The 57671-nt window shown below is 69.2% G+C and carries 57 protein-coding genes (2 of these 57 cut by a window edge); 42 read left to right on the top strand and 15 right to left on the bottom strand.

Annotated features, from left to right (window positions below):
- From RCP38_RS12240 to RCP38_RS12200, 9 genes are all read left to right on the top strand, one after another.
- A protein-coding gene (locus tag RCP38_RS12240) for a DUF2469 domain-containing protein (RefSeq protein WP_308473225.1) crosses the window boundary here: on the top strand, positions 1-52 show its final stretch. The gene continues 254 nt to the left of window position 1, outside the view; 52 of the gene's 306 nt are visible here — the last part of the coding sequence; its start codon lies beyond the left edge, outside the window; its stop codon occupies positions 50-52.
- A gap of 42 nt (positions 53-94) precedes the next feature.
- A complete protein-coding gene (locus tag RCP38_RS12235) occupies positions 95-760 on the top strand; it encodes a GNAT family N-acetyltransferase (RefSeq protein ID WP_308473224.1) in 666 nt (221 codons plus the stop codon).
- Between the two features lie 124 nt (positions 761-884).
- Positions 885-1253, top strand: a complete 369-nt coding sequence (locus tag RCP38_RS12230; RefSeq protein WP_308473223.1) for a YraN family protein — start codon at positions 885-887, stop codon at positions 1251-1253.
- Positions 1253-2764, top strand: coding sequence for a YifB family Mg chelatase-like AAA ATPase (locus tag RCP38_RS12225; protein WP_308473222.1), 1512 nt, complete (start codon positions 1253-1255; stop codon positions 2762-2764). The genes RCP38_RS12230 and RCP38_RS12225 overlap by 1 nt, the downstream gene beginning before the upstream one ends.
- Positions 2761-3894 (top strand): DNA-processing protein DprA, encoded by a 1134-nt coding sequence (gene dprA, locus RCP38_RS12220; protein ID WP_308473221.1) that lies wholly within the window; start codon positions 2761-2763, stop codon positions 3892-3894. The genes RCP38_RS12225 and dprA overlap by 4 nt, the downstream gene beginning before the upstream one ends.
- Before the next feature lie 41 nt (positions 3895-3935).
- Positions 3936-4802, top strand: a complete 867-nt coding sequence (locus RCP38_RS12215; protein ID WP_308473220.1) for a siderophore-interacting protein — start codon at positions 3936-3938, stop codon at positions 4800-4802.
- 4 nt (positions 4803-4806) lie between these two features.
- Entirely contained in the window at positions 4807-5967 is a 1161-nt protein-coding gene (locus tag RCP38_RS12210; protein WP_308473219.1) for an alpha-hydroxy-acid oxidizing protein, read from the top strand.
- A gap of 31 nt (positions 5968-5998) precedes the next feature.
- A complete protein-coding gene (locus RCP38_RS12205) occupies positions 5999-6898 on the top strand; it encodes a tyrosine recombinase XerC (protein ID WP_308473218.1) in 900 nt (299 codons plus the stop codon).
- A complete protein-coding gene (locus RCP38_RS12200) occupies positions 6898-7767 on the top strand; it encodes an alpha/beta fold hydrolase (protein ID WP_308473217.1) in 870 nt (289 codons plus the stop codon). The genes RCP38_RS12205 and RCP38_RS12200 overlap by 1 nt, the downstream gene beginning before the upstream one ends.
- Here the strand turns inward: RCP38_RS12200 and RCP38_RS12195 are convergent.
- Positions 7764-8255, bottom strand: a complete 492-nt coding sequence (locus tag RCP38_RS12195) for a M23 family metallopeptidase (RefSeq protein WP_308473216.1) — start codon at positions 8253-8255, stop codon at positions 7764-7766. The genes RCP38_RS12200 and RCP38_RS12195 overlap by 4 nt on opposite strands.
- Before the next feature lie 231 nt (positions 8256-8486).
- Between RCP38_RS12195 and rpsB the strand changes: the two genes are divergently transcribed.
- The 3 genes from rpsB (at position 8487) to RCP38_RS12180 (ending at position 11663) form a co-directional block, all read left to right on the top strand.
- Positions 8487-9311, top strand: coding sequence for a 30S ribosomal protein S2 (rpsB, locus tag RCP38_RS12190; protein ID WP_308473215.1), 825 nt, complete (start codon positions 8487-8489; stop codon positions 9309-9311).
- Between the two features lie 15 nt (positions 9312-9326).
- A complete protein-coding gene (tsf, locus tag RCP38_RS12185) occupies positions 9327-10142 on the top strand; it encodes a translation elongation factor Ts (protein WP_308473214.1) in 816 nt (271 codons plus the stop codon).
- Between the two features lie 99 nt (positions 10143-10241).
- Entirely contained in the window at positions 10242-11663 is a 1422-nt protein-coding gene (locus RCP38_RS12180; protein ID WP_308473213.1) for an amidase, read from the top strand.
- A gap of 4 nt (positions 11664-11667) precedes the next feature.
- Here RCP38_RS12180 and RCP38_RS12175 read toward each other — a convergent pair whose 3' ends face one another.
- The 8 genes from RCP38_RS12175 to RCP38_RS12140 are packed head-to-tail and all read right to left on the bottom strand — an operon-like array spanning position 11668 to position 19440.
- A complete protein-coding gene (locus RCP38_RS12175) occupies positions 11668-12087 on the bottom strand; it encodes a MarR family winged helix-turn-helix transcriptional regulator (RefSeq protein ID WP_308473212.1) in 420 nt (139 codons plus the stop codon).
- A 39-nt stretch (positions 12088-12126) separates the two neighbouring features.
- Positions 12127-13605 (bottom strand): hydrogenase large subunit, encoded by a 1479-nt coding sequence (locus RCP38_RS12170; RefSeq protein WP_308473211.1) that lies wholly within the window; start codon positions 13603-13605, stop codon positions 12127-12129.
- Entirely contained in the window at positions 13605-15071 is a 1467-nt protein-coding gene (locus tag RCP38_RS12165; RefSeq protein ID WP_308473210.1) for a proton-conducting transporter transmembrane domain-containing protein, read from the bottom strand. The genes RCP38_RS12170 and RCP38_RS12165 overlap by 1 nt, the downstream gene beginning before the upstream one ends.
- A complete protein-coding gene (locus RCP38_RS12160; protein WP_308473209.1) occupies positions 15071-15727 on the bottom strand; it encodes a hypothetical protein in 657 nt (218 codons plus the stop codon). The genes RCP38_RS12165 and RCP38_RS12160 overlap by 1 nt, the downstream gene beginning before the upstream one ends.
- Positions 15724-16677: a respiratory chain complex I subunit 1 family protein gene (locus RCP38_RS12155; RefSeq protein WP_308477240.1), complete on the bottom strand. Its 954-nt coding sequence runs from the start codon at positions 16675-16677 to the stop codon at positions 15724-15726. Before RCP38_RS12155 ends, RCP38_RS12160 begins: the two co-directional genes overlap by 4 nt.
- A gap of 5 nt (positions 16678-16682) precedes the next feature.
- On the bottom strand, positions 16683-18638 hold the full coding sequence (locus RCP38_RS12150) for a proton-conducting transporter transmembrane domain-containing protein (RefSeq protein ID WP_373692347.1): 1956 nt from the start codon (positions 18636-18638) through the stop codon (positions 16683-16685).
- Complete coding sequence (locus RCP38_RS12145) at positions 18635-19114, bottom strand: NADH-quinone oxidoreductase subunit B family protein (protein WP_308473208.1); 480 nt, start codon at positions 19112-19114, stop codon at positions 18635-18637. Before RCP38_RS12145 ends, RCP38_RS12150 begins: the two co-directional genes overlap by 4 nt.
- Positions 19111-19440 (bottom strand): ArsR/SmtB family transcription factor, encoded by a 330-nt coding sequence (locus RCP38_RS12140; RefSeq protein ID WP_308473207.1) that lies wholly within the window; start codon positions 19438-19440, stop codon positions 19111-19113. The genes RCP38_RS12145 and RCP38_RS12140 overlap by 4 nt, the downstream gene beginning before the upstream one ends.
- Before the next feature lie 175 nt (positions 19441-19615).
- Between RCP38_RS12140 and pyrH the strand changes: the two genes are divergently transcribed.
- From pyrH to rlmN, 4 genes are all read left to right on the top strand, one after another.
- Complete coding sequence (gene pyrH / locus RCP38_RS12135) at positions 19616-20365, top strand: UMP kinase (protein WP_308473206.1); 750 nt, start codon at positions 19616-19618, stop codon at positions 20363-20365.
- 70 nt (positions 20366-20435) lie between these two features.
- Positions 20436-20993, top strand: a complete 558-nt coding sequence (gene frr, locus RCP38_RS12130; RefSeq protein WP_308473205.1) for a ribosome recycling factor — start codon at positions 20436-20438, stop codon at positions 20991-20993.
- Positions 20994-21016: 23 nt separating this feature from the next.
- Positions 21017-21883 carry a phosphatidate cytidylyltransferase gene (locus tag RCP38_RS12125; RefSeq protein WP_308473204.1) on the top strand — a complete coding sequence of 289 codons (867 nt, stop codon included), beginning with the start codon at positions 21017-21019 and terminating at the stop codon, positions 21881-21883.
- A 24-nt stretch (positions 21884-21907) separates the two neighbouring features.
- Positions 21908-23002: a dual-specificity RNA methyltransferase RlmN gene (gene rlmN / locus RCP38_RS12120; protein ID WP_308473203.1), complete on the top strand. Its 1095-nt coding sequence runs from the start codon at positions 21908-21910 to the stop codon at positions 23000-23002.
- A gap of 82 nt (positions 23003-23084) precedes the next feature.
- Here rlmN and RCP38_RS12115 read toward each other — a convergent pair whose 3' ends face one another.
- Positions 23085-23339 (bottom strand): DUF2631 domain-containing protein, encoded by a 255-nt coding sequence (locus tag RCP38_RS12115; protein ID WP_308473202.1) that lies wholly within the window; start codon positions 23337-23339, stop codon positions 23085-23087.
- A gap of 160 nt (positions 23340-23499) precedes the next feature.
- Between RCP38_RS12115 and RCP38_RS12110 the strand changes: the two genes are divergently transcribed.
- From RCP38_RS12110 to RCP38_RS12040, 15 genes are all read left to right on the top strand, one after another.
- The gene (locus RCP38_RS12110; protein WP_308477236.1) at positions 23500-24351 is read left to right on the top strand and encodes a helix-turn-helix domain-containing protein; all 852 of its coding nucleotides are present in this window, start codon (positions 23500-23502) and stop codon (positions 24349-24351) included.
- On the top strand, positions 24305-24706 hold the full coding sequence (locus RCP38_RS12105) for a VOC family protein (RefSeq protein ID WP_308473201.1): 402 nt from the start codon (positions 24305-24307) through the stop codon (positions 24704-24706). The genes RCP38_RS12110 and RCP38_RS12105 overlap by 47 nt, the downstream gene beginning before the upstream one ends.
- Positions 24707-24725: 19 nt before the next feature.
- Entirely contained in the window at positions 24726-25907 is a 1182-nt protein-coding gene (gene dxr / locus RCP38_RS12100) for a 1-deoxy-D-xylulose-5-phosphate reductoisomerase (protein WP_308473200.1), read from the top strand.
- Complete coding sequence (locus RCP38_RS12095) at positions 25904-27121, top strand: M50 family metallopeptidase (RefSeq protein ID WP_308473199.1); 1218 nt, start codon at positions 25904-25906, stop codon at positions 27119-27121. Before dxr ends, RCP38_RS12095 begins: the two co-directional genes overlap by 4 nt.
- Before the next feature lie 13 nt (positions 27122-27134).
- Complete coding sequence (ispG, locus tag RCP38_RS12090; protein WP_308473198.1) at positions 27135-28286, top strand: flavodoxin-dependent (E)-4-hydroxy-3-methylbut-2-enyl-diphosphate synthase; 1152 nt, start codon at positions 27135-27137, stop codon at positions 28284-28286.
- Positions 28287-28292: 6 nt separating this feature from the next.
- Positions 28293-29144: a GNAT family N-acetyltransferase gene (locus RCP38_RS12085; protein ID WP_308473197.1), complete on the top strand. Its 852-nt coding sequence runs from the start codon at positions 28293-28295 to the stop codon at positions 29142-29144.
- A gap of 105 nt (positions 29145-29249) precedes the next feature.
- Positions 29250-31070 (top strand): penicillin-binding transpeptidase domain-containing protein, encoded by a 1821-nt coding sequence (locus RCP38_RS12080; RefSeq protein WP_308473196.1) that lies wholly within the window; start codon positions 29250-29252, stop codon positions 31068-31070.
- Positions 31071-31105: 35 nt separating this feature from the next.
- Complete coding sequence (locus RCP38_RS12075) at positions 31106-31681, top strand: DUF1707 SHOCT-like domain-containing protein (RefSeq protein ID WP_308473195.1); 576 nt, start codon at positions 31106-31108, stop codon at positions 31679-31681.
- Between the two features lie 22 nt (positions 31682-31703).
- Positions 31704-32561: a type I methionyl aminopeptidase gene (gene map / locus RCP38_RS12070; RefSeq protein ID WP_308473194.1), complete on the top strand. Its 858-nt coding sequence runs from the start codon at positions 31704-31706 to the stop codon at positions 32559-32561.
- 81 nt (positions 32562-32642) lie between these two features.
- Complete coding sequence (locus RCP38_RS12065) at positions 32643-33206, top strand: alpha/beta fold hydrolase (protein ID WP_308473193.1); 564 nt, start codon at positions 32643-32645, stop codon at positions 33204-33206.
- A 43-nt stretch (positions 33207-33249) separates the two neighbouring features.
- A complete protein-coding gene (locus RCP38_RS12060) occupies positions 33250-34992 on the top strand; it encodes an AMP-binding protein (protein ID WP_308473192.1) in 1743 nt (580 codons plus the stop codon).
- Between the two features lie 63 nt (positions 34993-35055).
- Positions 35056-36420, top strand: a complete 1365-nt coding sequence (locus RCP38_RS12055; protein ID WP_308473191.1) for a glutamine synthetase family protein — start codon at positions 35056-35058, stop codon at positions 36418-36420.
- Complete coding sequence (locus RCP38_RS12050) at positions 36407-37165, top strand: gamma-glutamyl-gamma-aminobutyrate hydrolase family protein (RefSeq protein WP_308473190.1); 759 nt, start codon at positions 36407-36409, stop codon at positions 37163-37165. The genes RCP38_RS12055 and RCP38_RS12050 overlap by 14 nt, the downstream gene beginning before the upstream one ends.
- A complete protein-coding gene (locus RCP38_RS12045) occupies positions 37162-38526 on the top strand; it encodes an aldehyde dehydrogenase family protein (protein ID WP_308473189.1) in 1365 nt (454 codons plus the stop codon). Before RCP38_RS12050 ends, RCP38_RS12045 begins: the two co-directional genes overlap by 4 nt.
- The gene (locus RCP38_RS12040) at positions 38523-39299 is read left to right on the top strand and encodes a 3-oxoacyl-ACP reductase (RefSeq protein WP_308473188.1); all 777 of its coding nucleotides are present in this window, start codon (positions 38523-38525) and stop codon (positions 39297-39299) included. The genes RCP38_RS12045 and RCP38_RS12040 overlap by 4 nt, the downstream gene beginning before the upstream one ends.
- A 4-nt stretch (positions 39300-39303) precedes the next feature.
- Here the strand turns inward: RCP38_RS12040 and RCP38_RS12035 are convergent, their stop codons facing one another.
- Complete coding sequence (locus RCP38_RS12035) at positions 39304-41100, bottom strand: acyl-CoA dehydrogenase (RefSeq protein WP_308473187.1); 1797 nt, start codon at positions 41098-41100, stop codon at positions 39304-39306.
- Positions 41101-41110: 10 nt separating this feature from the next.
- On the bottom strand, positions 41111-42499 hold the full coding sequence (gene mtr, locus RCP38_RS12030; RefSeq protein WP_308473186.1) for a mycothione reductase: 1389 nt from the start codon (positions 42497-42499) through the stop codon (positions 41111-41113).
- Positions 42500-42530: 31 nt separating this feature from the next.
- Here mtr and mqo point away from each other — a divergent pair, with 31 nt between their 5' ends.
- From mqo to RCP38_RS12010, 4 genes are all read left to right on the top strand, one after another.
- Positions 42531-44000, top strand: coding sequence for a malate dehydrogenase (quinone) (mqo, locus tag RCP38_RS12025; protein ID WP_308477234.1), 1470 nt, complete (start codon positions 42531-42533; stop codon positions 43998-44000).
- A gap of 55 nt (positions 44001-44055) precedes the next feature.
- Positions 44056-45273, top strand: a complete 1218-nt coding sequence (gene cobA / locus RCP38_RS12020; RefSeq protein ID WP_308473185.1) for a uroporphyrinogen-III C-methyltransferase — start codon at positions 44056-44058, stop codon at positions 45271-45273.
- 126 nt (positions 45274-45399) lie between these two features.
- The gene (locus tag RCP38_RS12015) at positions 45400-46881 is read left to right on the top strand and encodes an MFS transporter (RefSeq protein ID WP_308477233.1); all 1482 of its coding nucleotides are present in this window, start codon (positions 45400-45402) and stop codon (positions 46879-46881) included.
- 54 nt (positions 46882-46935) lie between these two features.
- Positions 46936-48693, top strand: a complete 1758-nt coding sequence (locus RCP38_RS12010) for a proline--tRNA ligase (RefSeq protein ID WP_308473184.1) — start codon at positions 46936-46938, stop codon at positions 48691-48693.
- A 12-nt stretch (positions 48694-48705) separates the two neighbouring features.
- On the opposite strand, the gene RCP38_RS12005 is transcribed toward RCP38_RS12010, so the two are convergent.
- Positions 48706-49164, bottom strand: a complete 459-nt coding sequence (locus RCP38_RS12005; protein ID WP_308473183.1) for a ferritin-like domain-containing protein — start codon at positions 49162-49164, stop codon at positions 48706-48708.
- Positions 49161-49619, bottom strand: coding sequence for a hypothetical protein (locus RCP38_RS12000; RefSeq protein ID WP_308477232.1), 459 nt, complete (start codon positions 49617-49619; stop codon positions 49161-49163). Before RCP38_RS12000 ends, RCP38_RS12005 begins: the two co-directional genes overlap by 4 nt.
- Positions 49620-49887: 268 nt before the next feature.
- Between RCP38_RS12000 and rimP the strand changes: the two genes are divergently transcribed.
- From rimP to RCP38_RS11965, 7 genes are all read left to right on the top strand, one after another.
- Complete coding sequence (gene rimP / locus RCP38_RS11995; protein WP_308473182.1) at positions 49888-50433, top strand: ribosome maturation factor RimP; 546 nt, start codon at positions 49888-49890, stop codon at positions 50431-50433.
- Positions 50430-51473, top strand: a complete 1044-nt coding sequence (nusA, locus tag RCP38_RS11990; protein ID WP_308473181.1) for a transcription termination factor NusA — start codon at positions 50430-50432, stop codon at positions 51471-51473. Before rimP ends, nusA begins: the two co-directional genes overlap by 4 nt.
- 66 nt (positions 51474-51539) lie before the next feature.
- Entirely contained in the window at positions 51540-51923 is a 384-nt protein-coding gene (locus RCP38_RS11985; RefSeq protein ID WP_308473180.1) for a YlxR family protein, read from the top strand.
- A gap of 66 nt (positions 51924-51989) precedes the next feature.
- A complete protein-coding gene (gene infB, locus RCP38_RS11980; RefSeq protein ID WP_308473179.1) occupies positions 51990-54770 on the top strand; it encodes a translation initiation factor IF-2 in 2781 nt (926 codons plus the stop codon).
- 2 nt (positions 54771-54772) lie between these two features.
- Positions 54773-55252 (top strand): 30S ribosome-binding factor RbfA, encoded by a 480-nt coding sequence (gene rbfA / locus RCP38_RS11975; protein ID WP_308473178.1) that lies wholly within the window; start codon positions 54773-54775, stop codon positions 55250-55252.
- Positions 55218-56228, top strand: a complete 1011-nt coding sequence (locus tag RCP38_RS11970) for a DHH family phosphoesterase (RefSeq protein ID WP_308473177.1) — start codon at positions 55218-55220, stop codon at positions 56226-56228. The genes rbfA and RCP38_RS11970 overlap by 35 nt, the downstream gene beginning before the upstream one ends.
- A 108-nt stretch (positions 56229-56336) precedes the next feature.
- On the top strand, positions 56337-57653 hold the full coding sequence (locus tag RCP38_RS11965) for an MATE family efflux transporter (protein WP_308473176.1): 1317 nt from the start codon (positions 56337-56339) through the stop codon (positions 57651-57653).
- A gap of 1 nt (position 57654) precedes the next feature.
- Here RCP38_RS11965 and RCP38_RS11960 read toward each other — a convergent pair whose 3' ends face one another.
- A protein-coding gene (locus RCP38_RS11960) for a hypothetical protein (RefSeq protein WP_308473175.1) crosses the window boundary here: on the bottom strand, positions 57655-57671 show its 3' portion. Its footprint extends 367 nt past the window's final position; 17 of the gene's 384 nt are visible here — the last part of the coding sequence; its start codon lies beyond the right edge, outside the window; the stop codon is at positions 57655-57657.

The raw sequence follows: 57671 nt of genomic DNA, 5'->3' as shown, positions 1-57671 counted from the left end.
AGACGTCAACATCGAAGAAGTCGATAAGCCCGAACTGCGGCTCCCCGAATAAACACCGCAGCGACACCGCCGACTTCGGTCTAGGCTGACTCGCATGACACCTGTTGACCGTGCCGTCACCCGTCGTGAGATCACCGATGCCCTGCTCAAGGCCATGGAACGTCGTCACGAGGTGCTCGATGTGATCGTCGATTCCGAGGACCGGGAATCCGCGGTAGGTGCGATCGCCGAGTTGTTGGGCGTCTCCCCGCTGGGCTGTGAAGCGGTGATCGGAATGTCGTTCGACCAGCTCACCAAGGACTCCCGGCGCACCATCGCCGACGAACTCGAAGACCTCAACAACGAGCTGACCTTCACCCTCGGGGAGCGGCCCGCCAGCTCCGGTGAGTCGCTGGCGCTGCGGGTGTTCTCCGGGGAGCAGGATCGCGACATCCTGGCCGACCGGACGGCAGACGTCGGCGCCAGCGTCGACGGCACCGGGCGGCCGGCGGATGATCTCGGCGTCGAGATCAGCGCGGCGCTGGCGCGCGTCGACGACGAGGACGCGGCGCTGTTCGTCGCCGTCGACGGTGCGGACAAGGTCGGGATGGTGTTCGGGGATCTCAACCACGGCGAGGTGAACGTCCGGATCTGGATTCACCCCCAGCACCGCAAGAAGGGCTACGGCACCGCCGCGCTGCGCCGCGCCCGCAGTGAGATGGCGGCCTACTTTCCCGGTGTCCCGCTGATCGTTCGGGCACCGGGCGCGCACGCCGGCTGATCCCGCAACGGCCACCCGCTGGACTGTGGACGAATTCGACCACTGGGGATAACTGATCGCCCGCCAGCTGTTTTGGGTGTGAATCGGCTCGACGCCGTCGCAGCGTTGGCCGACCCTGACGGTCATGACAACCATGACTCGTGCCGAGCTGGGGGCGCTCGGGGAACAACTGGCCGTCGATCACCTGGCCGCGCACGGGTGGGAGCTCCTGGCGCGCAACTGGCGCTGCCGCTACGGCGAACTGGACGTGATCGCCACCGACCCGGAGACGCGCGCCGTGGTGTTCGTCGAGGTCAAGACCCGAACCGGTGACGGCTTCGGCGGCCTGGCGTATGCGGTGCCCCCGGAGAAGGTCCGCAGGCTGCGCCGGTTGGCCGGCCTGTGGCTGGCCGGCCAGCAGCAGCGTTGGGACGAGGTTCGGCTCGACGTGATCGGTGTCCGCATCGGCCGATGCCGCACCCCGGAGATCATCCATCTGCGGGGAGTGGGCTGATGACGCTGGGGCGGGCGTTCTCGGTCGCGGTACGTGGCCTCGACGGCCTGATCGTGGAGATCGAGGCCGACATCACCTCGGGCCTGCCCGGGGTGCACCTGGTGGGACTGCCCGACGCCGCCCTGCAGGAATCGCGGGACCGGGTGCGTGCGGCGATCACCAACAGCGGCCAGAACTGGCCGCAGTCCCGACTGACGTTGGCGCTGTCCCCGGCGACGCTGCCGAAGATGGGTTCGGTCTACGACATCGCACTGGCCGCCGCGGTACTGTCCGCAGACCGCAAGGCGCCGTGGTCGCGGCTGGAGAAGACCGTGCTGCTCGGGGAGTTGGCGCTGGACGGGCGGGTGCGGCCGGTACACGGGGTGCTACCGGCGGTGCTGGCGGCCAAGAACGAAGGCTGGTCTGCGGCCGTGGTACCGGTAGACAACCTCGCCGAAGCCAGCCTGATCGACGGTATCGACGTCTACGGCGTGGCGACGCTGGAGCAATTGCACGGCTGGCTGGTCGGCGCCGTTCGGCTGCAGGGCCGGATCACCACGGTGGCGCCGGAGATCGTCCCCGCCGAGGACCTGGCGGACGTGATCGGGCAGGACCGGGCCCGGTTCGCGGTGGAGGTGGCGGCCGCCGGCGCGCACCATCTGATGTTGACCGGACCGCCGGGCATCGGGAAAACCATGTTGGCTCAACGTCTTCCAGGATTGTTGCCGCCGCTGACCGAAAGCGAGTCGCTGGAGGTCACCGCCATTCATTCGGTCGCGGGCCTGCTGTCGGGAAGCGCCCCGCTGATCACCCGCCCCCCGTTCATCGCGCCGCATCACAGCTCCAGCGTCGCCGCGCTGGTGGGCGGCGGTTCGGGGATGGCGCGACCGGGTGCGGTGAGCCGCGCACACCGCGGCGTGCTGTTCCTCGACGAGTGCGCCGAGATTCGGGTCAGCGCATTGGAGGCGTTGCGGACACCCTTGGAAGACGGCGAGATCCGGCTCGCCCGACGTGACGGGGTGGCCCGGTACCCCGCGCGGTTCCAGTTGGTGATGGCGGCCAATCCCTGCCCGTGCGCCCCGGCCGACCCCCGCGACTGCACCTGCAAGCCGTTGGTGAAGCGTCATTACCTCGGTCGGCTGTCCGGGCCGCTGCTGGATCGGGTGGATCTGCGCGTCGAGATGTATCCGGTTCGGGCCGGCGCCTTTTCCGCGGCCGACGGGGAATCGACCGCCGCGGTGCGTGAGCGGGTCGCCAACGCACGGGCCGCCGCCGCGCAACGCTGGGAGCCGCACGGCTTTCACACCAACGCCGAAGTCGGCGGGGCGCTGCTGCGCCGCAGGTTTCGGCTCGGCGCGACGGCGATGGCTCCGTTGCGCACCGCGCTGGACCGGGGCCTGCTGTCGATCCGCGGGGCCAACCGCACCCTGCGGGTGGCCTGGACGCTGTGCGACCTCGCCGGACGGACATCACCGGGCCTGGACGAGGTGTCTGCGGCCCTGAGTTTCCGGCAGGGCGGGGCGGCCCGATGACCGCCGCCGACACTGCGACACAGCGGGCCTGGGCCTACCTGTCCCGGGTCGCCGAGCCGCCGCGCGCGGACCTGACCGACCTGGTCTACCGGGCCGGTCCGGTCGAGGCGGCCGAACGGATCCGACTCGGGGAGGTCGGCCCGGAACTGGCCGAGCACACCCGGGCCCGGCGCGAGATCGACTTCGCCGCGCGCGACCTGGAGATCCTCGCCCGTCGCGGCGGGCGGCTGATCACCCGCGACGACGACGAATGGCCGGTGCTGGCGTTCGCCGCCTTCGGCGGTGCGGTGGCCCGCCCGGACTGCCACGCCCCGCTGGTGCTGTGGGCGCAGGGGCCGGCGGCGCTCGACGAAATCGCCGAACGGGCCACTGCGATCGTCGGCACCCGGGCATCCACCGGATACGGCGAACACGTGGCCGCCGACCTGGCCAACGGGCTGGCCGAACGCGATGTGGCGGTGGTATCCGGCGGCGCCTACGGAATCGACGGCGCGGCACATCGCGCCGCGCTCGCCGCAGACGGGTTGACCATGGCCGTGCTGGCCGGGGGAATCGACGTCGCCTACCCGGCGGGGCATTCGGCGTTGCTGCACCGTATCGGCGCCAACGGCCTGGTGGTGACCGAATACCCGCCCGGGGTCCGGCCGGCCCGCTTCCGCTTTCTGACCCGAAACCGGCTGGTCGCGGTGCTGTCCGGAGCAACCGTGGTGGTGGAGGCCGGACTTCGCAGCGGTGCTGCCAATACCGCCGCATGGGCCCGGCTGCTGGGCCGGCCGGTCGCCGCGGTGCCCGGCCCGGTCACCAGCGGGGCCTCGGCCGGCTGTCACGTACTGCTGCGCGGCGGTGCCGAACTGGTGACCCGCGCCGACGAGGTGGTCGAACTCGCGGGGCGGATGGGGGAGCTGGCGGATGAACCACCGCACCCGGTGAGTCCCCTGGACGATCTCGGCGCCGCCGAACGGCAGGTCTACGAAGCCCTGCCCGGCCGCGGCGTGGTCACCGTCGAGCAGGTCGCCGTGGCCGCCGGGCTGGCTGCGACGCAGGTCCTCGGCCCGCTGGCCCTGCTGGAGGTCGCCGGCCTGGTCAGACGCGACGACGGACGTTGGGGGATAGTCCGGCCGAAGCGGTAGCTCGTATAGTCGGCGGGGCAGGGCAGACGACGGGAGACAGCGTGGCGGGACGACCGATTCACACCTTCGAAGTTGTCCGCACCGAACAGGTATCCGAGCACATGCTGCGGGTGGTCTTGGGCGGCAACGGATTCGACACCTTCAGCCCCAGTGGATTCACCGACTCCTATGTCAAGGTCGTCTTCGTTCGTCACGGTGTGGACGTCGCCGCGCTACCGCAGCCGTTGACCATCGACAGCTTCAACGGGTTGCCGGAGCACGACCGTCCGGTGATCCGCACCCTGACCGTGCGTCGCGTCGATCGATCGGCCCGCCAGATCAGCATCGACGTCTCGGTGCACGGTGACCACGGCACCGTCGGGCCGTGGGCGACCGATGCCCGACCCGGCGACCCGGCCTATCTGATGGGGCCGTCGGGCGCATATGCACCCGACCCGAGCGCGGACTGGCATCTGATGGCCGGCGACGAGAGCGCGATTCCGGCGATCTCCGTTGCTCTGGAGGCGTTGCCGCCCGACGCGATCGGCAAGGTGTTCATCGAGGTGGCGGGCCCGGAAGGGGAGATCGACCTGGCAGCTCCGGCCGGTGTGGAACTGAACTGGATACACCGGGGCGGACGGGCGGACCTGGTCGGTGATGACCGCGCCGGCGACCATGCACCGCTGATCGCGGAGGTCAAAGAGACGCTGTGGCTGCCGGGTCAGGTGCAGGTGTTCATCCACGGTGAGGCGCAGGCCGTCATGCACAACCTGCGCCCCTACGTGCGCAAGGAACGCGGCGTCGACGCCAAATGGGCGTCGATCTCGGGATACTGGCGCCGCGGCCGCACCGAAGAGACCTTCCGGCAGTGGAAGAGGGAACTCGCCGCGCTGGAGAGCGCAGCGGCGGCCGAAGAACAGGCGGGCTGACGGCATGGCATTCGGCGACTACCAGTTCGAGATCTACCTGCAGGGCCTGGCCGGGGTGCAGCCCGCGCTGCCGATGACCTATGCCGAACTGGAAGCCAAAGCGGCCGCGGCGCTATCGCCGTCGGTGTGGTCCTATGTCGCCGGCGGTGCCGGTGACGAGCGCACGCAGCGGGCCAATGTCACCGCCTTCGACGGCTGGGGCCTGGTGCCGCGGATGTTCGTCGGAGCCGCCGAGCGTGACCTGTCGGTCGAGATGTTCGGCATGCGACTGCCCTCGCCGGTCTTCATGGCGCCGATCGGTGTCCTCGGCATCTGTGCTCAAGACGGTCACGGCGACCTGGCGGGTGCCCGGGCGGCGGCGGCGACCGGAGTCCCGATGATGGTGTCCACCCTCACCGCCGATCCTCTCGAGGACGTGGCAGCCCAATTCGGTGACACCCCAGGCATTTTCCAGTTGTACACGCCCAAAGACCGGGAACTGGCCGCCAGCCTGGTCAACCGGGCCGAGGCGGCCGGCTATCGGGCGATCGTCGTCACCCTCGACACCTGGGTTCCCGGTTGGCGTCCCCGCGACCTGGCGGCGTCGAACTTCCCGCAGTTGCGCGGCCACTGCCTGGCGAACTACTTCCACGACCCGGTGTTCCGCGCGGGGTTGGCCCAGCCTCCCGAAGAGAACCCGCAGGCGGCCATCCTGTCCTGGGTGCAGACCTTCGGCGCCCCGTTGACCTGGGATGACCTGCCGTGGCTGCGGTCGTTGACGGACCTGCCGCTCATCGTCAAGGGGATCTGTCATCCCGACGATGCGCGGCGGGCCATCGACGGCGGCGTGGACGGCATCTACTGCTCCACCCACGGCGGGCGCCAGGCCAACGGCGGGCTGCCGGCCCTGGACTGCCTCCCCGATGTGGTGGCGGCTGCCGACGGGGTTCCGGTGCTGTTCGATTCCGGTGTCCGCACCGGCGCCGACATCGTCAAGGCGCTGGCGTTGGGAGCGACCGCGGTGGGGATCGGCCGACCCTACGCCTACGGGCTGGCGTTGGGCGGGACCGCCGGGATCGTGCACGTACTGCGCGCACTGCTGGCCGAAGCCGACCTGATCATGGCCGTCGACGGCTATCCGTCACGGGTTGATCTCACCCCGGATACGTTGCGGCGCGTCACCTGAGTCTTCGCCCGGCATCTGCGACCGTGAGCCCGTGGAGGAGATTCTCGGGGAGTTCGACGAGCACCTGGCGTTGGAGCGGGGCCGTTCCGAACACACCCGGCGCGCCTACCTCGGTGATCTGCGCTCGCTGTTCGGATTCCTGGCCACGCAGGGCCACACCGACCTGGATGGCCTGAGCCTTCCGCTGCTGCGCAGTTGGTTGGCGGCCCAGGCCGCCGCGGGCGCCGCCCGCAGCACCCTGGCGCGCCGCACGTCGACGGTGAAGACCTTCACCGCCTGGGCGGCGCGGCGGGGACTGCTGGACTCGGATCCGGGCGCGCGCCTGCAACTTCCCAAAGCGCGTCGGACACTGCCGGCGGTGCTGCGTCGGGACCAGGCGCACGATGCGCTGGTGGCCGCTGAATCCGGTGCCCGGCAAGAGGATCCGATCGCGTTACGAGACCGGTTGATCGCGGAGCTGCTCTATGCCACCGCGGTGCGGGTCAGCGAACTGTGCGGCTTGGACGTCGACGACGTGGACAGCTCGCGCCGCGTGCTCAGAGTGCTGGGAAAGGGCAACAAGCAGCGGACGGTGCCGTTCGGGGAGCCGGCCGCCGACGCGTTGCAGGCGTGGCTGGCGCGCGGTCGGCCGCCGTTGGCGACGGGGGAGTCCGGTGCGGCGTTGCTGCTCGGTGCGCGCGGCGGGCGCCTCGACCCGCGCCAGGCCCGCACCGTGGTGCACCAGACGGTCGCCGCGGTATCCGGCGCACCCGACATGGGGCCGCACGGCCTGCGGCACACCGCGGCCACCCACCTGCTCGAAGGCGGGGCGGATCTGCGGATCGTCCAGGAACTGCTCGGCCACTCCAGCCTGGCCACCACCCAGCTCTACACCCATGTCACGGTCGCCCGGCTGCGCGCCGTGCACGATCAGGCCCATCCGAGGGCGTGATGGCGCGCTCAGTGCTCGAACTGCGGTCGGGACCGGTCTCCTACCTCGACCTTCATCCCCGGGACGCGGTCGGCACCGTGCTGCTGCTGCACGGCGGCGGGGTGGACAACGCCTCGCTGTCCTGGGGCGAGACCGCACCCCGGCTGGCGGCGGAGGGTTACCGGGTGATCGCACCCGACCACCCCGGATTCGGCCACAGCCCCGCGCCGCCGTGGCGGCTGACCCAGCAGCGGCTGGTCGACTACGTCGGCGAGTTCGTCGATGCGCTGGGGCTGGATCGCTACAGCGTCGGCGGGCTTTCGCTGGGCGGGGGGATGGCTCTCGGCCACGTACTGCAGCGCCCCGAACGGGTGTCGGGGTTGATGCTGCTGGGCAGCTACGGGCTGATGTCGCGTGCCTCGGACGGTCCGCTGGCCGGCGCGCTGCAGGCGTTGACGTGGGCGATGCTGCGCAGTGGAGCGCTCGGCGTCGTGGGCCGGGTGACGGCCCACAGTCCGGCCGTGCTGGCGTGGAGCGTCAAGACCGGGTTGATCCGCGACCCCGCCCGGCGCACTCCTGAGCTGATGGCCGAGATCACCGCCGCGGTACAGCAGGACTCCGGCGTCTTCGAACAATGGCAGCGTGACGAGATCGGGTGGAGCCGACTCAAGACCGACTACACCGCGCGATTGCCGTCGCTGCGGTGCCCGGTGTTGATCATCCACGGCGACCGGGATACCGGCGTGCCCGTTGCCCGCGCGCGGGCGGCGGCCGCGCTGATCCCTGACGCCCGCCTGGAAATCATTGCCGGAGCAGCTCATTGGGTCCAGCGCGATCGGCCCGATGCCGTCGTCGCGGCCATCAAGGATTTCGTGCGCAGCCTGGCCTAAGAGTGCAACGGCTTGAGCCGGATCGGCGTCGACGCCAACAATCCCAGCGGATCGACGTAGTCGGCGCGCGACGCGGCACCCCACATCGCGCCCCAGTGCAGGCAGGCGGCCGCGGCACAGCCCGGATGCCCGGGGAGCAGGGTGCCGATCACCGTGCCCGGAGCCACCGACTGCCCGGCACCGACCGTCGCGGCCACCGGTTGGTAGCTGGTGTGCAGCCCGCCCGGATGGACCAACGACACCACCGGAACACCGCCGGCCGGCCCGACGAACACCACCGTCGCCGCACCGGGGGCGTACACCGCTTGGTCCGGTTCACCGGCCAGGTCGACCCCGCGATGCCCGCGTTGCCAATCCGGCCGCGGTGCGTCGAACACCCGCAGCACCGCGGGTCGCGGCCGCAGCGGCCACTCCAGTCGCGGGACGTCGGCGTGTGCGACACCGGCGGTGAACAGCGTCAACGTCGTCAGCAGCGCTGCGGGTCGCATCCGATCAGTGGATCGCAGCGCGGCCGGACCGGCCAGTCACCGCTGTGGACAAAGCATCTGTTCGGAGCGTGTAAACTCATCGGCGCAGTTCGCATATGCGGGCTGACTTCGCGTGTCTGCACCACAGCGCGATGCCGGTTGGTCCCCGACAGGGGTGCGGCATCTCAGCAGACACCAGGGCCCGGCCTCACCCGACGCCGAGCGACAACCGACAAAAGGAACCATGGAATCATGGCTGTTGTAACCATGAAGCAGCTGCTTGACAGCGGCGCTCACTTCGGGCATCAGACCCGTCGCTGGAATCCCAAGATGAAGCGGTTCATCTTCACCGACCGCAACGGCATCTACATCATCGACCTGCAGCAGACGCTGACCTTCATCGACAAGGCCTACGAATTCGTGAAGGAGACCGTCGCGCACGGCGGTTCCATCATGTTCGTCGGCACCAAGAAGCAGGCGCAGGAATCGGTCGCCGAAGAGGCCACCCGGGTCGGGATGCCCTATGTCAACCAGCGCTGGCTGGGCGGCATGCTCACCAACTTCTCCACCGTGCACAAGCGCCTGCAGCGCCTCAAGGAACTCGAGGCCATGGAGCAGACCGGTGGCTTCGAGGGACGCACCAAGAAGGAAATCTTGATGCTGACCCGCGAGAAGAACAAGCTGGAGCGCAGCCTCGGCGGTATCCGCGACATGGCCAAGGTGCCGTCGGCCGTGTGGGTCGTCGACACCAACAAGGAGCACATCGCCGTGGGCGAGGCCCGCAAGCTGGGCATCCCGGTCATCGCGATCCTGGACACCAACTGCGACCCCGACCTGGTCGACTACCCGATCCCGGGTAACGACGACGCCATCCGTTCGGCAGCGCTGCTGACCAAGGTCATCGCCTCCGCGGTGGCCGAGGGCCTGCAGGCCCGGGCGGGCCAGGGCAACGGCGACAAGGCCGAGGCCGTGGCGGCCGAGCCGCTGGCCGAGTGGGAGCAGGAGTTGCTGGCCGAGGCCACCACGTCTGCCCCCGACGCCGCTGCCGGCGCCGAAACCACCACCGACGCATCGTAGGAAAGGCACACCACAGTGGCGAACTACACCGCTGCCGACGTCAAGCGGCTTCGGGAACTCACCGGCTCGGGCATGATGGACTGCAAGAATGCCCTGGCCGAGAGCGACGGCGACTTCGACAAGGCCGTCGAGATGCTGCGCATCAAGGGCGCTAAGGACGTCGGCAAGCGTGCCGAGCGTGCCACCGCCGAAGGTCTGGTCGCCGCCAAGGACGGCGCCCTGATCGAGATCAACTCCGAGACCGACTTCGTCGCCAAGAACGACGAGTTCAAGGCGCTCGCCGAAGAGGTCGTCGCCGCCGCCGCGGCGGCCAAGACCTCTGACGTCGACGAACTGAAGGCCGCCAAGCTCGGCGACCGCACCGTCGGTGAGGCGATCGAGGCGCTGTCGGCCAAGATCGGCGAGAAGCTCGAACTGCGCCGGGTCGCCTACTTCGACGGCACCGTGGAGACCTACCTGCACAAGCGGGCCTCCGACCTGCCGCCGGCGGTGGGTGTGCTGGTGGAGTACAGCGGCGACGGCGCCGAGGCCGCTCACGCGGTCGCGCTGCAGATCGCGGCGCTCAAGGCCAAGTACCTGACCCGCGACGACGTTCCGGCCGACCTGGTGGCCAACGAGCGTCGTATCGCCGAGGAGACGGCCAAGGAGGAGGGCAAGCCGGAGGCCGCCCTGCCCAAGATCGTCGAGGGTCGCGTCACCGGCTTCTTCAAGGACGTCGTGCTGCTGGACCAGGCATCGGTGTCGGACTCGAAGAAGACCGTCAAGGCCCTGCTGGACGAGGCCGGCGTGACCGTGACCCGCTTCGTGCGGTTCGAGGTCGGTCAGGCCTAGCTCCTCGTTCTCGTCGTACGAAAACCGCCGCCGGCGCCCGTCCCTCGGGTACCGGCGGCGATTTTCGTTTGGGCGGGACGCACCGATAAGGTCACCCGCATGCAAAACGTGCACGCCTTCGGCGACGACGCGCTTCGTGACTCCGATGCGGTCGGACTGGTGGAACGACTCCGGTCCGGCGAGGTGTCGGCGGTAGACCTCGTCGACGCGGCGATCGCACGCAGCGAGGCGGTCGATCCGCACCTCAACGGCCTGGCCTACCGGGACTTCGAGCGTGCTCGCGCGGCGGCCGTCGAGACGGCGCGACCGGGCCGCTCGGGGTACTTCGTGGGCGTGCCGACCTACGTCAAGGACAACGTCGACGTCGCGGGCATGCCGACCATGAGCGGCACCGACGCCTGGCAACCGCAGCCGGCCGCGGCCGACGGCGAATTCCCCGCGCTGTACCGGGGCACCGGGCTGATCCCGCTGGGCAAGACCCAGTTGAGCGAGTTCGGGTTCAGTGCCTCCGCCGAACATCCGCGTATCGGTGCGGTGCGCAACCCGTGGAACACCGACCACACCGCCGGGGCGTCGTCGTCGGGGTCGGCGGCGTTCGTGGCCGCGGGAGTGGTGCCGATCGCGCACGCCAACGACGGTGGTGGATCCATTCGTATCCCGGCGGCCTGCAACGGACTCGTCGGGCTCAAGCCGTCGCGGGGGCGGTTGCCGCTCGACAAGGACTGGCGTGCCATGCCGATCCGGATCGTCTTCAACGGCGTGGTGACCCGCTCGGTCCGGGACACCGCCGCCTTTTACGCGGAGGCGGAACGGATCTCCCGCAACCCCAAGCTGCCGCCGATCGGTGATATCCGCCGGCCCGGCGCCCAGCGGCTGCGGATCGCGGTGATCACCCAGTCGATCTCCCGGGAGACCTCCGCGGAGATGCGTGAGCTGACGTTGAAGACCGCCGCGCTGCTCGAGGGGCTGGGACACCACGTCGACTACCTCGACCGCCCACCGGTGCCGTCTTACTTCGCCGACGACTTCCTGCTGTACTGGGCGTTCTTGGCGACCGCGTTGGTGCGTGGCGGCCGCCGGATGTTCGGCGAGTCCTTCGACCGCAGCAAGCTGGACAACCTGACGATCGGCCTGGACCGGCACGCCACCCGCAACCTGTACCGGCTGCCGCTGTCGGTGGCACGTCTGGCCGCCACGCGCCGTCACACCGCCCGGATGTACCGCGACTACGACGTGGCCCTGACACCGACCCTGGCGCACGAGACACCGCAGATCGGTCACCTGGACCCGACCGCCTCCTACGAGCAGGTCATCGACCGGCTGATGGACTGGGTGGCGTTCACCCCGTTACAGAACGTCACCGGTGAGCCGTCGATCTCGCTGCCGATGGCCCAGTCCGCGGCCGGGCTGCCGGTCGGCATGATGTTCACCGCACCGCTCGGCCAGGACGCCCGCCTGCTGGAGTTGGCCTACGAGCTGGAAGAGGCGCAGCCCTGGGCGACGATCCAGGGCCGGGCCTGACGTCCTACTCGGCTCCGATCCGCTCCAGCATCGCTCGGAGCCGGTGCTGCTCGGCGTCGGAGAGTGCGGCCAACACCCGGCGGTCGGCCACGCGCACCGCGTCCTCGGCCCTCGACAACAGATCCAGGCCGGCGTCGGTCAGCGTCGCCGGCAGTGCACGCCCGGAGGGCACCGAATCGGGGCGGCTCACCGCACCGCGATTCTGCAAGCGGTGCAGCACGGTGTTCATCGCCTGCGGGGTGACGCCGGCGTGCCGGGCCAACTCCGCGCTGGACAGCCCGGGCCGCTGGGACAGCACCCGCATGCAGACGAATTCGGGCAGGGTCAGCCCCAGCGGACCCAGCACCGCCGTCACCTGTGGGCGCAGTGCCGAACTGACCCGGTACAACAGATATCCCAGCGGAGCAGCGTCCACGTCACCCATGTCAAATATCTTGACATACAACGTCTCTACGCCGAGCGGCTATAGATCGTTTCCCGCATAGGACAGGTTGAAGCTCTTATTGGTCAGCGGGAAATCCGGGACGATCGTGTCGGTCATCGACATCGGAAGGGCGGGCCAGTTGAACCAGGACGGGTCGACGATCTTGGCGCGGCTCAAGGCACCGTCGGCCCCGACCTCCACGCGGTGCACGATGGTGCCGCGCCAACCTTCGACGATCCCGACGCCGCTGCCGGCGCCCGCGACGGCCGGAAGCTCTTCGCGGATATCGATCGCGCCACGGTGACCGTCGATCAGGTTGCGGCACAGTGCTACCGAGGCGGCGAACTCGTCGCGGCGCACGGTGTAGCGGGCCAACACGTCGCCGGTGGTCGCGGCTACCTCGGTGACCGGAAGATCGGTGGTCGGGTGGTCCAGGCGGGCATCGGTCACGATTCCGCTGGCTCGAGCCACATAACCGAGAACGCTCAATGCCTCGGCGTCGGCGCGGCCCAGCACCGAGGTCCCGGCGAACCGGTCGTAGATCACCGAATTGCCCAGCGTCAGTTCGGCGATCTCGGCCACGTCGTCGGCCAGACCCTGCAATCGATCCGGGTCGGGGAGGGCTTGCAGCACGATCCCGCCGGGCCGGATCGCCCCGCGCAGCAGTCGGTGGCCGGTGACTTCGGCGTTGATCCGCAGCAACTGTTCGCGGACCCGCTGGGCGTGCGCGTTGGCCAGTCCGAAACCCACGTCGTTGGCCAGGGCGCCCAGGTCCGTGACGTGGTTGTAGAGACGCTCCAGTTCGACGAGCAACGCACGCAGTCGGTGTGCCTCGTCGGGCAGGTCCGCGCCGACGGTGTTCTCCACGGCCAGGCTGTGCGCCAGCGCGTGACCCGCCGAGGTATCGCCGCTGATCCGCTCGGCCAGGTCGACGGCTGCGCCGATCGCCCGCCCCTGAAACAGGCGCTCGATTCCGCGGTGCACGAACCACAGTCGTACCTTGAGCCGCAGGATGGACTCACCGACCACCGAGAATCGGAAATGCCCCGGCTCGATCATGCCGGCGTGCACCGGGCCCACCGGGATCTCATAAACCCCGGCGCCGTCCACCGTCAGGAACGGGAAGGCGCCCGACGCGGCGAATTCCGGGGCCGGCCCGGCATCGTTGCGCATCGGATGCCACTGCTCGGGCCAGTGCGCGTGCCGCACCAGCCGTCGCGGCTGCGGATGGCCGACCGGTGTGATCCCGTACAGGTCGAGCATCTCGCGCTCGAACCGGCTCGCCTGAAACGACAGCTGAGCCAGGGACGGGACGGTCGGATTGTCCGCCGGAACAGTCAAGACCAGCTCGGTGCGGCGGTCCGGGCGGCCCGCCAGGAACAGATACACCACCCGCAGGGTGTCGCCGTCGTCGTGGGCGGCCAGCAGGGCGAGTCGGAATCCCTCGCCGATCAAATTCGTTGCGGCACCGACTAATTGGTCGTCGGTCACCGGTTGCACGTGAGTGGTCGGCCCCATCAGCGGACTCCGAGTTGGCTTGCGGCGCTAGCGAACAGATCGGACAGCGGGCCTGCGGTCACGCCCAGGGCGATCGACAGTGCAACCCCGGTCACCAGTGCGGCCGCAACGGTCGCCGGCACCCGGATCGCCGGGCTGCCGGCGGCGGGGGCGCCCAGCAGGATCCGGCCGGTGTTGCGGACCAGCGCCGCGAACGCCACCACCAGGCCGAGCAGGGCCACCCCCAGCGCCCACGTCAACCGGGTGTCGGCCAGCGAGATCGCGATCGCCACCTCGCTGGCGAACATCGCGAACGGCGGCAGTCCGAGCAGGACCAGCATCCCGACTGCGAAGGCGCCGCCGACCAACCGCGAGCGACCCAGTACGGCGGTGATCTCACCGATCGCGGTGCTGCGGTGGGCGACCTGCAATTGGCCGCCGGCCAAGAACAGCACCGTCTTGCCGACACCGTGTGCCAGCACATGCAGCAGCAGTGCGGTGACGGCCAACCGGGTGCCCGCCGCGGCCGCTACGGCGATCAGGCCCATGGTCTCCATCGACGAGTAGGCGAGCATCCGCTTGAGATCCGCGGTCACGGTGAGCAGCAGGGCCGCGATCAGCAGCGTGGTCAAACCGGCGACCAGCAGGGCGGTGCGCAGGAATTCCGGGCCCACCGCCACATCGATGATCGGCTTGATCCGGATCAGCACCGAGAACGCGACGGACAGCAGCACCCCGCTCATCAGCGCCGACACCGGTGCCGGGGCCTGGCTGTGCGCATCGGCGAGCCAGGTGTGAAACGGCGCCAGACCCATCTTGGCGCCGTAGCCGATCAGCAACAGCACACCCGCCAACCGGGCGACCGACGGATCCAATCCGCCGGCATGGGCGGCCAACACGTCGAGGTCGAGCGCATCCTCACCGCCGGCGCCGGCGTGTAGCGAGGCGAAGTGCAGCAACACCGTGCCCAGGAACGCGATCGTGATGCCCACCGAGCACACCATGACGTACTTCCAGGTGGCCTCCAGCGCGGCCCGGGTGCGGTGGTGGCCGACCAGAAACGCGGTGACCACGGTGGTGGCCTCCACCGCGATCCACACCACGCCGATGTTGTTGGCCGACACCGCAAGTGCCATCGCCGCCAGGAAGGCCGGAGTGAGGGTGCCGTAGAGGCGGGCACCGCCGGCATCGGTGTGTCCGGTGGCCAGTTCGGTGTCGATGTAACCGATGCTCGCCCAGGTGGCCAGGCTGCCGACGACACCGATGACGATCAACATGGTCGCCGACAGGGCGTCGGCGCGCAGCACACCGTCGAGGGCCAGCTGTGCTTCGTCACCGGTTCGCAAGCCCAGCGCCACACCGCATCCGAGGATGGTCAACGCCGATGCGCAGGTCAGGACCGCGCTCGACCGGCGCCAGCCGAGCGCCAACGCGCACAGCGATGCCAGGACCGGGGCCAGAATCGGAAGCAGGATCAGCAAAGTCATCAGTCGCGCAGCTCCCGCAGCAGGTCCAGGTCCACACCGCCGAAGGCGCTGCGCAGGTGCCCGGCCAGCACCCCGAGCACGATCAACGCGAACAGCACATCCAGGGACGCGCCGAGCTCGACGATCAGCGGGACGCCGGCGGTCAGCAGGAACGCGGTAGCGGCGATCCCGTTGTCCAGCATCAACAGTCCGACCACCTGCGAGACGGCGTGGCGGCGGGTGGCCATCATGAACAGCGCGATCAACACCGTCGCGATGGCCGCCGGAACGGCGTTGGTGGTGGTGCTCGGTGCCAGCGCGACCAATGGTTGGGCGATCACCAATGCCGCGACCACCAGCGCGGTGACCGCCAGCAGCGAGGTGGCGGTGCTGACCAGGGGAGTGGACTCGCGGCTCTCCTGGCGTTCGGCGCCCAGCGCGCGGGCCAGCAGCCACGGCAGCAGCGCCGCCCGCACCGCCAGGACCCCGACGCCCACCGCGAGCAGGGCCAGATCGTGGTCGTGTGCGCCACGGATCATCGGGATGGCGGCCAGGGCGACACCCTGGGCGACCAGCAGCCGGCGCACGACCGACGACAGGTCCCGTCGCCAGACGGCCAGCACCGCCGCCAGCAGCACACCGCCGGCGGCCAGGTCCACCATGTTCATGTAGTTCATCCGACCGCCCCCGTGAAGAAGTTCGCCGCCGTCACGGCCAGCACCGCCAGCAGGAAGGAGCCGGCGAGCAGCTCGGGAACCCGGAACAGTCGGAGCTTGGCGATGAACACCTCGACGAAGGCCATGGCGGCGGCCAGCGCAGCCACCTTGACCGCGATCGCGCCCGCCCCGATCGCCACCGCGAGCGCGCCCGGGTCGGCGCCGGCGATGCCCCAGGGGAAGAACAGGTTCGCCAGCAACGCCAGCAGCACCGTCAGCCGCATCCCGCCGGCCCACTCCACCAGCGCCAGCTTGGGACCGGCGTATTCGAGCACCATGGCCTCGTGCACCATGGTCAGCTCCAGGTGGGTGGACGGGTTGTCCACCGGTAGCCGCCCGGTCTCGGCGATGATCACGATCACCAGGGCCACGAACGCCAGCGCGCTGGCCAGCGAGATCACTTCGCCGGGGTGCTCGATGGTGTTGCCGACGATGGCGCCCAGGTTGGCCGAGTTCGCGGGGATCGACAGGGCGAACACGGCCAGCAGGATGGTGGGTTCCACCAGGGCCGCGATGGTGATCTCCCGGCTGGCGCCCATCCCGCCGAACGCCGTCGCGGTGTCGATGCCGGCCAGGGTCAGCGCCACGGTGCCCAGGAACAGCAGGCCCACCACGGTGATCAGGTCGGCGACCGGGTCCAGGGGCGATCCGGTCGCCACCAGCGGTGCGGTGGCGACGATCACCAGCGTGGTGGCGGCCAGCGCGGCCGGGGCGGCGGCGAACGCCCAGGTGGTGCCCAGCGGCTTGAGGTTCTGCTTGCGCAACAGTTTGCGCAGGTCGCGCCACGGCTGCAAGACGCCGGCACCGGTGCGGCCCTCACAGCGGGCCCGGACCTGCCGCATCAGCCCGATCACCAGCGGAGCACCGAGGACGACACCGACGACCTGCACGAAGCCCGCAAGGTAGGACATCGGATTCATCGCGCCACCAACATCGCGATCAGCACACCGATGGCACCGTAGGCCAGATAGAGGTGCACGCTGCCGGTGTGGGCACGACGCACCAACTGGGCGGTGTCGGCGACGGCCCGCAACACCGGCGCGTACCAACGGTCTTCGATGACGTCGGCCACCCGTGCCCGGTAGGCGATCCGTTCCACGATGTAGCTCGACGGGGCTTGCCGGGTTACCTCGACCGCGGTGTCGGTGTGCAGCACATCGTCGAAGACCTGCTGCAGCGGTTGGGCGAACGACGTCGCGGTGTATTGCATGCGCGGACTCAATTCCGTTGCGCCGCAAGCCCACAGCGGTACCGTGGCGGGGGCGGGCCGCCGCCGCGCGTGCCAGCGCGACCCGATCAGCACCACCGCGACGGCGGTGGCCAGCGCCGCGGCCAGCAGACCGGGAGACATCGACGCGTCCAGTCCGGGGATCCGCAGGTAGGTGCCGAGCGCGGGGGCTTCCCCGGTCAGCGGCAGGATGTCGAGCACCCGGCCGAGCAGCGGGCCGAAAATGCCCGGTGCGATCGCCAACACCGCACAGGCGAGCGCGGGCAGCGTCATCCCGGCGAGCATCGCGGTCGGGGCTTCCCGTGCGGCCTCGGCGGCCTCCGAGCGCGGGCGGGCCAGGAACCCGATACCGAATGCCTTGACCATGGCGGCCACCCCCAATCCGGCGGTGAGGGCCACCGCGCCCACGGCCAGCGGCGTCACCAGCGCGATGGTGATGTCGTTGTCGGCGCGGGCGTGCATCAGCGACTGGATCAGCAGCCACTCGCTGACGAAACCGGCCCCCAGTGGCAGGCCGGCGGCGCCGAGCGCGGCCACTCCGAACAGTGCTGTGGTGCCGGGCATCCGGCGGGCCAGGCCGCCGAGTCGGTCCAGGTCGCGCAGGCCGGTGGCCGCCAGCACCGACCCGGCGGCCAGGAAGCCCAGGCTCTTGAATGCGGCGTGCGCGATCAGGTGCAGCAGTGCTGCGACCGCGGCCACCGCAGCGGCGGTGTGACATCCGGAACCGGACAGCAGCGCCGCCGCGCCCAGCGCCAGGGTGATCAGCCCGATGTTCTCGGTCGTCGAATACGCCAACAACCGTTTGAGGTCGGTGGCCACCGAAGCCTGCAGCACCCCGTACATCGCCGAGGCACCGCCGACGATCAGCAGCGTCAGCCCCCACCACCGGGGGCCGTGCCCCAGAATCTGCAGGTCGATGCGGATGATCCCGTAGATGCCGAGGTTGACCATCGCCGCACTGAGCAGGGCCGAGACCGGGCTGGGCGCTTCCGGATGCGCGCGGGGCAGCCACGCGTGCAACGGCAACAGGCCGGCCTTCGAGCCGAAACCGATCAGGGTCAGCACGAACACGGTGTTGCGCACCGGTTCGGACAGTGGACCGATACCGGCGAAGTCGTCGCCGCCGCGGGCCGCCAGCACCACCATGCCCAGCAGCAGCGTCACGAAGCCCAGTTGGGTCATCACCGCGTAGATCAGGGCGGCCGAACGCACTTCGCTGCGTTGCTGATCGGTGAGCACCAGTACCAGCGAGGTCAGCGCCATCAGCTCCCAGGTGAGCAGGAACGTCGTCACCGACCCGGCCGCCGGGACCGCCAGCAAGGTCACCACGAACAGCGGCAGCGTCACCAGTGGCAGGGCCCGATAGTTCTCGTGGCGGGCGTAGCCGATCCAGTACAGGCCGGCGGCGACGGCGACCGCACCGGTCAGCACCATGAAGAATCCGCTCAGCGCGTCGATGCGCAGCTGCACACCCAGCAGGGGGACCAGCCAGTCGATGCGGAGCTCGGCGACGGTACCGAACACGCCCGCCAGGCCCAGGCCCGCGCCGGCCGCACCGACACCGGCCGTCGCGAACCCGCTGAGCGTCGAGCCGAGTGCGTTGCGTTGCAACGGTTCCGTGACGGACGGTGTCGAGGTGCTCACCGACCGGTCACCGATCGCAGTGCGGCGATGATCTGATCCGGGGTGGGCGGGCAGCCGGGGATCTCCACATCCACCGGGACGACCTCACCTACGGAGCCCACGGCCGCGTACGCCTGCGCGAACACGCCGCGGTTGAGTGCGCAGTCCCCGCACGCGATCACTTTCCGCGGATGGGGTGTGGCGTCGAGGGTGTTGCGCAGCGGTTCCGCCATGTTGCGGGTGACCACGCCGGTGACCAGCAGCGCATCGGCGTGACGCGGTGAGGCGACCAGTCGGGCGCCGAAGCGTTCGGCGTCGTAGACCGGCCCGAAGGCGCCGCCGATCTCGATCTCGCAGCCGTTGCAGGACCCGGCGTCGACGTGGCGGATCTGCAGGGATCCGGTGACGCCGGCCGGCGGTTCGGTAGCCGCCTGTGGGCGTGGGCCCGCGGGTTCGGTGACGCGGCCCAGGTTGCGGATGCGGCCGAGCCAGCTCATTTCTCCGCCATCAGGTCGTCGAGGATCGCCACTTGGTCGTTGAGCAGGCCGGTGATCGCCTTGCGCGCCACGGTGAGCAGTTCGGTGATCACCGGGGAGGCGATGGAGTAGACCACGGTGGTGCCGTCCTTGGTGGTGGTGACCACACCGGCGCGGCGCAGTACGCCGAGTTGCTGGGAGAGATTCGACGCTTCCAGCCCGATCTCGGGAAGCAGCTCACCGACGGTGTGGTCACGTTCGGCGAGCAGTTCGAGTACTCGGATCCGGGCGGGGTGTCCCAGGGTCTTGAAGAACTCGGCTTTCACCTGATGTAGCGAGTTCGGCACGGGCCGACCATAGCAGTGAATACATCAATTGAAAATTTATTCATACGTTGTACAACCCGATGACACCTCGCCACCCCGGGCTGCGTTTGACCGGTCCGGTAGGGCAGGATGACAATGCCGTCGCGGACAGTTCCCGCGATGGCGCTGTTATATGCACGGAGCCCCGAGGAGCCTGATGACGGAGCCGACGAGTACCGACGGCGAGCGACCTGACGGCCGCCCCCCTTACACCCGGGTATTGCTCAAGCTCGGTGGGGAGATGTTCGGTGGCGGGCAGGTCGGCCTCGATCCCGATGTGGTGGCGCAGGTGGCACGTCAGATCGCCGAGGTCGTCCGTAGCGGGGTCCAGGTCGCGGTGGTGATCGGCGGCGGCAACTTCTTCCGCGGCGCGCAGTTGCAACAGCGCGGTATGGAACGCATGCGCTCGGACTACATGGGCATGCTCGGCACCGTGATGAACAGCCTTGCGCTGCAGGACTTCCTGGAGAAGGAAGGCATCGACACCCGGGTCCAGACGGCGATCACCATGGGGCAGGTGGCCGAGCCCTACATTCCGCTGCGGGCGCAGCGGCACTTGGAGAAGGGCCGGGTGGTGATCTTCGGCGCCGGCATGGGGCTGCCGTACTTCTCCACCGACACCACAGCGGCCCAGCGGGCATTGGAGATCGGTGCACAGGTGGTGTTGATGGCCAAAGCCGTCGACGGAGTGTTCACCGCCGACCCGCGGACCGACCCCGACGCCCGGCTGTTGACCTCGATCACCCACCGGCAGGCTCTCGAACAGGGCCTGAAGGTGGCCGATGCCACCGCGTTCAGCCTCTGCATGGACAATGGCATGCCGATCCTGGTGTTCAACCTGTTGACTGATGGAAATATCGCCCGTGCGGTTGCGGGTGAGAGGATCGGAACACTGGTCACCACCTGACCAACAGCGGTGCGAGGCGGCGCCGCCGGCGCGGGTGCCACAGCGAAGCGATAACTGAGGAGCGGGGCAGATGATCGACGAGGCTCTCTTCGATGCCGAAGAGAAAATGGAGAAGGCCGTGTCGGTGGCCCGTGACGACCTCTCGACCATCCGAACCGGTCGGGCCAACCCGGGCATGTTTTCGCGGGTCGTCATCGACTACTACGGGTCGCTCACCCCGATCACCCAGCTGGCCAGCATCAATGTGCCCGAGGCGCGGATGGTGGTGATCAAGCCCTACGAAGCGTCGCAGCTGGGCCCCATCGAGAACGCGATCCGCAACTCGGACCTGGGCCTGAACCCCACCAACGACGGTTCGCTGATCCGGGTCTCGGTGCCCCAGCTCACCGAGGAACGGCGCAAGGAGCTGGTCAAGCAGGCCAAGGCCAAGGGTGAAGACGCCAAGGTCTCGGTGCGCAACATCCGCCGCAAGGCGATGGAAGAACTGGGCCGCATTCGCAAAGACGGTGACGCCGGCGAGGACGAGGTGGGCCGCGCGGAGAAGGACTTGGACAAGTCCACCCAGCAGTACGTGACCCAGATCGACGAGTTGGTCAAACACAAAGAAGGCGAGCTGCTGGAGGTCTAGCGGCCGTACAGCAGCGAAAAACCGTGGCAGACAACGATACCGGCGTAGACGCCGCGGAGTCGCAACCGAAACAGTCGCGAGCCGGACGTAACCTCCCGGCGGCAATCGTCGTGGGTGTCGTGCTGAGCGGGATCCTGGTCTACACGCTGCTGTTCGCCTCGAAGTACTGGGTGCTGCTGCTGGCGGTCGCGACTCCGATCGCCACCCACGAGATCACCCGCCGACTGCGCGAAGTCGGCTACGACGTGCCGTTCATTCCGCTGGCGCTCGGCGGGCAGGCCATGCTGTGGCTGTCGCTGCCGTTCGGGGCCCGGGGCGTGCTGGGTGCTTTCGGCGCCACCGTGGTGCTCGCCATGATGTGGCGGCTGGTCGGGAGGGGTCTCGACCACGCCCCGGTCAACTACCTGCGGGACACATCGGTGACCATCCTGATCGCCGTCTGGGTGCCGCTGTGCATGAGTTTCGCGGCCCTGTTGGTCTTCCGCGACGACGGACCCGGCCGGGTGCTGTGCCTGCTGTTTCCGGTGGTGTTCTCCGACACCGGCGGTTACGCCGTCGGTGTGCTGTTCGGCAAGCACCCGATGGCACCGGCGATCAGCCCGAAGAAGTCCTGGGAGGGCTTCGCCGGATCGCTGGTGTTCGGCGTTGCCGCGGCGGTGTTCGCGGTGGTGGTGTTCCTGCACCGGCCGTGGTGGGTGGGGCTGCCGCTGGGAGTGCTGCTGGTGCTGACCGCGGTCTTCGGCGACCTGATCGAGTCCCAGGTCAAGCGGGATCTCGGCATCAAAGACATGGGTCGGCTGCTGCCCGGCCACGGCGGCATGATGGACCGGCTGGACGGACTGCTGCCGTCGGCCGTGGTGACCTGGATCGTGCTCGCCGTGCTGCCCTGATCACCGGGCATACTGGAACCGATCATGACGCAACAGCTGGTGTTCAACGCGCCCCGACGCGCACTGCCCCCACGGCACCTGGCCGATCTCGACGCCGACGGTGTGGTGGCCGCGGTCGTGGAATTGGGGTTGCCGGCCTTTCGGGCCAAACAGCTGGCGAACCAGTACTACGGCCGGCTGATCGCCGACCCCCAGCAGATGACCGACCTGCCGGCCGCGGTGCGCTCCTCGGTGGCCGACGCGTTGTTCCCCGGCCTGCTGACCGCCGCCAATCAGGTCGAATGCGATGCGGGGGAGACCCGTAAGACGTTGTGGCGAGCACATGACCGGTCCAAATTCGAATCGGTGGTGATGCGCTACCCGCGCCGCAACACGGTGTGCATCTCTTCGCAGGCCGGTTGCGGCATGGCCTGCCCGTTCTGCGCCACCGGCCAGGCCGGGTTGACCCGCAACCTGTCCACCGCGGAGATCCTCGAACAGGTGCGGGCGGCCGCCGTCGACCTGCGCGACCGGGATCAGGGCCGGTTGTCCAACATCGTGTTCATGGGGATGGGCGAGCCGCTGGCCAACTACGCCCGGGTGGTGGCCGCCGTCCGGCGGATCACCGCGGCGCCGCCGAACGGGTTCGGCATCTCGGCGCGAGCGGTGACGGTGTCGACGGTGGGACTGGCCCCGGCGATTCGCAAACTGGCCGACGAGCGTCTCGGGGTCACCCTGGCGTTGTCGCTGCACACCCCCGACGACGAGTTACGCGACACCCTGGTCCCGGTCAACAACCGGTGGAAGGTCGCCGAAGTGCTCGACGCGGCCCGCTACTACGCGGACGTGACCGGCCGGCGGGTGTCGGTGGAGTACGCGTTGATCCGGGACGTCAACGACCAGCCCTGGCGGGCGGACCTGCTCGGCAAGAAGCTGCACCGGGCGCTCGGGCCGTTGGTGCACGTCAATCTGATTCCGTTGAACCCGACTCCCGGCAGCGAGTGGGACGCCAGTCCCAAGCCGGTGGAGCGGGAGTTCGTGAAGCGGGTGCGCGCCCAAGGCGTGGAATGCACGGTCCGCGACACCCGAGGCCGCGAGATCGCGGCCGCCTGCGGGCAGTTGGCCGCCGAAACCCGGTAAAGACGCCGCGAGATCGGAACCACGCAGGAAAAGGCCGACTAGGCCTCTGCGTCAGTCCGATCTCGCGGAACGGGGACTGCGGTCAGCGCAGCCAGCCGCGATTGCGGCCGATGATGTCGCGCACGACGACGAACAGTGTCAGCCCGGCGAAGCCCACCACGAAGCAATCCTCGACGTGGCCGACGTGGTTACCGCGCAGCATCAGCAGCAGAAAACCGGCGAGGACGAGTCCCACGATGTGCCAGGTGCGGTAGTTGATCGCGCTCCAGCCCCATGCTGCCGACGGCACCTCGACAGGGTCGACGCCGTTGTGGCGCTCCACCTCGGTACTGGCCACTTCGACTCCTTAAGTTCGGCTGGCAACTGCTGCGCAACATTCTGGCATACCCGAACTTTCCCGATCTACCGTGGACGCCATGGGCTGCGAAGCCGCAGATGTGCCGCCGGTCTGTGATTTCGCCGTGGCGCCGACGCACAGCGCACCGGGCGTGACGTCGATGGTGGGTTACCGCACGCGGGAGGTCCCCGACGCCGCGCATCGGGGGATGCCGTCGTCGACGTTGGTGTTCATCATCAGCCTCGACGACGGGGTCGAGGTCGCCGCCAGCGCCGACACCTTGCCGCTTGCCCGGCCGAATCCGGTCATCCTGGGTGGGCTGCACGTGCAGGCCAGCCATGTGCGGCAGTGTCGGGGCCAGGCGGGGGTGCAGGTGGCGGTGCATCCGTTGGCGTCGCGCGTGCTGTTCGGGGCGCCTGCCGCCGAATTGAGCGTGACCGATTTCGATGCGGCCCCGGTGCTCGGGCGGGCGTCGGCGCGACTGCACGAGCGGGCAACCGAGGCGCGTCGCTGGCCCGACGCCTTCGCGGTGGTGGCGGAGTATCTGATCGAGGCGCGGCAGCGTCATCTGCAGGCCCCCGGCACTGCGGTGCGTCCCGAGGTGGCCCATGCCTGGCAGTTGCTGCAGCGCAGCCGGGGCCGGGCGCCGGTCAGTGCTCTCGCCGAGCGGGTCGGTCTGAGCCGGCGGCAGCTGAGCACGCTGTTTCGGCGGGAAGTCGGCCGTACCCCCAAGACCGTGGCGATGCTGATGCGCTTCGAGTACGCGACCGCCCGGATCGCCGGCGACGCACGTCGGCACCGTCGAGTCGATCTGGCCGGCATCGCCGCCCAGGCCGGATACTCCGACCAGGCCCATCTGACCCGAGAGTTCGTCAGGTTCGCCGGAGTCCCGCCCGGGGCCTGGCTGGCCGAGGAGTTCCAAAACATTCAAGACGGCGGCCACGCACCGCGATCACAGTGGTGTCATGACCAATTCGAATCCGACTGTCTGGCTGACCCTGACGGCACATGACGCGCCCAAGCTCATCGACTACTACGTCGACACATTCGGCTTCGTCGTCACCGCCCGCTGCGGCGACACCGGCGACACCATCGAGCACGCCGAGCTGATCTGGCCCGAAGGCAGCGGCGGCATCATGCTCGGCAGCCACAAACCCGGCAACGTGTGGTCACGGGAGCCGGGCACCGCCGGCGGCTATGTCGTCACCGGCGACCCCGACGCCCTGTATCAGCGGGTGACGCGGTGCGAAGCCGACGTGGTGCGGCCGTTGGCCGACACCGACTACGGTGCCCGCGAGTTCACCGTCCGCGACCCGGAGGGCAACCTGTGGAGCTTCGGTGACTACGCCGGGGAGCCGCTCGGCTGATCTCGGGCACAATGAGCAGGTGAGTTTGTCTGCGGCGGGCCGGATCAAAGTTCTGCTGTTGGGCTCCACCGGCTCGATCGGGACCCAGGCATTGCAGGTGATCGCGGCGAACCCCGACCGGTTCGAGATCGTCGGCCTGGCCGCCGGCGGCGGTAGCCCCGAGCTGCTGGCCGCCCAGCGCGCCGAGACCGGGGTGAGCCGGATCGCCGTCGCGAACGAGCAGGTCGGTGCCGCGCTCGACGCCCCCTACCGGGGACCCGACGCCGTCAACCGGCTGGTCGAAGACACCGAGGCCGACGTGGTGCTCAACGCGCTGGTCGGCGCGCTGGGGCTGCGACCCACGCTGGCCGCGCTCGAGACCGGCGCCCGGCTGGCGCTGGCCAACAAGGAATCGCTGATCGCCGGGGGCCCGCTGGTGCTGCAGGCCGCCGCACCCGGCCAGATCGTGCCGGTGGACTCCGAACACTCCGCGATCGCGCAGTGCCTGCGCGGCGGCACCGCCGACGAGGTGGCCAAGATCGTGCTCACCGCCTCCGGCGGCCCCTTCCGCGGCCTCTCGGCGGCCCAGCTCGAACACGTCACCCCGGAACAGGCCGGTGCGCATCCGACCTGGTCGATGGGCCCGATGAACACGCTGAACTCGGCGTCGCTGGTGAACAAGGGGCTCGAACTCATCGAAACCCATCTGCTGTTCGGTGTGCCCTATGAGCACATCGACGTCGTCGTCCACCCGCAGTCGATCGTGCATTCCATGGTCACCTTCACCGACGGCTCGACGATCGCCCAGGCCAGCCCGCCCGATATGCGGCTGCCGATCGCACTGGCCCTGGGCTGGCCCGCGCGGGTGCCCGGGGCCGCGGCGGCCTGTGACTTCTCCGCCGCCTCCACCTGGGAGTTCGAGCCGCTCGATGACACCGTCTTCCCGGCGGTGCAGTTGGCGCGCCAGGCAGGTCGGACCGGCGGCTGCCTGACCGCGGTCTACAACGCCGCCAACGAAGAAGCCGCCGAAGCCTTCCTGGCGGGCCGGATCGGTTTCCCCGCGATCGTGGACACCATCGCCGAGGTGCTGGGCGCCGCCGACCAGTGGTCCGCGCAACCGGCTACCGTGGATGAGGTACTCGACGCGCAACGCTGGGCCAGACGGCGCGCGGCTCGCAGTGTCGAGGCGATGGCTACGAGAAAGGTCGGAAGCACCCGATGATGTTCGCGGTCGGCATTGCGTTGTTCGCGCTGGCCATCCTGGTTTCGGTGGCACTGCACGAATGCGGCCACATGTGGGTGGCCCGGGCCACCGGAATGAAGGTGCGACGCTACTTCGTCGGTTTCGGGCCCACGCTGTGGTCGACACGACGCGGCGAGACCGAATACGGCCTCAAGGCGATCCCCGCCGGCGGATTCTGCGACATCGCCGGCATGACGTCCGTCGAAGAGTTGGAGCCCGACGAGCAAGAGCGCGCGATGTACAAGCAGAGCACCTGGAAGCGGGTGGCGGTGCTCGCGGCCGGGCCCGGGATGAACTTCGTCATCGGTCTGGTCATGGTCTACGCCATCGCCGTCATCTGGGGCCTGCCCAACCTGCACGCACCCACCACCGCCGTCATCGGTGAAACGGCATGTGTGGCACCGGAAATCGCCAAGGGCGAACTGGGCACCTGCACGGGGCCCGGGCCGGCTGCACTGGCCGGTATCGAGGCCGGCGACGTGGTGGTCAAGGTCGGCGACACCTCGGTGTCGACCTTCGACGAGATGGCCGCGGCGGTGCGCAAGCAGCACGGCCGTACCCCGATCGTCATCGAACGCGACGGCACCACGTTGACGCGCTACGTCGACGTGGCCCCCACCCAGCGCTGGATCGCCGACGGCGCCGACCGCGAGGCCGTCGCCACCACGGTCGGTGCGATCGGTGTCGGTGCCGCGCAATTCGGGCCGACCCGCTACGGCCCGATCGACGCGGTCCCGGCCACCGTCGCCTTCAGCGGCGACCTCGGCGTGCTGCTGGGCAAATCGCTGGCCAACATCCCCACCAAGGTCGGGGCGCTGGTGCACGCGATCGGCAATCCGAGCGGTCCCCGCGACCCCGAGACCCCGATCAGCGTGGTCGGTGCATCGATCATCGGCGGCGACACCGTCGATCACGGTCTGTGGGTGGCGTTCTGGTTCTTCCTGGCCCAGCTGAACTTCATCCTCGGTGTGCTCAACCTGGTGCCGCTGCTGCCGTTCGACGGCGGCCACATCGCGATCGCACTGTACGAGAAACTGCGCAACCTGGTCCGGTCGGCGCGGGGCAAGGTCGCCGCGGCGCCGGTGAACTATCTCAAGCTGATGCCGGCCACCTACGTAGTCTTGGTGGTCGTGGTCGGCTACATGCTATTGACCGTCACCGCCGACCTGGTCAATCCGATCAGACTGTTTTGATAGGAGTCGCCTCATGAGCGTCGGGCTGGGAATGCCGGCTGCACCTCCGCCGACGCTGGCGCCGCGGCGCAAGACCCGCCAGCTCGACGTCGGCGGCGTCGGAGTGGGCAGCGAGCATCCGATCGCGGTGCAGTCGATGTGTACCACCAAGACCCACGACGTGAACACGACGTTGCAGCAGATCGCGGAGCTGACGGCTTCGGGTTGCGACATCGTGCGGGTGGCCTGCCCGCGGCAGGAGGACGCCGACGCGCTGGCCGAGATCGCCCGGCACAGCCAGATCCCGGTGATCGCCGACATCCATTTCCAGCCCAAGTACATCTTCGCCGCGATCGATGCCGGGTGTGCCGCGGTGCGGGTGAACCCGGGCAACATCAAGGAGTTCGACGGCCGGGTCGGCGAGGTCGCCAAAGCGGCCGGCGCCGCGGGGATCCCGATCCGGATCGGCGTCAACGCCGGCTCGCTGGACCAGCGGTTCCTGGCCAAGTACGGCAAGGCCACCCCGGAAGCCCTGGTGGAGTCCGCACTCTGGGAGGCGTCGCTGTTCGAGGAGCACGGCTTCGGCGACATCAAGATCAGCGTGAAGCACAACGACCCGGTCGTGATGGTGGCCGCCTACGAGCAGCTGGCGGAGCAGTGCGACTATCCGCTGCATCTCGGCGTCACCGAGGCCGGGCCGGCGTTCCAGGGCACCATCAAATCCGCGGTGGCGTTCGGGGCGCTGCTGTCGCGCGGCATCGGCGACACCATCCGGGTGTCGCTGTCGGCGCCGCCGGTCGAAGAGGTCAAGGTCGGCAACCAGATCCTGGAGTCGCTCAATCTGCGGCCGCGGGGATTGGAGATCGTCTCGTGTCCGTCCTGCGGGCGGGCGCAGGTCGACGTCTACCGGTTGGCCAACGAGGTCACCGCCGGACTGGAGGGTCTCGACGTCCCGTTGCGGGTCGCGGTGATGGGTTGTGTGGTCAACGGACCCGGTGAAGCCCGCGAGGCGGATCTGGGGGTGGCTTCCGGTAACGGCAAGGGGCAGATCTTCGTCAAGGGTGAGGTGATCAAGACCGTCCCCGAGTCGCAGATCGTCGAGACTCTGATCGAGGAGGCCATGCGGTTGGCCGAGCAGATGGGGGACGGAACTCCCGGCGGTTCGCCCACCGTCGCCGTAAGCTGAATCACCATGTCGGCGCTGCCGGATTTTCGGCTCGATCAGCAACGGGTAACCGTTGCGCGTGATGCGGCTGCGGTCTGGCGGGTGCTCGAGGAGGATCCGGTCGGTTCCTGCATGGTCGCGGCGCGGGTCGCCGACCACGGCGTCGATCCCCGGTTGATCGGCGGGGAGCTCTGGACGCGGGGCGCGGTGACCGAATCCCTGTGTTACGCAGGGGCCAACCTGATTCCACTGCGTGGCGCGCCGGCCGATCTGGCGGCCTTCGCGGACAAGGCGGTGGGCGCGATCCGGCGTTGCTCGTCATTGGTCGGCCGGGCCGAGTTGGTGTTGCCGATGTGGCAGCGCCTCGCCGACGCCTGGGGCCCGGCTCGCGACGTGCGGGAGAATCAGCCGCTGATGGAACTGCGCACCATGCCCTCGTGCGCGATGGATCCGGACGTGCGTCAGGTGCGACCCGACGAACTCGACGCGTACCTGGTGGCGGCGGTCGACATGTTCATCGGCGAGGTCGGGGTGGATCCGCGGGCCGGTGACGGCGGTCGGGCCTACCGCCGCCGGGTGGCCAATCTGATAACAGCGGGCCGCGCCTGGGCGCGGTTCGAACGCGGCGAAGTCGTCTTCAAAGCCGAGGTCGGCTCACAGTCGCCGAGTGTGGGGCAGATCCAAGGTGTCTGGGTGCACCCGGACCGGCGTGGGCACGGGCTCGGGGCCCGCGGTACCGCGATGCTGTCCGCGGTGCTGGTCGGTACCGGACGGATAGCCAGCCTCTACGTCAACGATTTCAACGCGGTGGCGCGGGCCACCTACGAGCGGGTGGGTTTCACCCAGACCGGCACCTTCGCGACGGTTCTGCTCGACTGATCCGGGTCCGGGCCGCCGGAATCTCGTCATATCTCGACCGGGACACGAAGTGATCTCGGTGCGCCTCCACGCCCGTGACCTCTCCAGTCTTTAACATCAGCCTCAATGACAACTGCAAGCACATTCGTCACACGCGTAACGGGTCTGTTCGCGGTGCTGATCACCGCGGCGGGCATGACGGCCTGTACTCCGCGCCCCGACGGTCCCGCCCCGGTGGCCGAACGGTTCTTCGCCGCTCTGGCCACCGGCGACACCGAGACGGCCGCCGAACTCAGCGACGATCCGTCGACCGCCCGCAGCGCGCTCAACGCCGCCTGGGCGGGCCTGCAGGCCGAACACCTGGACGCTCAGGTCCTCGGCTCGCGCTACACCGACGACACCGGCAACGTGTCCTACCGCTACACCTGGCGGCTGCCCAAGAACCGGACCTGGGCCTACGACGGACAACTGAAGATGGTCCGCAACGAAGGCCGCTGGGCGGTCCGCTGGACGGCGACCGGCCTGCACCCGAAACTGGGCGAGCATCAGACCTTCGCGCTGCGGGCCGATCCGCCGCGCCGCGCCGCGGTCAACGAGGTGGGCGGCACCGATGTGCTGGTGCCCGGCTACGTGTACCACTACCAGCTGGATGCGACCCGGGCCGGCGCCAACCTGATCCACACCGCGCGCGCCGTGATCGACACCCTGCGCCCGTTCGACGACGAGCTCGGCGACGCCCAGCGGCTGGCCGAACAGGCCAGTTCCTCGGCGACCCCACTGGATCTGATCACCCTGCGCAAAACCGATCACGACCGCATCCAGCCCGCGATCGGGCGGTTGCCGGGTGTGCTGGTCACTCCGCGCCCCGACCTCCTGCCCACCGACGATCAGTTCGCGCCGATGCTGGTCCGCGAGGTCAAGAAGGCCGTCGCCACCCAACTCGACGGTGAAGCGGGCTGGCGGGTGGTCAGCGTCAACCAGAACGGAGTCGATGTCGCGGTGCTGCACGAGGTCGAGCCCGCGCCGGCGCCGTCGCTGACGATCAGCCTCGACCGTGCGGTGCAGCGCGCCGCCCAGAACGCCGTCAACACCCGCGGCGACAAGGCGATGATGGTGGTGATCAAGCCGTCCACCGGTGAGCTGCTCGCCGTGGCGCAGAACGGTGCCGCCGACGCCGACGGACTGGTCGCGACCAGCGGCCTGTATCCGCCCGGCTCGACGTTCAAGATGGTCACCGCCGGTGCGGCGATCGAGCGCGACATGGCGACACCGAACTCCATGGTCGGTTGTCCCGGCCAGCTCGACATCGGCCAGCGCACCATCCCCAACTACGGCGGATTCGACCTCGGCCTGGTGTCCATGTCGCGGGCGTTCGCCGATTCCTGCAACACCACCTTCGCCGAGCTGGCCAGCCGGATGCCGCCGCGGGCGCTGTCGCAGGCCGCCAGTCGTTACGGAATCGGGGTGGACTACCTGGTGGACGGCATCACCACCGTCACCGGCTCGGTGCCGCCGACGGTCGACCTCGCCGAACGCACCGAAGACGGCTTCGGCCAGGGCAAGGTGCTGGCCAGCCCGTTCGGGGTCGCGCTGGCCGCCGCGACGGTCGCCGCCGGCCACACCCCGGTACCGCGGCTGATCGAGGGCAGGCCCACCGCGGTCAACGGCCCCGTCGGGCCGCCGGTCAGCCCGGAGATCCTCGACGGCCTGCGCCAGATGATGCGGCTGGTGGTCACCGACGGCACGGCACGCGACATCGCCGGGTGCGGGCCGGTGTTCGGCAAGACGGGAGAGGCCGAATTCGCCGGTGGGTCGCACTCCTGGTTTGCCGGCTACCGGGGTGACATGGCCTTCGCCGCGCTCATCGTCGGCGGCGGCAGCTCCCAGTACGCGGTGCGCATGACCAAGGTGATGTTCGACTCGTTGCCGGACAACTTCCTGCTGTAGAGCGCCCCGGCTCGGCACCGGTAAATTGAGAACCCATGACGGGTCCTGACGACGACATGGTGTTGCGGGTCTCCGATGCGGACCGCAACGGCACCCTGCGTCGGCTGCACAACGCCGTATCGCTCGGATTGATCGACATCGGCGAGTTCGAGGAGCGCGCCGCACAGGTCTCGCAGGCCCGGATGCGCTCGGATCTCGACACGCTCATCGGTGACCTGCCCGGGCCGCGCGCCATCGTCACATCGGCCGCCGACCGGGTCGAACTGCGGGGCTGGGCCGGCTCGCTGAAACGGCACGGGGAGTGGATCGTCCCGACCCGGCTGTCACTGGTGCGGCGGCTCGGTTCGATCGACCTGGACTTGACCAGGGCGCGCTTCGCCGGCCCGGTCGTCGTCATCGAACTCGACATGCGATTCGGGTCGGTGGACATCCGACTGCCCGACGGTGCCAGTGCCTCGATCGACGACGTCGAGGTCTACGGCGGAAGTGCCCGCGACCGCCGCACCGATCCGCCGGCCGAAGGAACCCCGCACCTGGTGCTCACCGGGCGGGTGTTCTGCGGGTCGGTGGATATCCGCGGCCCCCGGCGCACGCTGCGCTGGCGTCGTTGACAGCTGGCGTTAAGCTGGCGTGATGCCCGTTCGTGCTCCGCTTTCCCCTGGTGTGCTCTCTCCGACGTTGCAGGTGCCGCGGTCGATCCCGCGCCCGGAATACGTCGGGCGCGACACCGCCGCCGAGGGCAGTGAGCCGTGGGTGCAGACCCCCGAGGTGATCGAGAAGATGCGGGTGGCGGGTCGGATCGCCGCCGGCGCGCTGGCCGAGGCGGGCCGGGCGGTCGCGCCCGGGGTGACCACCGACGAACTGGACCGCATCGCCCACGACTACATGGTCGATCACGGCGCCTACCCGTCCACGTTGGGCTACAAGGGCTTTCCGAAATCGTGCTGCACGTCGCTGAACGAGGTGATCTGTCACGGCATCCCGGACTCCACGGTGATCGCGGACGGTGACATCGTCAACATCGACGTCACGGCCTACATCGACGGCGTCCACGGCGACACCAACGCCACGTTCCTGGCCGGTGACGTATCCGAGGAGCATCGACTGCTGGTCGAGCGCACCCGGGAGGCGACCATGCGGGCCATCAAAGCGGTCAAACCCGGCCGCGCGCTCTCCGTGATCGGCCGAGTCATCGAAGCCTACGCAAACCGGTTCGGCTACAACGTCGTCCGCGACTTCACCGGGCACGGCATCGGGACCACGTTCCACAACGGCCTGGTGGTGTTGCACTACGACCAGCCCGAGGTCGACACCGTCATCGAGCCGGGCATGACGTTCACCATCGAACCCATGATCAACCTGGGCAGCCTGGACTACGACATCTGGGACGACGACTGGACGGTGGTCACCAGTGACGGCAAGTGGACCGCCCAGTTCGAACACACCCTGGTGGTGACCGACGACGGCGCCGAGATCCTCACCCTGCCGTGAGGTCGCGGCAGCACCTGTCGAGCCACTGAGGGGTACGCGAAAACCGCCCCGCACCGCCGGACGGGCGGTAGCGTTGCGCAGATGCCGGGCACGATGATGACCATCGACGGGTTCCCGATCCCGGTCGATGTAGCTGGGCCGGAGACCGGGCCCGTCGTCGTCGTGCTCGCCGCCGCCCAGCACCCGCTCTCCGCCTATGACGCGGTCTGCCAGCGCCTGCACACCGCCTCGCTGCGGACCATCGTGATCGGTGCCGACCCGCGGCTGACGCCGAAGTCGGTGATCGGCATCCTCGATTCACTCGGCGTGCAGTGCGGCGTGCTGATGGGCGACCGGACCGGTGCCGACATCGCCTGGGAACTGGCGGCGACCCGCCCGGACCGGTTCACCGGGTTGGTGGTGCTCGACCGCGGCCATCCGCGGGCGCCGGACCTGGCCGGGGTGATTCGCGACGAACGCTGTCCGCCGGTCGAGATCAACACCACGGTGCTGGTCAGTTCCCGGGCCACCGCGTCGGTTGCCGATGCCAGCCAGCGGTTCGTCTACGGCGAGCACCGACTGGTGACACTGCCCGGGCGGCGCAGTGCCCAAGAGTTCACCGCGCAACTCGCGATGGAGATCGTGTTGCGAGCCAGTACCTGGTAGCAACCCGATAGGGGAGAAAATCGAATAATCACGGGGGAATGAGATGTTGTCGTGGGGGCAATCGATTCCGGCTCTGCTGCGCGAGCGGGCTCAGCAGTGGCCCGACCGGCCGGCGTTCACCTACATCGACTACGACGTCGATCCGGACGGCTATGCCGATACGCTGACCTGGTCGCAGATCCTGCGGCGCACCGAGGCCGTCGCCGCCGAGGTGGCCGCGGTCGCCGCGCCGGGGGATCGCGTCGCGCTGCTGGCGCCGCAGGGCCTGGAGTACATCGCCGGTTTCTTCGGTGCGATGGAGGCCGGCTGTATCGTGGTGCCGCTGCCGGTACCGGCGTTCGGTAGCCGGGACGAACGGGTCGGTGCCGCGCTGAAGGACTGCGCGCCGGCCGCGGTATTGACCACCTCGGCCGTCACCGCCGACGTCCACCCCTGCCTCAGCGGGATCGGGGGCAACGCCCCGGTGATCGTCGAGGTGGATCTGCTCGACCTGGATTCGCCGGTCGAATGGGCCGGGACCGGTACGACGCCGACCAAAACGGCGCTGCTGCAATACACTTCGGGATCCACCGGATCACCGCGCGGCGTCGTCGTCACGCACCGCAACGTCTTCGCCAACATCGAACAGGTGCTGGCGGACTATTTCGGCGACGACGGGGGAGCGCCGCCGCCGGAAGCCACCCTGGTGTCCTGGCTGCCCTTCTACCACGACATGGGCCTGCTGCTCGGCGTGATGGGAGCCGTCCTGCTGGGACGCCACTCGGTGGTGATGTCCCCGATGGCGTTCCTGCAGAAGCCGGCCCGATGGATGCAGCAACTGGCCGTCAACTCCTGCGCATTCACCGCCGGGCCGAATTTCGCATTCGAACTGGCCGCACGCCGGACCTCCGATGCGGATATGGCGGGGCTGGACCTGGGCGGCGTGCACACCATCCTGTCCGGCAGCGAGCGGATCCACGCGGCGACGATCCGACGTTTCGGCGAACGATTCGCCCGGTTCGGCCTGCCGCCCAACGCCGTGGCGCCCTCCTACGGGCTGGCCGAGGCGATGGTCTATGTGGCATCGGCGCCGCGGGCCAACCGCCCGGTGACCGTCCGTCTCGACTACGACGACCTGGTGGCGGGCACGGCACGCAGCGGTCCGGCCGGAGCGGAGCTGGTCAGCATCGGGGCACCCCGCGCCTGCACGGTGCGGATCGTCGACCCCGAATCGCACACCGAGAAGCCCGACGGCCGGGTCGGGGAGATCTGGGTCCACGGGCCCAACGTGGCCGCAGGCTACTGGCACAACCCCGAAGCCACCGAGCGCACCTTCGGCGGGCAGCTGCAGAGCCCCACCCCCGAGACTCCGAATGCGCCCTGGTTGCGCACCGGGGACCTCGGCGTCGTCTACCGGGGTGAGCTGCTGGTGGTCGGACGGATCAAAGACCTGTTGATCGTCGACGGCCGAAACCACTACCCCGACGACATCGAGGCGACGGTTCAAGAGCTCACCGGAGGTCGCGTCGCCGCGGTACCGGTGCGCACCGAGGGGGCGGAGAAACTGGTGGTGATCGCCGAGGTCAAGAACCGCGGCACCACCGTCGCGGAGCAACTCCAACGGATAGCGTCCTTGAAAAAGGATGTGGCAGCGGCGGTTTCACGATCCCACGGGGTCCGAGTCGCCGACCTGGTGTTGGTGGCTCCGGGCTCGCTGCCGATCACCACCAGCGGCAAGATCCGCCGGTCGACCTGCGCCGACTGCTACCGGACGGCGCAATTCCGTCGGCTGGAGCCCGTCGATTGACCGTGGCCGGGTAGCCTGACAGCACTCGAATGTCAGGGGGACTGAAGTCGGCGAAGGAGCACAATGACCCGGCCAGCGATGCTGTCCCCGATAGAGCTGCGACAACTGGTCGAATCCGGCGATATCGACACCGTCGTGGTGGCGTTCACCGACATGCAGGGCCGGTTGGTCGGCAAACGGGTCGCCGCCGAACACTTCGTCGCCGAGGTCGCCGAACACGGCGTGGAGTGCTGCAGTTACCTGCTGGCCGTCGACGTCGAGATGAACACCGTTCCGGGCTATTCGATCGCCGACTGGGGCACCGGGTACGGCGACCTGGTGCTCAAACCGGACTTCGCCACCCTGCGGCGCATCCCCTGGCTACCCGGAACCGCGCACGTGCTCGCCGACGCGTACTGGCCCGACGGCGGTCCGGTCACGGTGGCGCCGCGGCAGATCCTCGCCGCCCAACTCCAACGGTTGGCCGAACGGGGCCTGGTCGCCTACGCCGCAACGGAACTGGAATTCTTGGTCTTCGAAGAGAGCTACCGGCAGGCCTGGGCGGACGGTTATCGCGGCCTCACCGCGGGAACGGACTACAACGCCGACTACGGCTTGGTCGCCGGCACCCGCTTGGAGCCGCTGCTGCGCGACATCCGGCTGGGGATGACCGGTGCCGGCCTGCGCTGCGAAGGCGTCAAGGGGGAGTGCAACAACGGCCAGCAGGAGATCACCTTCCGCTACGAAGAGGCGCTGCGGGCCTGCGACAACCACAGCGTCTACAAGAGCGGCGCCAAGGAGATCGCCGACCGGCACGGCAAGAGCCTGACCTTCATGGCGAAGTTCGACCAGCGTGAAGGCAACAGCTGCCACGTGCACCTGTCCCTGCGCGACACCGAGGGTGCACCGGTGTTCGCCGATCCGGACGCACCACACGGCATGTCCGCACTGTTCCGCGGCTTCCTGGCCGGTGTGCTGGCCACGCTTCCGGAACTGACGCTGTGCTACGCGCCGAACATCAACTCCTACAAACGATTCGTCGGCGGCAGCTTCGCGCCCACCGCGATCGCCTGGGGCCTGGACAACCGCACCTGCGCGCTGCGGGTCCTGGGCAGCGGCCACTCGATGCGCGTGGAGTGCCGGGTGCCCGGCGGTGACGTCAACCCCTACCTGGCGGTGGCGGCATTGATCGCGGCCGGCCTGCACGGCATCGACAACCGTCTCGAACTACCCGGGCCGGTCGACGGCGACGCCTACCGGGCCGGGCTGCCCCACCTGCCGACCACCCTCGGCGCCGCCGTGGAGTTGTTCGCCGAATCGGCGGTCGCCCGCAAGGCGTTCGGCGACGAGGTCGTCGCGCACTACCTGCACGGCGCCAGGGTCGAACTGGACGCGTTCAACGCCGCGGTGACCGACTGGGAGAGGGTGCGCGGCTTTGAGCGGTTCTGAGCCCTCCCAAGAGCCCCGCCCGGTGATCGGTCTGACCACCTACCTGGATCGCGCGAAGTTCGGGGTCTGGGATACGCGGGCCGGACTGCTGCCCGCCCGATACCTCGACGGCATCACCACCGCCGGCGGCATCGCGGTGCTGTTGCCGCCGCAACCGGTCGACGCTGCGGTCGCCGCACGGGTGCTGGACGGTGTCGACGCACTGGTGATCACCGGGGGCCGCGATCTGGACCCCGCCGGCTACGGCCAGGCGCCGCACACCGAAACCGATCGGCCCGACACCGCCCGGGACACCTGGGAATCGGCGCTGCTGGCCGAGGCGCTGCGGCGACGGATGCCGGTGCTGGGGATCTGTCGCGGCGCGCAGGTGCTCAACGTCGCACTCGGTGGAACCCTGCATCAGCACCTGCCCGATGTGATCGGCCATTCCGGGCATCGGGCCGGCGACGGCGTGTTCACCCCGAAGCAGGTGCAGACCGTGGCCGGCACCCGGCTGGCCGGACTGCTCGGTCCGGGATCCCGCGTCCAGTGCTACCACCACCAGGCCATCGCCGAGGTGGGTGCGAAACTTGTGGTCAGTGCGCGCGATGACGACGGGGTCATCGAGGCGATCGAGCTTCCCGGAGAGGACTTCGTGCTTGCGGTTCAATGGCATCCCGAGGAATCCCTCGACGACGACCTGCGGCTGTTCACCGCGATCGTGGCCGCCGCGGCGGGCTATGCGTCGGCGCGGGTGAGCCGATGATCCACGAACTGATCAACCCGGCCACCGGGGCGGTCTTCGCCAGTGTGGAGCACCTGCCGGCCGACGCCGTCGACGACGCGGTGCGCCGCGCCCGCGACGCCCAGAAACGCTGGGCCAACCGCGCCCCGGCCGAGCGGGCCGCCGCACTGCGGGACTTCGCCGCGGTCGTCGGCGCCCACGTCGACGAGCTGGCCGCGCTGGAGGTCACCAACTCCGGGCATCCGGTCTCGGCCGCCGAATGGGAGGCCGGTCACGTCCGCGACGTCCTGCAGTTCTACGCCGGCAGCCCGGAACGATTGTCCGGCAAACAGATCCCGGTCGCAGGTGGACTCGACGTCACCTTCCACGAGCCGGTGGGCGTGGTCGGGATCATCACCCCGTGGAACTTCCCGATGCCGATCGCGGCGTGGGGCTTCGCCCCGGCATTGGCCGCCGGCAACGCGGTATTGATCAAACCCGCCGAATGGACGCCGCTGACCACGCTGCGGTTGGCCGAACTGGCCGTCGAATCCGGCTTGGACCCAGACCTTTTGCAGGTATTGCCCGGCCGCGGTGCAGAAGTGGGGGAGCGTCTGGTCACCCATCCCGGCGTGGCCAAGATCGTGTTCACCGGTTCCACCACCACCGGCACCCGGGTGCTCACGGCCGCCGCGGCCGGGGTCAAACGGGTCACGCTGGAACTGGGCGGCAAGAGCGCCAACATCGTGTTCGCCGACTCCGATCTCGAGCAGGCGGCGGCCACCGCGCCCTACGGAGTATTCGACAACGCCGGCCAGGACTGCTGCGCGCGTAGCCGGATCCTGGTGCAGGAGCGCGTCTACGACCGCTTCATGGAGTTGCTGGAGCCCGCGGTGGCCGGTGTGGTCGTCGGCGACCCGGCCGCCCGCGACACCGAGATGGGACCGCTGGTGTCTGCACCGCACTGGGAGAAGGTGGCCTCCTACGTGCCCGACGACGCGCCGGTCGCCTTCCGCGGCCAGGCCCCGACCGGCCCGGGTTTCTGGTTCCCCCCGACGGTGCTGACCCCCGAACGCGACGCCCGCTGTGTCACCGAAGAGATCTTCGGCCCGGTGGTGACCGTGCTGCGCTTCGACGACGAGTCCGACGCGATCGCGCTGGCCAACGACACGGCTTACGGGCTGTCGGGCTCGATCTGGACCAACGACCTGTCCCGGGCCCTGCGGGTGTCGCGGGCGGTGGAAGCCGGGAACCTGTCGGTGAATTCGCACTCCTCGGTGCGGTTCAACACCCCGTTCGGCGGCTTCAAACAATCGGGACTGGGCAGGGAGCTGGGGCCGGATGCCCCACTGTCGTTCACCGAGACCAAGAACGTATTCATCGCAGTGAAGGAGACGCAGTGACCGATCTGACCCAACGCCTGGCCGGACGAGTGGCCGTGGTGACCGGTGCCGGTGGCGGCATCGGCCTGGCGTCGGCGCGGCGGATGCGCGCCGAAGGCGCCCGGATCGTGGTCGGTGACCTCGACCAGGCCGCGGGCAGCGCGGTAGCCGACGAACTCGACGGCCTGTTCGTGGCTGTCGACGTCTCCGACCAGGAGCAGGTCGACGCGCTGTTCGACACCGCCGCGCAGACCTTCGGCTCGGTGGACATCGCCTTCAACAACGCCGGCATCTCGCCGCCCGACGACGACCTCATCGAGACCACCGAACTGCCCGCCTGGCAACGGGTTCAAGACGTCAACCTCAAATCGGTCTACCTGTGCTGCCGGGCGGCGCTGCGGCACATGGCGCCGGCCGGACGCGGTTCGATCATCAACACCGCCTCGTTCGTGGCGGTGATGGGCTCGGCGACCTCGCAGATCTCCTACACCGCTTCCAAGGGCGGTGTGCTGGCCATGTCGCGGGAGCTCGGCGTCCAGTACGCCCGCCAGGGCATCCGGGTCAACGCGCTGTGCCCCGGGCCGGTGAACACCCCGCTGCTGCAGGAGTTGTTCGCCGCCGACCCCGAGCGTGCCGCGCGTCGACTGGTGCACGTCCCGGTCGGCCGGTTCGCCGAGCCCGAGGAGATCGCCGCCGCGGTGGCGTTTTTGGCTAGCGACGACGCCTCCTTCATCACCGGCTCGACGTTCCTGGTGGACGGCGGGATCAGCTCCGCCTACGTGACGCCGCTGTAGCGCTTCAGAACCAGTCCGGCCGCATCTCGATCGTGGTGCGGTCCAAGCTCTCCAGCAGATCGAGCTGCGGGCCGGTCTTGGGCAGTTCGTACCGGAAGAAATAGCGGGCCGCTGCGCGTTTGCCGTCGAAGAAATCGCCGGCCCGCCCATCGACGGCCAGCAGTTGTTCCAGCCAGACCCAGGCGATCACCACATGCCCGAACGCCTCCAGGTAGACCGCACTGTTGGCCAACGCGGCCTCGATGTCGCCGGAGGCGAACATGCCCGCGGTGACCGCGACCAGTCGCTCGAGCACCGCCTCGAGTCGGCTGGCCGCGTCCGCCGCCTCGCCGCCGGCCCGCTGCGCCGCGGCGATGCTCTCGGACATCACCCGGTGCAGCGCCGCCAGGCTGGCTCCGTCGCGCTGCACCACCTTGCGGCCCAACAGATCCAGGCTCTGGATGCCGTGGGTGCCCTCGTGGATCGGGTTGAGCCGGTTGTCCCGGTAGTGCTGCTCGACGTCGTACTCGCGGGTGTAGCCGTAGCCGCCGTGCACCTGGATCGCCAGGTCGTTGGCGGCCAGGCACCACTGCGACGGCCAGCTCTTGGCGATCGGGGTCAGGATGTCCAGCAGCGCGGTGGCCTGCTCGAGTTCCTCGTCGGATTCTGCGGTGTGCTGAACATCGACCAACCGCGCGCAGTACAGGGCCAGTGCCAGCGCACCCTCGACGTAGGACTTCTGCGCCAGCAGCATCCGCTTGACGTCCGCGTGCTCGATGATCGGAATCTGCGGTGCCGCCGGGTCTTTGGTGGTGGCCGGCCGGCCCTGCGGGCGGCTGCGCGCATAGTCCAGCGATTTGAGGTACCCGGTGTAGCCGAGCGCGATCGCACCCATGCCCACACCCAGCCGCGCTTCGTTCATCATGTGGAACATGTAGTTCAGGCCGCGGTGCTCGGTGCCGACCAGATACCCGATCGCGCCCGGTGCGCCGCCGGGACGGTGGCCGCCCTCCCCGAAGTTCAGCACCGTGTTGGTGATGCCGCGGTAGCCCATCTTGTGATTGAGCCCGGCCAGCACCACGTCGTTGCGTTCGCCCGGGGTGCCATCGGGATTCACCAGATACTTCGGCACGATGAACAGTGAGATGCCTTTGGTGCCCGCCGGCCCGCCGGGGATCTTGGCCAGCACCAGATGAACGATGTTGTCGCTGAGTTCGTGATCCCCACCGGAGATCCACATCTTGGACCCGAACAGCCGGTAGGTGCCGTCGTCGCGCGGTTCGGCGCGGGTGGTGATGTCGGCCAGCGATGATCCGGCCTGGGTCTCCGACAGGCACATCGTCCCGAGATAACGCCCGGCGATCATGGGTTTGACGAAGGTATCGATCTGTTCGTCGGTGCCGAACTTCGCCAGCAGGTTGGCGTTGGCCATCGTCAACATCGGGTACCCCGCGGTCGCGACGTTGGCGGCCATCAGCCAGGCGAAGCCGGCCTGCGCGACGGTGGCCGGCAGCTGCGCGCCGCCGAGTTCGTAATCCATTCCCATGCCGATGAATTCGGCCTCCGCGCAGGCCGTCAACGCCGCCTTGACCTCGGGGATGATGGTGACCTTCTGCCCGTCGAAGGTCGGCTCGTTGGCGTCGCTCTTCTTGTTGTGCGGGGCGAAGTAGCGGGTCGCGAGTTGCTCACACAGGTCCAGTGCCCCGCCGAACGTCTCCCGGGAGTGCTCGGCGAACCGGGCACGCCCGGTCAGTTCGTCGACGCGCAACCAGTCGAACAGCAGGAAATCCAGGTCTTTGCGGGACAGCAGCGTGGACTTCATCGGATGCCTCTCACTCCAGACCGAGAAGTGCGTTCTCGACGACTTCGGGCAGTGCCGGATGGATCCAGTACTGGCCGCGGGCCATCTCCGGTGCACTCAGACCGAAACTCATCGCCTGGATCAACGGCTGGATGATCGACGATGCCTGATGGCCCATGATGTGCGCACCGAGCAGGCGGCCGGTGCCACGCTCAGCGATCAGCTTGACGAATCCGGTGGTGTCCTCCATCGCCCAGCCGTAGGCCACGTCGCCGTACTCCTGGATCTTCACCGAAATGTCGAGACCCTTTGCACGCGCCTGCGTTTCGGTCAAGCCCACATACGCCACCGGTGGGTCGGTGAACACCGCCGCCGGCACGAAGCGATGGTCGCTGGCCCGCATCGAATCGACGTCATCCCAATCGCAGAGCAGGTTGTGCTGCACGACCCGCGCCTCGTGGTTGGCGACGTGCTTGAGCTCGTAGGACGACGAAACGTCGCCGAGCGCGAAAACACCACGTGCCGAGGTCCGTTGGTACTCATCGACACGCACCCGCCCGGCGGTGACGTCGACCCCGACCGCCTCGGCGTCCAGCAGGTCGCCGTTGGGTATCCGGCCGGTGGCCACCAGCATCGCATCCGCCCGCACGGTCGAGCCGTCGTCGAGCTCGAGGACGACGCCGTGCCCGGCAGATCCTTCCGGGCGGGCGGCGACCACGTTGCGGTGCGAATGAACGTGCCACGTGGTGGCGGCGATCCGGGTGAACCGCTCCATCACGGTCTCGTCGCAGTGCCGCAGCATCGCCGAGCCCCGGATGATCACCGTGACCCGGACGCCCAGGGCGGAGAAGACATGCGCGAACTCCGCGGCGATGAAACCGCCGCCGATGATCACCAGGTGCTCCGGCAACTCGGGGATCCGCATGATGTCGTCACTGGTGTAGTAGCGCGCCCGGCTGTCGGCGATGGCCGGCGGGACCGCGGAGCGCGACCCCGCAGCGATCACCACCTGCTCGGCGCTGAACTGCTCACCGCCGGCGGTACGCAGCACGTAGCGGCCGTCGGAGCCGACCGCGCTGAACCGGGTGTGCTCGGCGTAGACGTCGACGCCCGGCAAGCCGCGGCGGTACTGTTCGCCGCCCTCGGCGATCGGATCGATCCGCCCGAACACCCGAGAGACGATGTCGGCCCAGCGCACCTGCTCGATACGGGCGTCGACTCCGTAGCGGGACGCCTGCGACACCGTCTTGGCCACTTCTGCGGCGTAGACGAACATCTTGGTCGGGATACACCCCACGTTGAGGCAGGTGCCGCCGAACGTCCCCTGTTCACAGATCGCCACCCGCTTGCCGGCGTAGCGGTCGTCGAGAATGCTGTTGCCCGAACCCGTTCCGATGATCGCCAGGTCGTAGCTCTCCATCGTGTCAGCCTAAACGGTGCGCGGCATTACGCTGAGCAGCGTGTCCGAACGGGTGGATGTCGCACTGATCGGTGCGGGCATCATGAGCGCCACCCTGGGTGCGATCCTGCGGCGGCTCGAACCCGACGCCACGATCACCGTCGTCGAGCGGTTGGATGCGGCCGCCGGTGAGAGCAGCGCACCGTGGAACAACGCCGGCACCGGCCACGCCGGATTGTGCGAACTGTTCTACACACCCGAGCGTCCCGACGGCTCGATCGATACCGCCAAGGCGGTGCGCGTCAACGAACAGTTCCAGGTCACCCGCCAGTTCTGGGCCTACGCGGTACAGCACGGGCTGCTGGAGCGACCCCGCGAGTTCGTCAACCCGATCCCGCACGTCAGCTTCGTGCACGGCGCCCGTGGCGTGGACTACCTGCGCCGGCGCCACCGGGCGCTGGCCGACAATCCGCTGTTCGCCGGCACCGAGTTCGTCACCGGCTTCGACGAATTCGCCGCCCGCCTTCCGTTGATGGCCGCCGGCCGCAACCCCGACGTGCCGGTCGCCCTGGAGTGGGCACCGCATGGGACCGACGTCGATTTCGGGGCGCTGACCACGGGACTGATCGGATTCTGTGAGCGGCAGGGCGCCTCGGTGCTGTTCGGCCACGAGGTGCGAGCACTGGCGCGCGAGTCCGACGGCAGCTGGGCGCTGCGCCTGGTGGACCGGGGAACCGGCGAAAACCGTCGGCTCAACGCCAAATTCGTCTTCGTCGGCGCCGGGGGAGCGACGCTGGGACTGCTGCAACGCGCCGGTGTTCCCGAGGTGCGCGGTTTCGCCGGCTTCCCGATCGGGGGGCGTTTCCTGCGTTGCGATATGCCCGACCTCGTCGCCGGGCACCGCGCCAAGGTGTACGGGGCGCCCGCCCCCGGTGCACCGTCCACCACCGCGCCGCATCTGGATACCCGCACCGTCGACGGCCGCGCCGCGCTGCTGTTCGGGCCGTTCGCCGGCTGGTCGCCGAAGTTCCTCAAAGACGGACGCAACACGGATCTGCCGAGGTCGGTCCGCGCCGACAACGTGGCATCGCTGGTGCGGGCCGGGATCGGCGAGCGCGACCTGGTCGCATACCTGGTGGGCCAACTCCGGCGTACCCATTCGGCCCGGGTCCAGGCGTTGCGCGAATTCCTGCCCGACGCCCGCGACCAGCAGTGGCGGGAGATCCGGGCGGGCCAGCGAGTCCAGGTGATCCGCGGCGGACGTCTGGACTTCGACACCACGATCGTCAGCTCCGCCGACGGCAGCATCGCGGGACTGCTCGGTGCCTCACCGGGAGCGTCGACGGCCGTCCCGGCGATGCTGGAGGTGCTGGCGCGCTGCTTCGCCGACCGATTCGACGATTGGTCGCCGACCCTCGAAGACATGGTGCCGTCGCTGGGGACACGGCTGGCCGAAGAACCCGCTTTGTTCGAACAGGTGTGGGCGTGGGGGACCCGGCAGCTCCAACTGGAGCCCGATTGATGGTGCCCGCCGCGCCCGGCTTCGCCGCGCTTGCGATCCGCACTAGATTGGGACGGTGACTGAGAATCCATACCTGGTCGGACTGCGGCTGGCCGGCCGCAAGGTCGTCGTCGTGGGCGCGGGAAGCGTCGCGCAGCGCCGACTCCCACTGTTGGTGGACAGTGGCGCGCAGGTGGTGGTGATCGCCCCCAGCGCGACGCCGGCGGTCGAAGCACTGGGGGAGCGCAAGCCCGGCATCACCCTGATCTCGCGCGCCTATCGGGACGGCGACCTCGCCGACTGCTGGTATGCGATCGCGGCCACCGACGATCCGGAGGTCAACGCCGCCGTCGTCGCCGAAGCTGACCGGCGGCAGATCTTCTGCGTGCGCGCAGACCTGGCGGTCGAGGGATCGGCGGTCACCCCCGCCAGTTTCGGCTATTCCGGGTTGTCGGTGGGAGTGCTCGCCGGCGGCGAACACAATCGCTCGGCGGCGATCCGCTCGGCCATCCGGGAAGCGCTGCAATCCGGCACCATCGCCTTGGACGTCGAGGCGACCTCCGATGTGGTGCGCGGCGGGGTGGCCCTGGTCGGCGGCGGGCCCGGCGACCCCGAACTGATCACCGTGCGCGGTCGGCGGATGCTCTCGCATGCGGATGTGGTGGTGGCGGATCGGCTCGCACCACCGGAACTGCTCGCCGAACTGCCCCCGAACGTCGAAGTGATCGACGCCGCGAAGATCCCCTACGGCCGCGCGATGGCGCAGGACGCGATCAACGCGCTGATGATCGATCGCGCCAAGGCCGGCAAGTTCGTCGTCCGGCTCAAGGGCGGCGACCCGTTCGTGTTCGCCCGCGGCTACGAAGAGGTTGCGGCGTGCGCCGAAGCCGGTGTCCCGGTGACGGTCGTCCCCGGTGTGACCAGTGCCATCGCGGTCCCGGCGCTGGCCGGTGTTCCGGTCACCCACCGGGCGGTGAACCACGAGTTCGTGGTGGTCAGCGGGCATGTCGCACCCGATGACCCCGAATCGTTAGTGAATTGGGACGCGCTGGCCGCCATGCGCGGAACGATCGTGTTGCTGATGGCGATCGAACGCATCGAACAGTTCAGTGCGGTACTGCAAAAAGGCGGCCGACCAGGCGATACGCCGGTTCTGGTGGTTCAGCACGGCACCACGCCCGCGCAACACACGCTGCGGGCGACCCTGGCCGACGCGCCCGAGAAAATCCGGGCGGAAGGGATCCGACCACCGGCGATCGTCATTATCGGGGCCGTCGCGGGTTTCGGAGTTTAAACAGCTCTTAATATTACTGTAGGGTAGCCGGTTATGACTGCACTCGATGATGCAGGCCGAGCGACCGCACAGTGGTCCGAAGGCGCTGCTGGGGCGGTTCCCCCGAGACGGCCCGGCGCGAATCCGATGAGCCGGATCGGCAAGTACCTGCCGGCCTGGCTTCCGTCTCGTCGCTTCATCTACGCCGTGATCGCCATCGGTGGCATGCAGTTGCTGGCCACCATGGACAGCACCATCGCCATCGTCGCTCTGCCCAAGATCCAGGACGACCTGGGCCTGTCCGATGCGGGCCGCGGCTGGGTGATCAGCGCCTACGTGCTGACGTTCGGCGGCTTGATGCTGCTCGGCGGTCGACTCGGGGACACCATCGGGCGCAAGCGCACCTTCATCAGCGGCGTCGCGCTGTTCACCATCGCATCCGTGCTGTGTGCGGTGGCCTGGGATGCGCCGACGCTGGTGATCGCCCGACTGCTGCAGGGTGTCGGGTCGGCGATCGCCTCGCCGACCGCCCTGGCATTGATCGCCACCACCTTCCCGAAGGGACCGGCCCGCAACGCCGCGACCGCGGTCTTCGGCGCGATGACCGCCGTCGGATCGGTGATGGGCCTGGTCATCGGTGGCGCCCTGACCGAGGTGTCGTGGCGGCTGGCGTTCGCGATCAACGTGCCGATCGGCCTGCTGATGATCTACCTGGCGCGCACCGCGCTGACCGAGACCTACCGGGAGCGGATGAAACTCGACGCGGCCGGCGCGCTGCTGGCGACGCTGGGCTGCACCGCCGCGGTGTTCGCGTTCACCATCGGCCCCGAGAAGGGCTGGGTCTCGGTGGTCACCGTCGGCTCGGGCATCGTCGCGGTATTGGCGCTGCTGGCGTTCGCCGTGGTGGAGCGCAGCGCCGAGAACCCGGTGGTGCCGTTCAGCCTGTTCCGCGACCGCAACCGGTTGGCGACCTTCGCGGCGATCTTCCTGGCCGGCGGGGTGCTGTTCACCCTCACCGTCACCATCGGCCTGTACGTGCAGGACCTGATGGGCTACTCGGCGCTGCGGGCGGGCGTCGGCTTCATCCCGTTCGTGATCGGGCTGGGTATCGGGCTGGGGCTGTCCTCCCAACTGGTGCGGCTGCTGCCGCCGCGAGTGCTGGTGATCGCCGGCGGTGTCGTGTTGCTCGGCGCGATGATCTACGGCTCCACGATCGACCGGCATCTGGCCTACTTCCCGAACTTCGTCACGCTGATCGTGCTCGGTGGGCTCGGGATCGGCGTGATCGTGGTGCCGCTGACGCTGTCGGCCATCGCCGGTGTGGGCTTCGACCAGATCGGCCCGACCTCGGCGATCGCGCTGATGCTGCAGAACCTGGGCGGCCCGATCGTGCTGGCCGTCATCCAGGCCGTCATCACCTCACGCACCCTGTATCTCGGCGGTACCAACATGCCGGTCAAAACCATGGACGAGGGCCAGATCGCGGCGCTGGACGCCGGCTATACCTACGGCCTGCTGTGGGTGGCCGGGGTCGCGGTGCTGGTCGGGGCGATCTCGCTGCTGATCGGCTACACCGCCAAGCAGGTCGCGCACGCCCAGGAGGCCCAGGACGCGCTCGGCGCCCTGTAATTTCGCCCGGACGCCCCGCCGGCGGGGTCACGGCTAAAGATAAGCTCTCCCGCTGTGATCACCCGGATGTCTCAACTGTTCCTGCGCACGCTGCGCGACGACCCCGCCGATGCCGAAGTCGCCAGCCACAAGCTGCTGATCCGGGCCGGCTACATCCGGCCGATCGCTCCGGGCCTGTACAGTTGGCTGCCGCTCGGGCTGCGGGTGCTGCGCAACATCGAGCAGGTGGTGCGCGAAGAGATGAACGCCATGGGCGGCCAGGAGATCCTGTTCCCGGCACTGCTGCCGCGCGCGCCCTATGAGACCACCAACCGCTGGACCGAATACGGCGAGGGCCTGTTCCGGCTCAAGGACCGCCGCGACAACGACTACCTGCTCGGCCCCACCCACGAGGAACTGTTCACCCTGACGGTCAAGGGGGAGTACAGCTCCTACAAGGACTTCCCGGTGGTGCTCTACCAGATCCAGACGAAGTACCGCGACGAAGCGCGGCCGCGGGCCGGCATCCTGCGCGGCCGGGAGTTCGTGATGAAGGACTCCTACTCCTTCGACGTCGATGACACCGGCCTGTCCGCCGCCTACGACGCCCACCGGGTGGCCTACCAGAAGATCTTCGACCGGCTCGGGGTGCGCTACGTGATCGTCTCGGCGGTCTCCGGGGCCATGGGCGGATCGGCCTCCGAGGAGTTCCTCGCCGAGAGCGAGATCGGCGAGGACACCTTCGTGCGCTGCCTGGAGTCCGGTTACGCCGCCAACGTCGAAGCGGTCACCACCGCCCGCCCGGAGCCCCGGCCGGCGGAGGAGATCGCGGGCCTGCCGCAGCCCCAGGTGCACGACACCGGCGACACCCCGACCATCGCCACCCTGGTGGACTGGGCCAACGGCGCCGGCCTGGGCCGCACCGTGACCGCCGCCGACACCCTCAAGAACGTGCTACTCAAGGTGCGCCGGCCCGACGGTGAGTGGGAACTGCTGGGCATCGGGGTGCCCGGTGACCGCGAGATCGACGAGAAGCGCCTCGGTGCGGCACTGGACCCCGCCGAGTACACCCTGCTCGACGACGCCGACTTCGCCGCCAACCCCTTCCTGGTGAAGGGCTACATCGGACCTAAAGCACTGCAGGACAACGGGGTCCGTTACCTGGTCGACCCGCGCGTGGTGGACGGAACCAGCTGGATCACCGGCGCCGACGCGCCCGGCAAGCACGTCGTCGGGCTGGTCGCCGGACGCGACTTCACCCCCGACGGCACCATCGAGGCCGCCGAGGTCCGCGACGGCGACCCGTCCCCGGACGGGGCCGGGCAGCTGGTCAGCGCCCGCGGTATCGAGATCGCCCACATCTTCCAACTCGGCCGCAAATACACCGACGCGTTCGCCGCCGACGTCCTCGGCGAGGACGGCCGCCCGGTTCGCCTGACCATGGGCTCCTACGGTGTCGGGGTGTCCCGGCTGGTCGCGGTCATCGCCGAACAGCAGCACGACGAACTCGGGCTGCGCTGGCCGTCGCAGATCGCCCCGTTCGACGTGCACGTGGTGGTCGCCAACAAAGACGATGCCGCTCGCACCGGGGCGACCGAACTGGTCGCAGAGTTGGACCGGCTGGGCCTGGAGGTGCTCTTCGACGACCGGCGGGCCTCGCCGGGGGTGAAGTTCAAGGACGCGGAACTGCTCGGGGTGCCGTGGATCGTCGTGCTGGGTCGCGGCTGGGCCGACGGCATCGTCGAACTGCGCGACCGCTTCACCGGACAGACCCGCGAACTATCGGTCGGTCCCGAACTGGCCGAACAGATCCGGGCGGCGCTGGGACGCTGAGGCGCCCCGGGCTCAGTCCTGGCCGCCCGGGAAAGCCCGGGTGATGGGCCAATTGCCCAGCGCGCGGTTCCAGTGCGCGGCCAGCACCGCGCTCTGCCCGAGCGCGGTGGCGGCGAACTCACGGTCGTCGGCGTCGGCGGCCTGTTCGACCACCGCGCGCCAGGCGACCGCGGTGTCGTTCTCCATCTGGACCGCCAGTCGCAGCGCGTCGTCGTTGGTGCGCACCGGCATCGGAAGTTCATAACCGGCGGCCGCCGGCGGCACCGGGACACCGCGGCCGGTCAACGTAGCGATGGTCCGGTCCCGGCGTTCACGGTGCTGGCGGATGGTGGTGACCACCAGGCCGTTGAACTCCGGCCGCGAGTACGCCGACACCAGTCCGTAGCCGTAGACGGCCCCGTGTTCGGTAGCCAGAGCGTCGAGCAGGGCGGCATCGGGACCCGAGACGGGCCCGGGTTCGGGCGACGTCATGACTGCGCCACCAGGGCGACGGCGTAGGAGGCCGTGCAGGCCGCGGCGATCGAGGCCAGCAGCCCGGCCCGATATCCCGTCGATTCGACCGCCAGTCTCCCGGCGCTGTCCGCCGCCGCACGCAGTTCGTTGATCACCTGCGCGACGGTCGGTGCATCCGGTGCATCCGGTGCGGGCGCAGCGGCCGGGCTGTCGGCGTCGTCGGCCCGGGCTTTCCCGGTGGCGCGGCTGATCTCCTCGACCAGTGCTCGAGCATGATCGGCCCGCTCCTTCGACACCTGCTCCAGTGCCGCGGCCAGGTCCGCCGAACCGGGGTCGCGCAGCGCCGCACCGGCCGCCGCGGCCAGTTCGCTGTCGTTTCGGGCCAGCTGCAGTTGCGCCTCCAGATCGTCCACGCGGGGCTTCGTGGGAGCCGAACCACAGGCCGGCGCGGCGACGGCGAGCAGCGCGAGCATCCCGACGCCGGTCAGCACGCGCCGTCGGTCGATCGTGGACAGGGGGCCGGGCACTCTGACATCCTGCCATCTGCGACGTGACTTCCCGTGACCCCCGGGGCGTGCCGGGGACGCGGCGCGGCCCCGGCGCTGGCCGAGGTACGCTGACGGGCGCTTTTGCCGGTTTGCTGTGGTGGTGTTTTCCACGGCGTATCGTTGGTGACTGGTTCCCGTCGCGCCTGGCGCACGGGAACGCACCGACTGGACAACTCAAGACGAGGAGCTCGCCGTGGCCCCCGGGCTACCTTCCCAGACACAGGTGATCGAGCTGCTCGATGCTGAGTTCGCCCGCGCCGGTTACGACATCGAAGACGTGGTCGTCGACGATCAGGAACCGCTGTCGCGAATCACCGTCGTCGCCGACGGAGACATCCCACTGGATCTGGACACCGCTGCCGCCTTGTCGCGCGCGGCATCGGATCTGCTCGACGGTCTGGATTTCGACGGCCAGTACGTGCTCGAGGTCAGCTCGCCCGGGGTGGGGCGACCACTGACCACCGCGAAGCATTTCCGGCGCGCCCACGGTCGCAAAGTCGATCTGACATTGGCCGACGGTTCCGGTCTGACCGGCCGGGTCGGTCCCGTCGCCGACGACGTCCTGACCCTGGTGATACGTGCCGGACGGGACTGGAATCGCCGGCAGCTCGCGCTGAGCGAGATCAGCAGCGCGGTGGTCCAGGTGGAGTTCTCGTCGCCGAGCGAACGTGAGTTGGAGTTGGCGGGCGTACCCGCCCGGGATGCGGAGCACAGCGAAGATAAGGAGTGGCGCCAATGAACATCGACATGGCCGCGCTGCACGCGATCGAGGCCGATAAGGGCATTTCGGTGGACGTGGTGGTGGAGACCATCAAATCGGCGTTGCTCACCGCCTACCGGCACACCGAGGGCCACCACGCCGACGCGGTCATCGACGTCGACCGCAAGTCCGGCATGGTGCGGGTGTTGGCCCGCGAGACCGACGCCGACGGGGCTGTCATCAGCGAATGGGACGACACACCGGAAGGGTTCGGGCGCATCGCGGCGACCACCGCTCGGCAGGTGATCCTGCAACGCCTGCGTGACGCGGAGAACGAGAAGGCCTACGGAGAATTCTCCGCGCGCGAGGGCGACATCGTCGCCGGTGTCGTGCAACGCGACGCCCGGGAGAACGCCCGCGGTGTCGTGGTGGTGCGGCTGGGCACGGAAGCGAAGGGTTTCGACGGCGTCATCCGGCCGGCCGAGCAGGCGCCCGGTGAGGCCTACGAACACGGCGACCGGCTGCGCTGTTACGTGATCGGCGTGACCCGGGGCCCGCGTGAGCCGCGGATCGAGTTGTCCCGAACCCACCCGAACCTGGTGCGCAAGCTGTTCGCGCTGGAGGTGCCCGAGATCGCCGACGGGTCGGTGGAGATCGTCGCCGTCGCCCGCGAGGCCGGTCACCGGTCCAAGATCGCGGTGGCCTCGCAGGTCCCCGGGCTCAACGCCAAGGGTGCCTGTATCGGCCCGATGGGGCAGCGGGTGCGCAACGTGATGAGTGAACTGGCCGGCGAGAAGATCGACATCATCGACTTCGACGAGGATCCGGCACGTTTTGTCGGCAACGCGCTGTCGCCGGCCAAGGTGATGTCGGTGACCGTGATCGATCCGGTCGCCCGGGCCGCCCGGGTGGTCGTCCCGGATTTCCAGCTGTCGCTGGCCATCGGCAAGGAAGGCCAGAACGCCCGGCTGGCGGCCCGGTTGACCGGTTGGCGTATCGACATCCGCAGCGACACCCCGGAGCCCGGCACCGACGGAGCCGAACATCCGGCTGGTACGGGTGTGGCGCACGAGTCCTGAGCGGTGTGTGACCGAACCGGGCTTCGGGTGGTTCGGGTCGGCGCCGTCGTATGGGTAGACTGAGCCGTGATCCAGCGCGAGACTTCGACCGCCGCCTCGCGGACGCACCGCTCCCCACAGGGACCGGTGCGCACGTGTGTCGGATGCCGGAAACGTGCGTTGACCGTCGAATTGCTTCGGGTGGTCGCGGTGTCAACAGAGAACGGCAACGGAGCCGTGATCGTTGACCGGGCGGGCAATCTACCGGGGCGGGGTGCGTGGTTGCATCCCGTAGCGGAGTGCCTGCACGCGGCGACGCGACGGCGAGCAATCGCACGTGCGTTGCGGATCAGCGGTTCCCCGGATGTATCCGGGGTCGACGAGCACTTCGAAGCCCTCGAAGATCGGCTCGCCGCCCCGGGAAACAGAACAGGTAGCGAAGAACATGAGCACACCGTGAAGTCCCGATGACCATGCGTCATAGCTAAACCCGAGGCGCGGCCCACCACCGCTGTCGCCTCTTAGACAGGAGAAGTAGTGGCAAAGGCCCGCGTACACGAGTTGGCTAAGGAACTCGGTGTCACCAGTAAGGAAGTCCTCGCCCGCCTGAGCGAGCAGGGCGAATTCGTCAAATCGGCGTCCTCGACCGTGGAAGCGCCCGTCGCGCGACGGCTGCGTGAGTCCTTCGGCGGCGGCAAGCCCGCCGCCAAGGCCGAAGCCCCCGCGGCCCCGGCTCCCGCTAAGACCGCCCCCACCCCGGGACCGGCCCCGACTCCGGCGGCGCCGGCCGCGCCCGCGCCGGCAGCTCCGGCCAAGCCCGCACCGGCCCCGGCGGCGGGCGACGCCGTCAAGCCCGGACCGCCTCCCGCGGCGAAGCCGGCCGCCCCGGCGGCCCAGACGCCCGCTCCGGCGGCCCCGGCCGCACCCGCCCCGGCAGCACCGTCCCCGGCCGCTCCGCCGGCACCCGGCCCGCGGCCGGCCACACCGGGCCCCAAGCCCGGTGCGCGCACCCCGCGGGTGGGCAACAACCCGTTCTCCTCGGCGCAGCCCGCAGAGCGCGCCATTCCGCGCCCGCACCCGCAGGCGCCCCGGCCGGGCGCGCCCCGGCCCGGCATGCCGCCCCGCCCCGGCGGTGGCGCCACACCGGGCAACATGCCCGGACGCAGCAGCAACTTCGGCGCCCAGGGTCGCCCGCCGCGCCCCGGCGCGCCGCGGCCCGGCGGTCCCGGCCGTCCCGGTGCACCCGCCGGGCGCCCGGGTGGTCCCGGCGGTAACTACCGTGGTGGCGGTGCGGGCGGCCCCGGTGGCGCCGGTGGTCCCGCCGGTGCAGGCGCCGGTGCCGGCGGTTTCCGCGGCCGCCCCGGCGGTGGCGGTGGTGGTCGTCCCGGCCAGCGCGGCGGTGCGGCCGGTGCGTTCGGCCGTCCCGGCGGTGCACCCAAGCGGGGGCGCAAGTCGAAGCGGGCGAAACGCGCCGAGTACGAGAACATGCAGGCGCCGGTCGTCGGCGGTGTGCGGTTGCCGCACGGCAACGGTGAGACCATCCGGCTGGCGCGCGGCGCATCGCTGAGCGACTTCGCCGACAAGATCAACGCCAACCCGGCCTCGCTGGTGCAGGCACTGTTCAACCTCGGTGAGATGGTCACCGCCACCCAGTCCGTCGGCGACGAGACGCTGGAGCTGCTGGGCAGCGAGATGAACTTCGTGGTGCAGGTCGTCTCGCCGGAGGACGAGGACCGCGAGCTGCTGGAGTCCTTCGACCTGACCTACGGCGAGGACGAGGGCGGCGAAGAAGACCTGCAGAGTCGCCCGCCGGTGGTGACCGTGATGGGTCACGTCGACCACGGCAAGACCCGGTTGCTGGACTCGATCCGCAAGGCCAACGTCCGCGAGGGCGAAGCCGGCGGCATCACCCAGCACATCGGTGCCTACCAGGTGGGTGTGGACTTCGAGGGCTCCGAGCGGCTGATCACCTTCATCGACACCCCGGGTCACGAGGCGTTCACCGCCATGCGTGCCCGTGGTGCCAAGGCCACCGACATCGCGATCCTGGTGGTGGCCGCCGACGACGGCGTGATGCCGCAGACGGTCGAGGCGATCAACCACGCCCAGGCCGCCGACGTCCCGATCGTGGTGGCGGTCAACAAGATCGACAAGGAAGGTGCCGACCCGGCCAAGATCCGCGGCCAGCTCACCGAATACGGTCTGGTGGCCGAGGACTTCGGTGGCGACACCATGTTCGTCGACATCTCCGCCAAGCAGGGCACCAACATCGCGGCCCTCGAGGAGGCGGTGCTGCTGACCGCCGACGCGGCACTGGACCTGCGGGCCAACCCCGACATGGAGGCCCAGGGTGTGGCGATCGAAGCGCACCTGGACCGCGGTCGCGGCCCGGTGGCCACCGTGCTGATCCAGCGCGGCACGCTGCGGGTCGGCGACTCGATCGTGGCCGGCGACGCCTACGGCCGGGTGCGCCGCATGGTCGACGAGCACGGCGAGGACGTCGAAGAGGCGTTGCCGTCGCGGCCCGTGCAGGTCATCGGCTTCACCTCGGTGCCCGGCGCCGGCGACAACCTGCTGGTGGTCGACGAGGACCGGATCGCCCGCCAGATCGCCGACAAGCGCAACGCCCGCAAGCGCAACGCCCTGGCGGCGCGCTCGCGCAAGCGGATCTCGCTGGAGGACCTGGACTCGGCGCTGAAGGAAACCAGCCAGCTGAACCTGATCCTCAAGGGCGACAACGCCGGTACCGTCGAGGCGCTGGAAGAGGCCCTGATGGGCATCCAGATCGACGACGAGGTGGCGTTGCGGGTGATCGACCGCGGTGTCGGTGGCATCACCGAGACCAACGTCAACCTGGCGTCGGCGTCGGACGCGATCATCATCGGCTTCAACGTGCGCGCCGAGGGCAAGGCCACCGAACTGGCCAACCGCGAAGGCGTGGAGATCCGCTACTACTCGGTGATCTACCAGGCCATCGAGGAGATCGAGAGCGCGCTCAAGGGCATGCTCAAGCCCATCTACGAGGAGAAGGAGCTCGGCCGCGCCGAGATCCGGGCCATGTTCCGGTCCTCGAAGGTCGGCAACATCGCGGGTTGCCTCGTCACGTCCGGCATCATGCGCCGCAACGCCAAGGCACGGCTGCTGCGTGACAACGTGGTGGTCGCCGAGACGGTCTCGATCGCCTCGCTGCGCCGGGAGAAGGACGATGTCACCGAGGTCCGCGAAGGCTACGAGTGTGGTCTGACGCTGACCTACAACGACATCAAGGAAGGCGACGTCATCCAGGCCTACGAACTCGTCGAGAAGGCGCGGACGTAGCGATGGCTGATCCGGCACGGGCACGCCGGCTGGCCAAGCGGATCTCCACGATCGTCGCCTCGGCGATCGAGTATGAGATCAAGGATCCGCGGTTGGCCGGCGTGACGATCACCGATGCGAAGGTGACCGCAGACCTGCACGACGCCACCCTGTACTACACGGTGCTGGGTCGCTCGCTGGACGACGATCCCGACTACGGCGGTGCCGCCGCGGCCCTGGAGGGGGCCAAGGGGGTGCTGCGATCGAAGGTGGGCGCGGGTACCGGGGTGCGGTTCACCCCGACCCTGACCTTCGTCCGCGACACCGTGCCCGACGCCGCGCACCGGATGGAAGAGTTGCTGGCCGCCGCGCAGGCGGCCGACGCCGACCTGGCCCGAATCCGGGAGGGCAAGCAGCCCGTCGGTGATCCCAATCCGTATCGGGAGGCGCCGGGAGCGGAGCCTGCCGATGACAGCGGTGACGGTGCGCACACGGGCGACTGACCCGCTGCCCGAGGGCCGGCGGGTGGACGCCGCCGGCGCCGTGGATCTGCTGGCGGGCGCGAGCACGCTGGCGGTGATCTGTCACGTGCACCCCGACGCCGACACCATCGGAGCGGGCCTGGCGTTGGCTGCGGTGGCGCGACGGCGCGGCAAGGCGGTCGAGGTCTGTTTCGCCCGTCCCGCCACGCTGCCGGAGTCGTTGCAGTCACTACCGGGCACCGAGTTGCTGGTCGCCCCCGACGTGCTGCGCCGCGACGTCGACCTGGTGGTCAGCGTCGACGCCTCCAGTGCGGATCGGTTGGGGGAGTTGCAGGACTTCGCGTCGGCCGCCGCTCAGCTACTGGTGATCGACCACCATGCGTCGAGCCGGATGTTCGGCACCGCCAATTTCGTCGACCCGACCGCGGATTCGACGACGATGCTGGTCGCCGAGCTGATCGACGCCTGGGGTGAACCGATCGATCGAGACGTGGCGCACTGCCTGTACGCCGGGCTGGCCACCGATACCGGCTCCTTCCGGTGGGCCACTGCCCGGGCCCATCGGCTGGCGGCCCGGTTGGTGGATGCCGGTGTGGACAACGCCGCGGTCTCGAGAACGGTGATGGACACCCACCCGTACGACTGGCTGACGATGCTGTCGCGGGTGTTGGCGCAGGCCCGGCTGGTGCCCGAGGCGGCAGGCGGACGCGGCCTGGTCTATGCGGTGGTCGACCACGCCGAGTGGACCGCGGCGCGGCCCGACGAGGTGGAGAGCATCGTCGACATCGTCCGAACCACCGGGGAGGCGGAGGTGGCCGCGGTGTTCAAGGAGACCGACCCGGGCTCCTGGTCGGTGTCGATGCGCGCCAAGTCCGCGGTGGACCTGTCGGCGGTGGCGTGCCGATTCGGCGGTGGGGGACACCGGCTGGCCGCGGGATATTCCTTCACCGGTACGGCCTCCGAGGCGATTGCCGCCCTGGTCACCGCTCTCAGCTGATGCCGGTTTTCCGCCGCACGAGTTCCCCCTCGGGCGCGAGCGTGCGTGTTTGTGCGCGAAACACCGCCGAAAATCGGCATTCTGCGCACTCTCGCGAGTTGAGAATCGATGACTGACAAGCCTTCTGCCGACAGTCGCCGGATCGTGGCGCTGGCGCTACCGGCGCTGGTGGTGCTCGCCGCCGAACCGCTGTATCTATTGTTCGACACCGCCGTTGTCGGCCGACTCGGTGCCCTGGGCTTGGCGGGTCTGGCGATCGGCGGGTTGATCCTGGGCCTGGTGGGGTCCCAGGCCACCTTCCTGTCTTACGGCACTACGGCCCGCTCCGCGCGGCACTTCGGTGCCGGCGACCGTCGGTCGGCGATCGCCGAGGGAGTGCAGGCGACCTGGCTGGCGCTGTTGCTGGGTTTGCTGGTTGTGACCCTGGTACAGGTTGCCGCGGTGCCACTGGTCTCGGCTGTGGCCGGGGAAGACGCCATTGCACAGGCTGCGATCCCGTGGCTGCGGATCGCGGTGCTGGGTGCACCGGCGATCCTGGTTTCGCTGGCCGGTAACGGGTGGCTGCGGGGCGTGCAAGACACAGCCCGCCCGCCACGCTATGTCGTCGCGGGCTTCGCACTTTCGGCAGTGTCGTGTCCGCTGTTGGTCTTCGGCGCGTGGGGCATGCCGCAGTGGGGACTGGCCGGGTCGGCGGTGGCCAACTGTGCCGGACAATGGCTTTCGGCGCTGTTGTTCCTGCGTGCGCTCGGCTCCGAGCGGGTGTCGTTGCGGTTCGATGCCGGGATGCTGCGACGGCAGCTGACGATGGGGCGCGACCTCGTGGTGCGGTCGCTGGCCTTTCAAGTATGTTTCGTCTCGGCGGCCGCGGTCGCAGCGCGATTCGGGCCTGCCGCGTTGGGTGCTCATCAGATAGTGCTGCAGCTGTGGGTGTTTCTGGCGCTGGTGCTGGATTCGCTGGCGATTGCTGCTCAGGCGCTGGTCGGTGCCGCGCTTGGCCGCGGCGACACCGGTCAGGCGAAGACGGTGGCAATCCGGGTAGTTGTCTTTTCGGCGGTCGCTGCGGCGGTGTTGGCAGCGTTATTGGCCGCTGCCTCGAACATCTTGCCGGGACTTTTCACCGGTGACGAGGCGGTGCTGGCTGCGATCCCGGTGCCGTGGTGGTTCTTGGTGGCCCAATTGCCCATCGCCGGAATCGTTTTCGCCCTCGACGGGGTCTTGCTGGGTGCCGGTGACGCCGCCTTCATGCGTACCGCCACCGTGGTCAGCGCCCTGGCTGGATTCCTGCCGCTGACCTGGCTATCTCTGGTGCTGGATTGGGGATTGGCAGGCGTCTGGTCGGGGCTGAGCACGTTCATCGCGTTGCGTCTGCTGTTCGTCGGGTGGCGGACGCTTTCCGGGCGTTGGGTGCGCACCGGGCGGCCGTAGATCAGCCGTCGCCCCCGG

Origin of the sequence: Mycolicibacter sp. MU0083 (assembly GCF_963378075.1) — a bacterium.
Lineage (GTDB): Bacteria > Actinomycetota > Actinomycetes > Mycobacteriales > Mycobacteriaceae > Mycobacterium > Mycobacterium kokjensenii.
This window is presented reverse-complemented; position numbering and strand designations above follow the sequence as displayed.

Coding starts and splice junctions, on each gene's coding strand:
- mtr (WP_308473186.1), bottom strand. CDS start 42,499: ATGGAGAGCTACGACCTGGCGATCATCGGAACGGGTTCGGGCAACAGC.
- RCP38_RS12055 (WP_308473191.1), top strand. CDS start 35,056: ATGACCCGGCCAGCGATGCTGTCCCCGATAGAGCTGCGACAACTGGTC.
- RCP38_RS12105 (WP_308473201.1), top strand. CDS start 24,305: ATGACCAATTCGAATCCGACTGTCTGGCTGACCCTGACGGCACATGAC.
- RCP38_RS12230 (WP_308473223.1), top strand. CDS start 885: ATGACAACCATGACTCGTGCCGAGCTGGGGGCGCTCGGGGAACAACTG.
- RCP38_RS11965 (WP_308473176.1), top strand. CDS start 56,337: ATGACTGACAAGCCTTCTGCCGACAGTCGCCGGATCGTGGCGCTGGCG.
- ispG (WP_308473198.1), top strand. CDS start 27,135: ATGAGCGTCGGGCTGGGAATGCCGGCTGCACCTCCGCCGACGCTGGCG.
- RCP38_RS12160 (WP_308473209.1), bottom strand. CDS start 15,727: ATGAACTACATGAACATGGTGGACCTGGCCGCCGGCGGTGTGCTGCTG.
- RCP38_RS12195 (WP_308473216.1), bottom strand. CDS start 8,255: ATGCGACCCGCAGCGCTGCTGACGACGTTGACGCTGTTCACCGCCGGT.
- RCP38_RS12170 (WP_308473211.1), bottom strand. CDS start 13,605: ATGGGGCCGACCACTCACGTGCAACCGGTGACCGACGACCAATTAGTC.
- RCP38_RS12180 (WP_308473213.1), top strand. CDS start 10,242: ATGCAAAACGTGCACGCCTTCGGCGACGACGCGCTTCGTGACTCCGAT.
- RCP38_RS12200 (WP_308473217.1), top strand. CDS start 6,898: ATGGCGCGCTCAGTGCTCGAACTGCGGTCGGGACCGGTCTCCTACCTC.
- map (WP_308473194.1), top strand. CDS start 31,704: ATGCCCGTTCGTGCTCCGCTTTCCCCTGGTGTGCTCTCTCCGACGTTG.
- RCP38_RS12145 (WP_308473208.1), bottom strand. CDS start 19,114: ATGAGCTGGCTCGGCCGCATCCGCAACCTGGGCCGCGTCACCGAACCC.
- RCP38_RS11970 (WP_308473177.1), top strand. CDS start 55,218: ATGACAGCGGTGACGGTGCGCACACGGGCGACTGACCCGCTGCCCGAG.
- RCP38_RS12225 (WP_308473222.1), top strand. CDS start 1,253: ATGACGCTGGGGCGGGCGTTCTCGGTCGCGGTACGTGGCCTCGACGGC.
- RCP38_RS12175 (WP_308473212.1), bottom strand. CDS start 12,087: ATGGGTGACGTGGACGCTGCTCCGCTGGGATATCTGTTGTACCGGGTC.
- RCP38_RS12035 (WP_308473187.1), bottom strand. CDS start 41,100: ATGAAGTCCACGCTGCTGTCCCGCAAAGACCTGGATTTCCTGCTGTTC.
- RCP38_RS12155 (WP_308477240.1), bottom strand. CDS start 16,677: ATGTCCTACCTTGCGGGCTTCGTGCAGGTCGTCGGTGTCGTCCTCGGT.
- RCP38_RS12110 (WP_308477236.1), top strand. CDS start 23,500: ATGGTGGGTTACCGCACGCGGGAGGTCCCCGACGCCGCGCATCGGGGG.
- RCP38_RS12080 (WP_308473196.1), top strand. CDS start 29,250: ATGACAACTGCAAGCACATTCGTCACACGCGTAACGGGTCTGTTCGCG.
- pyrH (WP_308473206.1), top strand. CDS start 19,616: ATGACGGAGCCGACGAGTACCGACGGCGAGCGACCTGACGGCCGCCCC.
- RCP38_RS12045 (WP_308473189.1), top strand. CDS start 37,162: ATGATCCACGAACTGATCAACCCGGCCACCGGGGCGGTCTTCGCCAGT.
- RCP38_RS12065 (WP_308473193.1), top strand. CDS start 32,643: ATGCCGGGCACGATGATGACCATCGACGGGTTCCCGATCCCGGTCGAT.
- RCP38_RS12015 (WP_308477233.1), top strand. CDS start 45,400: ATGAGCCGGATCGGCAAGTACCTGCCGGCCTGGCTTCCGTCTCGTCGC.
- frr (WP_308473205.1), top strand. CDS start 20,436: ATGATCGACGAGGCTCTCTTCGATGCCGAAGAGAAAATGGAGAAGGCC.
- RCP38_RS12085 (WP_308473197.1), top strand. CDS start 28,293: ATGTCGGCGCTGCCGGATTTTCGGCTCGATCAGCAACGGGTAACCGTT.
- RCP38_RS12165 (WP_308473210.1), bottom strand. CDS start 15,071: ATGACTTTGCTGATCCTGCTTCCGATTCTGGCCCCGGTCCTGGCATCG.
- RCP38_RS12095 (WP_308473199.1), top strand. CDS start 25,904: ATGATGTTCGCGGTCGGCATTGCGTTGTTCGCGCTGGCCATCCTGGTT.
- RCP38_RS12235 (WP_308473224.1), top strand. CDS start 95: ATGACACCTGTTGACCGTGCCGTCACCCGTCGTGAGATCACCGATGCC.
- RCP38_RS12075 (WP_308473195.1), top strand. CDS start 31,106: ATGACGGGTCCTGACGACGACATGGTGTTGCGGGTCTCCGATGCGGAC.
- RCP38_RS12060 (WP_308473192.1), top strand. CDS start 33,250: ATGTTGTCGTGGGGGCAATCGATTCCGGCTCTGCTGCGCGAGCGGGCT.
- rlmN (WP_308473203.1), top strand. CDS start 21,908: ATGACGCAACAGCTGGTGTTCAACGCGCCCCGACGCGCACTGCCCCCA.
- RCP38_RS12210 (WP_308473219.1), top strand. CDS start 4,807: ATGGCATTCGGCGACTACCAGTTCGAGATCTACCTGCAGGGCCTGGCC.
- nusA (WP_308473181.1), top strand. CDS start 50,430: ATGAACATCGACATGGCCGCGCTGCACGCGATCGAGGCCGATAAGGGC.
- rpsB (WP_308473215.1), top strand. CDS start 8,487: ATGGCTGTTGTAACCATGAAGCAGCTGCTTGACAGCGGCGCTCACTTC.
- dprA (WP_308473221.1), top strand. CDS start 2,761: ATGACCGCCGCCGACACTGCGACACAGCGGGCCTGGGCCTACCTGTCC.
- RCP38_RS12005 (WP_308473183.1), bottom strand. CDS start 49,164: ATGACGTCGCCCGAACCCGGGCCCGTCTCGGGTCCCGATGCCGCCCTG.
- rbfA (WP_308473178.1), top strand. CDS start 54,773: ATGGCTGATCCGGCACGGGCACGCCGGCTGGCCAAGCGGATCTCCACG.
- RCP38_RS12000 (WP_308477232.1), bottom strand. CDS start 49,619: ATGCTCGCGCTGCTCGCCGTCGCCGCGCCGGCCTGTGGTTCGGCTCCC.